The 52,731-nt window shown below is 62.2% G+C and carries 71 protein-coding genes and 1 tRNA gene (1 of these 72 only partly in view); 13 read left to right on the top strand and 59 right to left on the bottom strand.

Going from position 1 to position 52,731, the window contains the following annotated elements; genetic code table 11:
* Positions 1 to 1,702, top strand: partial view of an LTA synthase family protein gene (locus BO74_RS09800; RefSeq protein ID WP_496441935.1) — the 3' portion only. The gene continues 422 nt to the left of window position 1, outside the view; only the last 1,702 of its 2,124 coding nucleotides appear in the window; its start codon lies beyond the left edge, outside the window; its stop codon occupies positions 1,700 to 1,702.
* Positions 1,703 to 2,220: 518 nt separating this feature from the next.
* The gene (locus BO74_RS09795) at positions 2,221 to 2,592 is read left to right on the top strand and encodes a surface-adhesin E family protein (RefSeq protein WP_496441934.1); all 372 of its coding nucleotides are present in this window, start codon (positions 2,221 to 2,223) and stop codon (positions 2,590 to 2,592) included.
* A gap of 105 nt (positions 2,593 to 2,697) precedes the next feature.
* Here BO74_RS09795 and BO74_RS09790 read toward each other — a convergent pair whose 3' ends face one another.
* On the bottom strand, positions 2,698 to 2,943 hold the full coding sequence (locus BO74_RS09790) for a transcriptional regulator (protein ID WP_496441932.1): 246 nt from the start codon (positions 2,941 to 2,943) through the stop codon (positions 2,698 to 2,700).
* Positions 2,944 to 3,301: 358 nt separating this feature from the next.
* Positions 3,302 to 3,377 (bottom strand) — tRNA-Asn (locus BO74_RS09785).
* 58 nt (positions 3,378 to 3,435) lie between these two features.
* Here BO74_RS09785 and BO74_RS09780 point away from each other — a divergent pair.
* On the top strand, positions 3,436 to 5,340 hold the full coding sequence (locus BO74_RS09780; RefSeq protein ID WP_496441930.1) for an AsmA family protein: 1,905 nt from the start codon (positions 3,436 to 3,438) through the stop codon (positions 5,338 to 5,340).
* Positions 5,341 to 5,407: 67 nt separating this feature from the next.
* On the opposite strand, the gene BO74_RS09775 is transcribed toward BO74_RS09780, so the two are convergent.
* A complete protein-coding gene (locus tag BO74_RS09775) occupies positions 5,408 to 6,610 on the bottom strand; it encodes an amino acid aminotransferase (RefSeq protein WP_496441929.1) in 1,203 nt (400 codons plus the stop codon).
* A 199-nt stretch (positions 6,611 to 6,809) separates the two neighbouring features.
* Between BO74_RS09775 and uvrB the strand changes: the two genes are divergently transcribed.
* Positions 6,810 to 8,846, top strand: a complete 2,037-nt coding sequence (gene uvrB / locus BO74_RS09770; RefSeq protein WP_496441927.1) for an excinuclease ABC subunit UvrB — start codon at positions 6,810 to 6,812, stop codon at positions 8,844 to 8,846.
* Positions 8,847 to 8,922: 76 nt separating this feature from the next.
* On the opposite strand, the gene BO74_RS09765 is transcribed toward uvrB, so the two are convergent.
* Positions 8,923 to 11,652 carry an Rne/Rng family ribonuclease gene (locus BO74_RS09765; RefSeq protein ID WP_496441925.1) on the bottom strand — a complete coding sequence of 910 codons (2,730 nt, stop codon included), beginning with the start codon at positions 11,650 to 11,652 and terminating at the stop codon, positions 8,923 to 8,925.
* A gap of 269 nt (positions 11,653 to 11,921) precedes the next feature.
* Between BO74_RS09765 and BO74_RS09760 the strand changes: the two genes are divergently transcribed.
* The 4 genes from BO74_RS09760 (at position 11,922) to tnpA (ending at position 15,405) form a co-directional block, all read left to right on the top strand.
* Positions 11,922 to 13,037 carry an RluA family pseudouridine synthase gene (locus tag BO74_RS09760; RefSeq protein ID WP_496441924.1) on the top strand — a complete coding sequence of 372 codons (1,116 nt, stop codon included), beginning with the start codon at positions 11,922 to 11,924 and terminating at the stop codon, positions 13,035 to 13,037.
* Positions 13,021 to 13,689: an HAD-IA family hydrolase gene (locus BO74_RS09755; RefSeq protein WP_496441923.1), complete on the top strand. Its 669-nt coding sequence runs from the start codon at positions 13,021 to 13,023 to the stop codon at positions 13,687 to 13,689. The genes BO74_RS09760 and BO74_RS09755 overlap by 17 nt, the downstream gene beginning before the upstream one ends.
* A 63-nt stretch (positions 13,690 to 13,752) precedes the next feature.
* A complete protein-coding gene (locus tag BO74_RS09750) occupies positions 13,753 to 14,706 on the top strand; it encodes a S49 family peptidase (protein WP_496441921.1) in 954 nt (317 codons plus the stop codon).
* 312 nt (positions 14,707 to 15,018) lie between these two features.
* A complete protein-coding gene (gene tnpA / locus BO74_RS09745) occupies positions 15,019 to 15,405 on the top strand; it encodes an IS200/IS605 family transposase (protein ID WP_496441919.1) in 387 nt (128 codons plus the stop codon).
* Positions 15,406 to 16,134: 729 nt separating this feature from the next.
* Here the strand turns inward: tnpA and BO74_RS09740 are convergent.
* The 21 genes from BO74_RS09740 to BO74_RS09640 all read right to left on the bottom strand — a co-directional run bounded on the left by BO74_RS09740 (position 16,135) and on the right by BO74_RS09640 (position 31,626).
* Positions 16,135 to 16,539: a hypothetical protein gene (locus BO74_RS09740; RefSeq protein ID WP_496441917.1), complete on the bottom strand. Its 405-nt coding sequence runs from the start codon at positions 16,537 to 16,539 to the stop codon at positions 16,135 to 16,137.
* Positions 16,536 to 17,120, bottom strand: a complete 585-nt coding sequence (locus BO74_RS09735; protein ID WP_496441915.1) for a DUF4376 domain-containing protein — start codon at positions 17,118 to 17,120, stop codon at positions 16,536 to 16,538. Before BO74_RS09735 ends, BO74_RS09740 begins: the two co-directional genes overlap by 4 nt.
* A 14-nt stretch (positions 17,121 to 17,134) precedes the next feature.
* Positions 17,135 to 17,986, bottom strand: coding sequence for a glycine-rich domain-containing protein (locus tag BO74_RS09730; protein WP_496441914.1), 852 nt, complete (start codon positions 17,984 to 17,986; stop codon positions 17,135 to 17,137).
* The gene (locus tag BO74_RS09725) at positions 17,987 to 18,589 is read right to left on the bottom strand and encodes a YmfQ family protein (protein WP_496441912.1); all 603 of its coding nucleotides are present in this window, start codon (positions 18,587 to 18,589) and stop codon (positions 17,987 to 17,989) included.
* Positions 18,580 to 19,650: a baseplate J/gp47 family protein gene (locus BO74_RS09720; RefSeq protein WP_496441911.1), complete on the bottom strand. Its 1,071-nt coding sequence runs from the start codon at positions 19,648 to 19,650 to the stop codon at positions 18,580 to 18,582. The genes BO74_RS09725 and BO74_RS09720 overlap by 10 nt, the downstream gene beginning before the upstream one ends.
* 1 nt (position 19,651) lies before the next feature.
* The gene (locus BO74_RS09715) at positions 19,652 to 20,104 is read right to left on the bottom strand and encodes a phage GP46 family protein (RefSeq protein ID WP_496441910.1); all 453 of its coding nucleotides are present in this window, start codon (positions 20,102 to 20,104) and stop codon (positions 19,652 to 19,654) included.
* Complete coding sequence (locus BO74_RS09710) at positions 20,101 to 20,367, bottom strand: PAAR domain-containing protein (protein ID WP_496441909.1); 267 nt, start codon at positions 20,365 to 20,367, stop codon at positions 20,101 to 20,103. The genes BO74_RS09715 and BO74_RS09710 overlap by 4 nt, the downstream gene beginning before the upstream one ends.
* Before the next feature lies 1 nt (position 20,368).
* On the bottom strand, positions 20,369 to 20,833 hold the full coding sequence (locus tag BO74_RS09705) for a phage baseplate assembly protein V (RefSeq protein ID WP_496441908.1): 465 nt from the start codon (positions 20,831 to 20,833) through the stop codon (positions 20,369 to 20,371).
* Entirely contained in the window at positions 20,833 to 21,954 is a 1,122-nt protein-coding gene (locus BO74_RS09700) for a phage baseplate assembly protein (protein ID WP_496441906.1), read from the bottom strand. The genes BO74_RS09705 and BO74_RS09700 overlap by 1 nt, the downstream gene beginning before the upstream one ends.
* Positions 21,955 to 22,006: 52 nt before the next feature.
* The gene (locus tag BO74_RS09695; protein ID WP_496441905.1) at positions 22,007 to 23,251 is read right to left on the bottom strand and encodes a DNA circularization protein; all 1,245 of its coding nucleotides are present in this window, start codon (positions 23,249 to 23,251) and stop codon (positions 22,007 to 22,009) included.
* Positions 23,252 to 23,258: 7 nt separating this feature from the next.
* Positions 23,259 to 25,040, bottom strand: a complete 1,782-nt coding sequence (locus tag BO74_RS09690) for a phage tail tape measure protein (RefSeq protein WP_496441903.1) — start codon at positions 25,038 to 25,040, stop codon at positions 23,259 to 23,261.
* Between the two features lie 181 nt (positions 25,041 to 25,221).
* Positions 25,222 to 25,572 (bottom strand): hypothetical protein, encoded by a 351-nt coding sequence (locus BO74_RS09685; protein ID WP_496441902.1) that lies wholly within the window; start codon positions 25,570 to 25,572, stop codon positions 25,222 to 25,224.
* A 1-nt stretch (position 25,573) separates the two neighbouring features.
* The gene (locus tag BO74_RS09680) at positions 25,574 to 25,924 is read right to left on the bottom strand and encodes a phage tail tube protein (protein WP_496441901.1); all 351 of its coding nucleotides are present in this window, start codon (positions 25,922 to 25,924) and stop codon (positions 25,574 to 25,576) included.
* A gap of 8 nt (positions 25,925 to 25,932) precedes the next feature.
* Positions 25,933 to 27,411 carry a phage tail sheath subtilisin-like domain-containing protein gene (locus BO74_RS09675; protein WP_496441900.1) on the bottom strand — a complete coding sequence of 493 codons (1,479 nt, stop codon included), beginning with the start codon at positions 27,409 to 27,411 and terminating at the stop codon, positions 25,933 to 25,935.
* Between the two features lie 31 nt (positions 27,412 to 27,442).
* Positions 27,443 to 27,646, bottom strand: a complete 204-nt coding sequence (locus BO74_RS09670; protein WP_496441898.1) for a DUF2635 domain-containing protein — start codon at positions 27,644 to 27,646, stop codon at positions 27,443 to 27,445.
* A gap of 6 nt (positions 27,647 to 27,652) precedes the next feature.
* Positions 27,653 to 28,249, bottom strand: a complete 597-nt coding sequence (locus tag BO74_RS09665) for a hypothetical protein (RefSeq protein WP_496441897.1) — start codon at positions 28,247 to 28,249, stop codon at positions 27,653 to 27,655.
* The gene (locus BO74_RS09660; RefSeq protein WP_496441896.1) at positions 28,249 to 28,743 is read right to left on the bottom strand and encodes a gp436 family protein; all 495 of its coding nucleotides are present in this window, start codon (positions 28,741 to 28,743) and stop codon (positions 28,249 to 28,251) included. Before BO74_RS09660 ends, BO74_RS09665 begins: the two co-directional genes overlap by 1 nt.
* Positions 28,744 to 29,145 (bottom strand): HI1506-related protein, encoded by a 402-nt coding sequence (locus BO74_RS09655; RefSeq protein WP_496441894.1) that lies wholly within the window; start codon positions 29,143 to 29,145, stop codon positions 28,744 to 28,746.
* A gap of 84 nt (positions 29,146 to 29,229) precedes the next feature.
* Positions 29,230 to 30,126 (bottom strand): Mu-like prophage major head subunit gpT family protein, encoded by an 897-nt coding sequence (locus BO74_RS09650; protein ID WP_496441893.1) that lies wholly within the window; start codon positions 30,124 to 30,126, stop codon positions 29,230 to 29,232.
* A 24-nt stretch (positions 30,127 to 30,150) separates the two neighbouring features.
* Positions 30,151 to 30,561: a hypothetical protein gene (locus tag BO74_RS09645; RefSeq protein WP_496441891.1), complete on the bottom strand. Its 411-nt coding sequence runs from the start codon at positions 30,559 to 30,561 to the stop codon at positions 30,151 to 30,153.
* Between the two features lie 3 nt (positions 30,562 to 30,564).
* A complete protein-coding gene (locus tag BO74_RS09640) occupies positions 30,565 to 31,626 on the bottom strand; it encodes a phage protease (RefSeq protein ID WP_496441889.1) in 1,062 nt (353 codons plus the stop codon).
* Between the two features lie 105 nt (positions 31,627 to 31,731).
* Between BO74_RS09640 and BO74_RS09635 the strand changes: the two genes are divergently transcribed.
* The gene (locus BO74_RS09635; RefSeq protein WP_496441887.1) at positions 31,732 to 32,004 is read left to right on the top strand and encodes a hypothetical protein; all 273 of its coding nucleotides are present in this window, start codon (positions 31,732 to 31,734) and stop codon (positions 32,002 to 32,004) included.
* 35 nt (positions 32,005 to 32,039) lie between these two features.
* On the opposite strand, the gene BO74_RS09630 is transcribed toward BO74_RS09635, so the two are convergent.
* Entirely contained in the window at positions 32,040 to 32,906 is an 867-nt protein-coding gene (locus BO74_RS09630) for a BRO family protein (protein ID WP_496441885.1), read from the bottom strand.
* A gap of 292 nt (positions 32,907 to 33,198) precedes the next feature.
* On the opposite strand from BO74_RS09630, the gene BO74_RS09625 reads away from it, so the two are divergent.
* From BO74_RS09625 to BO74_RS09615, 3 genes are all read left to right on the top strand, one after another.
* Positions 33,199 to 33,336 (top strand): hypothetical protein, encoded by a 138-nt coding sequence (locus BO74_RS09625; protein WP_496441883.1) that lies wholly within the window; start codon positions 33,199 to 33,201, stop codon positions 33,334 to 33,336.
* Between the two features lie 63 nt (positions 33,337 to 33,399).
* A complete protein-coding gene (locus BO74_RS09620; protein ID WP_496441881.1) occupies positions 33,400 to 33,945 on the top strand; it encodes a BRO-N domain-containing protein in 546 nt (181 codons plus the stop codon).
* A complete protein-coding gene (locus tag BO74_RS09615; RefSeq protein WP_496441880.1) occupies positions 33,942 to 34,220 on the top strand; it encodes a hypothetical protein in 279 nt (92 codons plus the stop codon). Before BO74_RS09620 ends, BO74_RS09615 begins: the two co-directional genes overlap by 4 nt.
* Positions 34,221 to 34,333: 113 nt before the next feature.
* Here the strand turns inward: BO74_RS09615 and BO74_RS09610 are convergent, their stop codons facing one another.
* From BO74_RS09610 to lysC, 16 genes are all read right to left on the bottom strand, one after another.
* Entirely contained in the window at positions 34,334 to 34,849 is a 516-nt protein-coding gene (locus tag BO74_RS09610) for a phage virion morphogenesis protein (RefSeq protein WP_496441879.1), read from the bottom strand.
* A gap of 112 nt (positions 34,850 to 34,961) precedes the next feature.
* The gene (locus BO74_RS09605; RefSeq protein ID WP_496441877.1) at positions 34,962 to 36,092 is read right to left on the bottom strand and encodes a phage head morphogenesis protein; all 1,131 of its coding nucleotides are present in this window, start codon (positions 36,090 to 36,092) and stop codon (positions 34,962 to 34,964) included.
* The gene (locus tag BO74_RS09600; RefSeq protein ID WP_496441876.1) at positions 36,092 to 37,696 is read right to left on the bottom strand and encodes a DUF935 domain-containing protein; all 1,605 of its coding nucleotides are present in this window, start codon (positions 37,694 to 37,696) and stop codon (positions 36,092 to 36,094) included. The genes BO74_RS09605 and BO74_RS09600 overlap by 1 nt, the downstream gene beginning before the upstream one ends.
* Positions 37,693 to 39,219, bottom strand: coding sequence for a terminase large subunit domain-containing protein (locus BO74_RS09595; protein ID WP_496441875.1), 1,527 nt, complete (start codon positions 39,217 to 39,219; stop codon positions 37,693 to 37,695). The genes BO74_RS09600 and BO74_RS09595 overlap by 4 nt, the downstream gene beginning before the upstream one ends.
* Positions 39,216 to 39,833 carry a DUF1804 family protein gene (locus BO74_RS09590; protein WP_496441872.1) on the bottom strand — a complete coding sequence of 206 codons (618 nt, stop codon included), beginning with the start codon at positions 39,831 to 39,833 and terminating at the stop codon, positions 39,216 to 39,218. Before BO74_RS09590 ends, BO74_RS09595 begins: the two co-directional genes overlap by 4 nt.
* The gene (locus BO74_RS09585) at positions 39,817 to 40,053 is read right to left on the bottom strand and encodes a hypothetical protein (protein WP_496441870.1); all 237 of its coding nucleotides are present in this window, start codon (positions 40,051 to 40,053) and stop codon (positions 39,817 to 39,819) included. Before BO74_RS09585 ends, BO74_RS09590 begins: the two co-directional genes overlap by 17 nt.
* The gene (locus tag BO74_RS09580; RefSeq protein ID WP_496441868.1) at positions 40,053 to 40,307 is read right to left on the bottom strand and encodes a hypothetical protein; all 255 of its coding nucleotides are present in this window, start codon (positions 40,305 to 40,307) and stop codon (positions 40,053 to 40,055) included. Before BO74_RS09580 ends, BO74_RS09585 begins: the two co-directional genes overlap by 1 nt.
* Complete coding sequence (locus BO74_RS09575; protein ID WP_496441867.1) at positions 40,304 to 40,636, bottom strand: DUF2730 family protein; 333 nt, start codon at positions 40,634 to 40,636, stop codon at positions 40,304 to 40,306. Before BO74_RS09575 ends, BO74_RS09580 begins: the two co-directional genes overlap by 4 nt.
* Positions 40,637 to 40,651: 15 nt before the next feature.
* Positions 40,652 to 40,891, bottom strand: a complete 240-nt coding sequence (locus BO74_RS09570; RefSeq protein WP_496441866.1) for a TraR/DksA family transcriptional regulator — start codon at positions 40,889 to 40,891, stop codon at positions 40,652 to 40,654.
* Complete coding sequence (locus BO74_RS09565; protein ID WP_496441864.1) at positions 40,888 to 41,187, bottom strand: hypothetical protein; 300 nt, start codon at positions 41,185 to 41,187, stop codon at positions 40,888 to 40,890. Before BO74_RS09565 ends, BO74_RS09570 begins: the two co-directional genes overlap by 4 nt.
* Positions 41,180 to 41,380, bottom strand: a complete 201-nt coding sequence (locus tag BO74_RS09560) for a hypothetical protein (RefSeq protein ID WP_496441862.1) — start codon at positions 41,378 to 41,380, stop codon at positions 41,180 to 41,182. Before BO74_RS09560 ends, BO74_RS09565 begins: the two co-directional genes overlap by 8 nt.
* Complete coding sequence (locus BO74_RS09555; protein WP_496441861.1) at positions 41,377 to 41,769, bottom strand: hypothetical protein; 393 nt, start codon at positions 41,767 to 41,769, stop codon at positions 41,377 to 41,379. The genes BO74_RS09560 and BO74_RS09555 overlap by 4 nt, the downstream gene beginning before the upstream one ends.
* Positions 41,766 to 43,022, bottom strand: coding sequence for a LamG-like jellyroll fold domain-containing protein (locus BO74_RS09550; RefSeq protein ID WP_496441860.1), 1,257 nt, complete (start codon positions 43,020 to 43,022; stop codon positions 41,766 to 41,768). The genes BO74_RS09555 and BO74_RS09550 overlap by 4 nt, the downstream gene beginning before the upstream one ends.
* Complete coding sequence (locus BO74_RS09545; protein ID WP_496441858.1) at positions 43,019 to 44,149, bottom strand: hypothetical protein; 1,131 nt, start codon at positions 44,147 to 44,149, stop codon at positions 43,019 to 43,021. The genes BO74_RS09550 and BO74_RS09545 overlap by 4 nt, the downstream gene beginning before the upstream one ends.
* Entirely contained in the window at positions 44,149 to 44,670 is a 522-nt protein-coding gene (locus BO74_RS09540) for a hypothetical protein (RefSeq protein WP_496441856.1), read from the bottom strand. The genes BO74_RS09545 and BO74_RS09540 overlap by 1 nt, the downstream gene beginning before the upstream one ends.
* Positions 44,657 to 44,917, bottom strand: a complete 261-nt coding sequence (lysC, locus tag BO74_RS09535) for an Rz1-like lysis system protein LysC (protein WP_496441854.1) — start codon at positions 44,915 to 44,917, stop codon at positions 44,657 to 44,659. Before lysC ends, BO74_RS09540 begins: the two co-directional genes overlap by 14 nt.
* On the opposite strand from lysC, the gene BO74_RS09530 reads away from it, so the two are divergent.
* Entirely contained in the window at positions 44,910 to 45,185 is a 276-nt protein-coding gene (locus BO74_RS09530; RefSeq protein ID WP_496441852.1) for a hypothetical protein, read from the top strand. The genes lysC and BO74_RS09530 overlap by 8 nt on opposite strands.
* Here the strand turns inward: BO74_RS09530 and BO74_RS09525 are convergent.
* From BO74_RS09525 to BO74_RS09445, 17 genes are all read right to left on the bottom strand, one after another.
* Positions 45,158 to 45,358, bottom strand: coding sequence for a DUF7940 domain-containing protein (locus tag BO74_RS09525; protein ID WP_496441850.1), 201 nt, complete (start codon positions 45,356 to 45,358; stop codon positions 45,158 to 45,160). The genes BO74_RS09530 and BO74_RS09525 overlap by 28 nt on opposite strands.
* The gene (locus BO74_RS09520) at positions 45,355 to 45,882 is read right to left on the bottom strand and encodes an N-acetylmuramoyl-L-alanine amidase (protein WP_496441848.1); all 528 of its coding nucleotides are present in this window, start codon (positions 45,880 to 45,882) and stop codon (positions 45,355 to 45,357) included. The genes BO74_RS09525 and BO74_RS09520 overlap by 4 nt, the downstream gene beginning before the upstream one ends.
* An 89-nt stretch (positions 45,883 to 45,971) precedes the next feature.
* The gene (locus tag BO74_RS09515; protein WP_496441847.1) at positions 45,972 to 46,406 is read right to left on the bottom strand and encodes a hypothetical protein; all 435 of its coding nucleotides are present in this window, start codon (positions 46,404 to 46,406) and stop codon (positions 45,972 to 45,974) included.
* Between the two features lie 9 nt (positions 46,407 to 46,415).
* Positions 46,416 to 46,754, bottom strand: a complete 339-nt coding sequence (locus BO74_RS09510; RefSeq protein ID WP_496441846.1) for a Mor transcription activator family protein — start codon at positions 46,752 to 46,754, stop codon at positions 46,416 to 46,418.
* A gap of 3 nt (positions 46,755 to 46,757) precedes the next feature.
* A complete protein-coding gene (locus tag BO74_RS09505; protein ID WP_496441845.1) occupies positions 46,758 to 47,261 on the bottom strand; it encodes a phage protein GemA/Gp16 family protein in 504 nt (167 codons plus the stop codon).
* 2 nt (positions 47,262 to 47,263) lie between these two features.
* Complete coding sequence (locus BO74_RS09500) at positions 47,264 to 47,677, bottom strand: hypothetical protein (protein WP_496441843.1); 414 nt, start codon at positions 47,675 to 47,677, stop codon at positions 47,264 to 47,266.
* A 61-nt stretch (positions 47,678 to 47,738) separates the two neighbouring features.
* The gene (locus BO74_RS09495) at positions 47,739 to 48,152 is read right to left on the bottom strand and encodes an HU family DNA-binding protein (protein ID WP_496441842.1); all 414 of its coding nucleotides are present in this window, start codon (positions 48,150 to 48,152) and stop codon (positions 47,739 to 47,741) included.
* A complete protein-coding gene (locus BO74_RS09490; RefSeq protein ID WP_496441840.1) occupies positions 48,068 to 48,253 on the bottom strand; it encodes a hypothetical protein in 186 nt (61 codons plus the stop codon). The genes BO74_RS09495 and BO74_RS09490 overlap by 85 nt, the downstream gene beginning before the upstream one ends.
* Positions 48,253 to 48,606 carry a DUF551 domain-containing protein gene (locus BO74_RS09485; protein WP_496441838.1) on the bottom strand — a complete coding sequence of 118 codons (354 nt, stop codon included), beginning with the start codon at positions 48,604 to 48,606 and terminating at the stop codon, positions 48,253 to 48,255. The genes BO74_RS09490 and BO74_RS09485 overlap by 1 nt, the downstream gene beginning before the upstream one ends.
* A complete protein-coding gene (locus BO74_RS09480) occupies positions 48,603 to 49,502 on the bottom strand; it encodes a recombination-associated protein RdgC (protein WP_496441836.1) in 900 nt (299 codons plus the stop codon). The genes BO74_RS09485 and BO74_RS09480 overlap by 4 nt, the downstream gene beginning before the upstream one ends.
* Positions 49,499 to 50,029 carry a host-nuclease inhibitor Gam family protein gene (locus BO74_RS09475; RefSeq protein ID WP_496441835.1) on the bottom strand — a complete coding sequence of 177 codons (531 nt, stop codon included), beginning with the start codon at positions 50,027 to 50,029 and terminating at the stop codon, positions 49,499 to 49,501. Before BO74_RS09475 ends, BO74_RS09480 begins: the two co-directional genes overlap by 4 nt.
* Positions 50,030 to 50,052: 23 nt before the next feature.
* The gene (locus BO74_RS09470; protein ID WP_496441833.1) at positions 50,053 to 50,316 is read right to left on the bottom strand and encodes a hypothetical protein; all 264 of its coding nucleotides are present in this window, start codon (positions 50,314 to 50,316) and stop codon (positions 50,053 to 50,055) included.
* 91 nt (positions 50,317 to 50,407) lie between these two features.
* A complete protein-coding gene (locus BO74_RS09465; protein ID WP_496441832.1) occupies positions 50,408 to 50,749 on the bottom strand; it encodes a hypothetical protein in 342 nt (113 codons plus the stop codon).
* Positions 50,746 to 51,147 (bottom strand): hypothetical protein, encoded by a 402-nt coding sequence (locus tag BO74_RS09460; protein ID WP_496441830.1) that lies wholly within the window; start codon positions 51,145 to 51,147, stop codon positions 50,746 to 50,748. Before BO74_RS09460 ends, BO74_RS09465 begins: the two co-directional genes overlap by 4 nt.
* Complete coding sequence (locus BO74_RS09455; protein WP_496441829.1) at positions 51,144 to 51,461, bottom strand: hypothetical protein; 318 nt, start codon at positions 51,459 to 51,461, stop codon at positions 51,144 to 51,146. The genes BO74_RS09460 and BO74_RS09455 overlap by 4 nt, the downstream gene beginning before the upstream one ends.
* A complete protein-coding gene (locus tag BO74_RS09450; protein ID WP_496441828.1) occupies positions 51,445 to 52,062 on the bottom strand; it encodes a hypothetical protein in 618 nt (205 codons plus the stop codon). The genes BO74_RS09455 and BO74_RS09450 overlap by 17 nt, the downstream gene beginning before the upstream one ends.
* Positions 52,063 to 52,731 (bottom strand): hypothetical protein (locus BO74_RS09445; RefSeq protein ID WP_496441826.1); only part of this gene is annotated, 669 nt, incomplete at its 5' end.

The following is a 52,731-nucleotide window of genomic DNA, read 5'->3' as shown; positions in this document are numbered from 1 at the left end:
CATGAAGGAAGATCCGAAGACGGTCATGAGCATGATCTGGTACGGCTTCCCGGTCGTGCGTTACCTCCTGGCCTGGGGCGCGGCGTCTTGTCTGCTGGCGTGGATCTTCCGGAAGCTGGACCTCGTCACCCGCCCTAGGAACAACCGGACAAGGGAGCCTCATCCGGCGTGCGGGAAACGATCCGTCCGGATCACTGCCTTCATTCTCTGCAGTTTGCTCGCTGTCGTTGCCGCGCGTGGCACCTTGCGCCAGGGGCCGCCCTTGCGCTGGGGCGACGCCTTTACCACCGATTCAACGTTTGCCAACCAATTGGGCTTGAACGGCACGCTGATGCTGGTTTCCGCCGCGAAGTCCCAGATGTCGGAACAGCGGGACAATATCTGGAAAAGCTCGCTCCCACCAGACCGCGCACTCGCCGTCGTCCGCCGGATGCTGCTCACCGACAGCGACACCCCGCTGGAGCAGGATCAACTCCCCATCCTGCGCAACTACGCTGCCCCCGCGCAAGCGACGTTGCCAATCCGGAATGTCGTGTTGATCCTCATGGAGAGTTTTGCCGGCCGTTACGTGGGCGTCCTCGGCGGGCAGGGCAACATCACCCCGTACTTCGACAAGCTCGCGGCAGAGGGCCTGCTGTTCACGCGGTTCTTTGCCAACGGAACGCACACGCATCAGGGAACGTTCGCCACCCTGGCCTGTTTCCCGAACCTGCCGGGCTTCGAATACCTGATGCAAACCCCCGAGGGCAGCAACGACTTTTCCGGTCTCCCGCAGCTGCTGGGGCGGCGAAAGATGGACAACCTGTATGTCTACAACGGCGATTTTGCGTGGGACAACCAGTCCGGTTTTTTCGGGAGACAGGGCGTCACCAATTTCATCGGGCGATTCGACTACAAGAACCCCGTGGTTTCCGACCCGACCTGGGGTGTTTCGGACCAGGACATGTTTGACCGCGCCGCAGAGGAACTAGGAAAGCAAAGCGCGGCAAAGCCTTTCTACGCGATCCTGCAGACGCTGTCGAACCACACACCGTATGCTCTGCCCGAGAGATTGCCGGTCGATCCCGTGACCGATCACGGTTCGCTGGACCCGCATCTCACCGCAATGCGTTATTCCGACTGGGCCCTTGGCCAGTTTTTCGAGAAGATCCGTAACGCCCCTTACTACAAGGAAACGCTGTTCGTTATTGTCGGCGACCATGGTTTCGGCGGAGGAGAGCAACTGACCGAGATGAATCTCGCGCGCTTCAACGTCCCCCTGCTGCTGATCGCTCCCGGCATCCAGGAAAAATTCGGGAAGACTCGGGACACCGTGGGAACGCAGATCGATGTGGTGCCCACCATTCTGGGGCGGCTGGGCGGCGATGTTCGTCATCAATGCTGGGGACGTGATCTATTGGCTCTGCCCGACGGAGACCCCGGTTTCGGGATCATCAAGCCGTCGGGGAGCGACCAGACGGTCGCCATCATCAACGGCGACAAAATCGTCGTGCAGTCGAAATCGAAAGCCTTGAAGACCTATCAATACCAACTCTGGACGAATCCTCGCGCGGATGAACTGACGAACGACAGCGAGGAAGGCGCCTTGAAGGAAAAGCTCGATGCGTTCATCCAGGTGGCAACACAAAGTTTGCTGAACAATACAACCGGCCTAAGCATCAAAAAGCGTCGCTCGGGAAGCTCTATACGAGAGGCGCGCTGAGTCTTACTTCTCTCAGCGGCCCTGAATGTCTTTCATGGTGCGGATATCAGGCACCGTCGTCCAACTTGGATACGCCTTTAAACGGCCTATCGGCAATAGTAACGAATCAATCCTCAAAAAGTGTTTATAAGCCTGTGAGTAAGTTGCGATGCGAGACAAAACGCATCGACAATTGCTGGGATCTAGGTGTCCAAAGTTTGTCCCGATGAAAAATTTAGCAGCGTAGCTACTATTAGTAGTGTTACTATTTTTAAATTACGTTACAGATAAGAAATTAAAGGGTTTATTCGCATATAGTAGTCATTTAACTACCGAGTAGAAGCTCTTGGTAACTCTGTGGACAACCTCTGGGTAAGTGTCCCAGTGCATTGTCCTGGCAGGGATTTTTTCGCCTGCTGTAAAAACAGGCAATGTGCTTTCGGTAGCCGATGACGCAACTCCACGCCGCTTGTAGCGGTCAAAGAAAACGATTTCCGGTGAGAGCGAGCCGGATGGTCATCTTCAGAGGAGAGTGTCAAATGCGAGGGATAGTTGGCGTTATTGCGTTCATCATTTCAGCCCCGGTGTTTGCCGGCTGGGAGGAAATGGTGAGTCGTGGGGGAATCTCGTTGTTCGTCGATCCCGAGACAATCAAGGTCAGTGGTGAAACGCGCAACGTACTCGCGCTGGTTGCGTACAACGAACCCCTGGAGAATGGGGCGCGTTCAATACAGGGGGCAATGGAATACGATTGCCGGGGCAAGCGCCTTCGGACGCTCACCTTCACTCACTATGCTGAGCCACTGGCACGCGGCCGGGTTGTGTCCGACAGTCAGACACCCTCCGAATGGAGCCCGGTCGCGCCGGGAACCTTTGCTTCGGATGCGCTAGACTTTGTCTGCCGGAAATAGCGTTGGTTATTTCTTCGCTATTGCTACGTTATTGCCATGACGTGAGTTGATGCTCCCGTTCCGAGGTCGTCGTCTCGGGGGCGAGAGCGTCAGTGCGTCGATACTTTAATGGGCCGGTTTGCGCCCCGGTGCGGCGGGCGGGTAGTAGCCGGAAATGCGGCACTGCACGCCTTCGACCGGTTTGCCGTTTTTATAGCGGGTGACGGCGCATTGCGAGATTTCGCCGAGGCGGGACAGTTCGTCGATTGCCAGGCGGACCTGATCGATCGACAATTTCGTCGAAGCCGCGATTTCGCTGTCGAGCAACTGGCCGTGTTTTTTGAGGTGCTGGAGAACTACATTGGAAGGCATGCCGAACCCTTTCGAAAATTGAGAACAAGCCCTTCTGGACGAACCATCAAGATTGCAACTGCATAACAACTAATACGTTCCGGGAGACAACCGGTATCATCGTCCCGCGCAAACATCTATTCAAGTGATTTCGACGGAAACGATCGATGAATCGTGATACCGGGCGCCAGTGAAGGCGATGCCGGTACCGGGAGAAGAAAGCAACTGCAAGGGCTGAGTCGCCTTCCGGGGAAAAAGAAACTGACAGAAACTGATATATGATGCGCGGATCAATTTTCGAGGGCGGGCCGAGTGACAGTGACACCAGAAAGACAAAAGAAAAAAGGGGCTGCAATGGTTTGCAACCCCTTGTGTTTCTTGGCTCCCCGACCTGGGCTCGAACCAGGGACCTACGGATTAACAGTCCGGCGCTCTACCGACTGAGCTATCGGGGAACAACGAAGCGCGCATTTTAGACATTACCTTGGTTGTCGTCAACTTTTTTGATTAAAAATGGATCCGAACCTTATCTACGTCAAAACCTCAGCGGGTGAAGATGCGATTCAACAGCGAACACGGGTCATCCAGCGCAACGTGCGGATGGTGTTGATCCTTGTCGACGGGCAGTCGACCGTTGCTGATCTGAGTCGCAAAACGGGGAATCCGCAACTGACCGAAAATGCGCTGTCCGAACTGGAAAAAGGGGGGTACGTCACTGCGAAACTGGAGCAGCACGACTCGCTCTGGCAGGAGAGTCAACGGGTAGCGCAGGTGATTCGTGAGTCGGCTCAGGAGAAGGCTGCACAACTGCTGATGCCCGGAAAGAACGGCGGTTACCCTGACTTTCAGCCGTCGCGCCCTGTTGCGTCGACCGAGCAGGCAGCTCAGGCATCGGATATGCCCATTTCGATGCATTCGATATTCGATGCGACGCCGAGTGCCATCGATTTTTCTTCGTCGCAGTTTTCATTGGCTCCGGATGATCGCAAAGTTAATGAAGCGCCAGGCCGCTCGTCGGAATCGGTGAGGTCTGAACCCGCCTCACGGGGCGAACGTCGGGAAAAAAAATCGGAAGCGGTTTCGAAGCCGTCGCTCTTTTCGAACATCCGCTCCTTGTGGGCCGGTTCGAAGCATGATCTTGACGAAGAGACCGTCCGGTTCAAACCGTTTCGCCGGGGCGCGCGTACACGTATTACCTGGCCGGTGGCCTTGTTGCTGTTTCTTTTTGGAACGACCGGCATCGCGTTCATTGCGAGCCTCGTTTTCCCGTTCAACATCTTTCTCCCCGATGTGGAAAAAGCCTTTGCCCGTTCGGTTGGTCGGCCGGTAAAGGTGGGGGCGTTGCGTGTCGAGTTTTACCCGGCGCAAGGATTGATTCTGGAGAGGGTGCGAGTCGGAACCGAGGATGGCAAGACAGATGAATTCAATGTTCGCGAGATTCGGCTTCTTCCCGAAGTGACGACACTCTTCGCCGAGCGCCTGAACTTCAAGCGTGCTGTCCTGAGCGAACTCGAGTTGCCTCTGGGCGCGATAACTGGCTTGCCCGGGATGTTTTCATCGCTTGCCAGTCCCACCAGCCGCGTTGGTGTGAAACAGCTTCGTTTGGAGAAAACCACGATGTCTTTCGACGGTCTCGTTCTCAAAGACCTTGAGTCCGAAGTCAAGCGTGATCAGGGTGGGCAATTCGAGTCGTTGCTTGTTCGCTCGGCAGACAGGAGTCTCACCGTTGTTGCACGGCTCGCCGGCAAGGCGCTCGATCTCGATATCGAGGCCTATGCCTGGCAGCCTTTCCAGAACAGCCGGATTGTCTTCGACTCGGCCAGCATGAAGGGACGGCTGGAAGACGGCAAGTTGTCGATCCGGGGCGCGGATTTGCGGGTCTTCGACGGGGCGGTCAAGGGGAACGCGTTGATCCGTTCCGGAGGTAAGCCCAATATCGAGGGCGAGATCGGCTTCGAACGCGTGAATGCGACCAAGCTGTTCGATGCGTTGGGTGCTGGAAAACGGCTTCAGGGAGACGTTGCGGGAAAAATGCGCTTCTCGGCGACGTCGGAGAACTGGGAAACGCTTCTGCCCTTGATTACAGCTGAAGGTGAGTTTTCGGTGCAGCGTGGCAATGTGGCCGGCGTGGATCTGGCCGAGGCGGTTCGCCGTGTTTCCGGCGCACCAGTGCAGGGCGGAGTCACCGCGTTCGAGCAATTGTCTGGCCGGTTGAAGATCGGGCCGGAGCGATCACGGTTCTTCGGGCTGGTGATGAATTCCGGCCTGATGCAATCGACCGGCCAGGTCAGCGTCTCGAAAGAAGGAGCCCTCAGCGGTCAACTGGAACTGCAGATGCGAGGCAGTGTGAATCAGACGCGGGTTCCGGTTTCGATTGCGGGAACGCTCGCCTCTCCGTCGGCGCAGGCATCAAACTGACAGCCGAAAAAAAGCGCCGCCCGGTGAGGAGGCGGCGCTTTGCGGGAGTTGTCCCGATTCCGGTTGCTTAGAGCACGGCCGCGATGGCCTTGGCGACGTAGTCGATGTTCTTCGAATTCAGTGCTGCGATGCAGATTCGGCCGGTGCTTACCGCGTAAACTCCGAATTCGCTCTGCATGCGTGCGACCTGTTCGGCGGACAGTCCGGTATAGGAGAACATGCCGCGCTGCTTGATCACGAAGGAGAAGTCCTGGCTGACGCCGTTGGCTTTCAGTCTCTCGACGAGACTGGTGCGCATCGTCTTGATCCGTTCCCGCATTCCGAGCAGTTCGGCTTCCCACATCTGGCGCAGTTCGGCGCTGGCCAGAACGGCAGCGACAACGGCACCGCCGTGGGTCGGCGGGTTGGAGTAGTTGGAGCGGATCGTCCGCTTGATCTGCGAGAGCACGCGCGCTGATTCGTCCTTGGAGGCGGTAACGATCGACAGTGCGCCAACACGCTCGCCGTACAGGGAGAACGACTTGGAGTACGAGGTCGAGACGAAGAACTGCATGCCGGAGGCGACGAACAGGTTCAGCGCGAGCGCGTCTTCCTTGATGCCGTCGGCGAAGCCTTGGTAGGCCATGTCGATGAATGGCACCAGTTCGCGTTCCTGCATGACTTCGATGATTTCCTTCCACTGCGCTCCGTCGAGGTCGGCACCGGTCGGGTTGTGGCAGCAGGCGTGCAGCACCACGACGGAACGTGCCGGGAGGGCCTTCAGGCAGGCCTTCATTGCGGCGAAATCGACGCCGCGGGTAGTTGTGTCGTAGTAGGGGTAGACGTCAACGTTGAACCCGGCGGTTTCGAAGATGGCGCGATGGTTCTCCCAGCTGGGATCGCTGATGTACACGGTTGCTTCCGGCAGCAGGCGCTTTAGGTAGTCGGCGCCGACTTTCAGGGCACCGGTGCCGCCGAGCGCCTGGGCGGTGATGACCTTGCCTTCCGCGAGGAGCGGGGATTCCTTGCCGAAAAGCATCGCCTGCACGGCCTGGTTGTAGGCCGCCAAGCCGTCGATCGGCTGGTAGCCGCGGCTGGGCATGCTTTCGAGGCGGGCCTTTTCGGCGACCTTGACGGCGTCAAGCAACGGGATTTTGCCGTTGTCGTCGAAATAGACGCCGACACCCAGGTTGACCTTGGTGGTACGGGCGTCGGTATTGAACGCTTCGTTCAGTCCGAGAATCGGATCGCGGGGTGCCATTTCTACGGCGGAGAAGATCGAAGAAGTCATACAGATCACTCAAGTTGGTAAAAGAAAAAGGGAAAAATCAGGAAATCTGGGGCGCGTGATTCTCTTAAGAAAAACTCTCGGAAAGAATCATCAGGCGCGCGAGCGGGAAGGAAACGTATAGACGTAAAATTCTAGCATGATGACCAACTCAAATCGTTCGGATACGTCCGCAACTAGTTCTGAAAACAGAAGATTTTCGGTGTTCGAAGGATCGCCGTTCCGCCTCTTCCAGCCGTTCGAGCCGGCCGGTGATCAGCCGGAAGCGATCCGTCTGCTCATGGAGGGACTCGACGATGGCCTGGCGTTTCAGACACTGCTCGGGGTGACCGGTTCCGGAAAAACATACACGATGGCCAACGTGATCGCCCGTTCCGGTCGGCCGGCGCTGGTGTTGGCTCCGAACAAGACGCTGGCGGCACAGTTGTATTCCGAATTCCGCGAATTCTTGCCGGAAAATGCCGTCGAGTACTTCGTTTCGTATTACGACTATTACCAGCCCGAGGCGTATGTTCCGGCCCGCGACCTTTTCATCGAGAAGGATTCGGCGATCAACGAGCATATCGAGCAGATGCGGCTGTCGGCGACCAAGAGTCTGCTCGAGCGGCGCGACTGCGTGATCGTGGCGACGGTGTCGTGCATCTACGGTATCGGCGATCGGGACGAATACCACAAGATGATCCTGACCATGCGGGTCGGTGATCGCATGGGGCAGCGGGAGGTCATCAAGCGTCTTGCCGAAATGCAGTACGAGCGCAACGAACTGGATTTTCACCGCGGGACTTTCCGCGTGCGCGGCGACGTGATCGACGTGTTTCCTGCGGAACACGCCGAGCATGCGATCCGTATCTCCCTTTTCGACGACGAGATCGATGGCCTGCAGCTGTTCGATCCGCTCACCGGCCATCTGCAGGGCAAACTCGCGCGATTCACCGTGTTTCCCTCGTCCCATTACGTGACGCCGCGGGCGACGGTTTTGCGCGCGATCGAGGCGATCAAGGAAGAATTGCGCGATCGCGTGGACTTTTTCAACCGCGAGGGGCGGCTGGTCGAGTCGCAACGTATCGAGCAGCGCACGCGCTTCGATCTCGAGATGCTCGATCAACTCGGTTTTTGCAAGGGGATCGAGAACTACTCCCGGCACCTGTCCGGGCGCAAGGCTGGTGAGCCGCCGCCGACGTTGCTCGATTACCTGCCATCCGATGCGCTCATGTTCATCGACGAGTCGCACGTGGCGATCTCCCAGATCGGGTCGATGTACAAGGGCGACCGATCGCGCAAGGAAAATCTGGTCAATTATGGCTTCCGGCTGCCTTCTGCGCTCGATAACCGTCCGTTGAAATTCGAGGAGTACGAGGCGTTTGCACGGCAGACGATATTCGTTTCGGCGACGCCGGCGGAGTACGAACGGACGCATCAGGGACAGGTGGTCGAACAGGTCGTTCGTCCGACCGGTCTGGTTGATCCGACGATCGTCGTCAAGCCGGCGATGACCCAGGTCGATGATCTGCTCTCGGAGATCCGCTTGCGAGTCGCCCGCGACGAGCGGGTGCTGGTAACGACATTGACCAAGCGCATGTCCGAGGAGTTGACCGATTTCCTCGGAGAACACGGCGTCCGTGTCCGTTATCTTCATTCGGACATTGATACCGTCGAACGGGTCGAGATCATCCGCGACCTGCGGCTCGGGAAATTCGACGTGCTTGTCGGGATTAACCTGCTACGGGAAGGGCTGGATATTCCGGAGGTCTCGCTGGTGGCCATTCTCGACGCGGACAAGGAAGGCTTCCTGCGCTCCGAACGTTCGCTGATCCAGACCATCGGGCGGGCGGCGCGGCACATTCACGGCACGGCCATTCTCTACGCCGACAAGGTCACGGATTCGATGCGCCGGGCGATGGAGGAAACCGAGCGTCGGCGAACCAAGCAGCTGCAATTCAACGCGGAGCACGGGATCACGCCGAAGGGGGTGTCGAAACGGATCAAGGACATCATCGACGGCGTCTACGATGCGGAAACCAGCCAGAAGGAACTCAAGGCAGCGCAGCAGCAGGCCAGTTATACGGCCATGAACGAAAAACAGCTGACACGCGAGATCAAGCGGCTGGAAAAGGAGATGGGCGACTACGCGAAGAATCTCGAGTTCGAGAAAGCAGCTGCGGCGCGCGACGAACTCTTCAGGCTCAAGGAACTGCTCTTTGGTGCGACGAAGCACGACGAGGATGTCGCGCGGGAATAGAGAAGAGGGAACAGGCCGCGCTGAAATGACGACGGGGCGCAAAGCGCCCCGTCGATGTCCTGCGTGAAAAGACCGATTACGGCTGCTTGGTCTCGACCATCACCAGCGGTTCTTCCGCGACGGCGACCGGTGCCGGACGGCGGCGGCGTGGACGTGGCGTTTCCTCTTCAACGACTTCAGGCTGCCAGGTCTGGATCTTGTCCCCGCTGGTTTCCACCATCACCAGTCCGCCGGCTTCCAGTGCCTCGCTGATCGAGACGGCTTGCGCCTCTACGAGCGGCTCCGATGTCTCGGCGGCCAGTGCCGAGGTGGGCTCGGCTTGTTCCAACGGTTCGGCTTGAACTGCTTCCACCGTGGCTTGTTCTTCCTCCGCGACAGGTGCTGTTTCCTCGGCCGGAGCTTCAACGACGACTGCTGCGGCCGTGCTTTCAACAACCTCTGGTGCACTGACGCTTTCAATGATCGAAGGCGCAGGTTCAACGGCTGTCAATTCCGCTGCCGCTTCCGAAATGGTGCCGGCAGATTCCTGCTCCGTTGCGGGGATCTGCGGCTGGGCCTCGGGTGCCGTCTCCGCGACAACTGGCGGATTTTCAACCTCGGCGGCGACTACGCCAGCAGCGGCTGCAACGACGGTTGCCTGGTCAACAGACAGCGTGGCGGCTGCGGTTTCGCTGACCGGAGTCTCTGGCGCGTTGTTTTCAGTGCGCTCCCCGCGATCGCGGCGGCCACCGCGGCGCCCGCGGCGACGGGAATTGCCGCTCGCTCCTTCTTCGGTTGGCTTTTCGACGTTCTCGGGAATGGGCGAGACATTCAGCTTCGCCTCAGTCGCAGCGGCGGCTTGCTGTTGCTGCTGTTCTTTCTCCTTGCGTTCCGGGCGCGGCTCGCCGCGCTGGCGCCGCGGTTCACGCGCTTTTTGCCCTTCCTCGCGCGTCACCGGCTGTTGCTGCTTGGGCTCGCGAGGCTCTCTGGGTTCGCGGGCTTCGCGCGGCTGGCGCGGCTCGCGGTCCTCGTCGCGGCGATTGTTGCGGCCGCCACGGCGACCGTCGCGCTGGCCTCCATTGCGCGGCTTGCGTTCCGGCTTGGCCTCCAGGACAGGTTCCGGGGTGCCACGGAACCACGAAATGATTCGCGAAATGAAGCTCGTTGGGTTCGTTTCCGCCGCCTTCTTGGGGCGTTCACTGACCACCGGGGCCGGTTGGTCCGGCGTGATGCCTTTGATTGCGGCTTCCTGACGCGGAGCCTTGGTCTCGCCATTGGCTTTGGTGTTGCGATCTGCTTCCTCGGCCGGCATGTCAACCATCTTGTAGGAAGGTTGCTGCAGGTCGTCCAGATTCAGCTCCTCATGACGCAGGCGAACAATGCTGTGTTGCGGCGTTTCGAGGTGGATGTTCGGGATGATGAGAATGGTGACCTTGTGCCGCAGTTCGATCGCCTGGACATCGGCTCGCTTTTCGTTGAGTAGGAACGTGGCGACGTCGACAGGAACCTGGCTGTGCACGGCGGCCGTGTTGTCTTTCATCGCTTCCTCTTCGAGGATGCGCAGGATGTGCAGCGCGGCCGATTCGGCACTGCGGATGTGCCCGGTGCCGGAGCAGCGGGGGCAGGGGATGTAGCTCGTCTCGGCGAGGGCAGGGCGAAGCCGCTGGCGCGATAACTCCATCAGCCCGAAGCGGCTGATTTTTCCAGTCTGCACGCGAGCGCGGTCATGGCGCAAGCCTTCGCGCAGACGGCTTTCGACTTCGCGCTGGTTGCGCTGGCTTTCCATGTCGATGAAGTCGATGATGATCAGGCCGCCCAGATCGCGCAGACGCAACTGACGGGAGATTTCTTCAGCGGCTTCGAGGTTGGTCTTGAGCGCGGTTTCCTCGATGTCCGAGCCACGGGTTGCCCGGCCGGAGTTGACGTCGATCGACACCAGTGCCTCGGTGTGATCGATAACGATGGCGCCGCCCGACGGCAGATTGACTTGCCGCGAGTAGGCCGACTCGATCTGGTGTTCGATCTGGAAACGCGAGAAGAGCGGAACGTCGTCGCGGTAACGCTTGATGCGATTGACCGTCGTCGGCATGACGTGCGACATGAACTGGCATGCCTGCTCGTGGATGTCGTCCGTATCGATCAGGATTTCGCCAATATCCGGCTGGAAGTAGTCGCGAATGGCGCGAATGACCAGGCTGCCTTCCTGGTAGATCAGGAAGGCGCCGCTTTGCTGGCTGGCGGCGCCATCAATGGCTTTCCACAGTTGCAGCAGGTAGTTGAGGTCCCACTGCAGTTCCTCGGCGCTGCGTCCGATGGCGGCGGTACGGGCAATCAGGCTCATTCCCTGGGGAACCTGGAGCTGATCCATGACCTCGCGCAATTCGGCCCGCTCGTCGCCTTCGACACGGCGGGATACGCCGCCACCGCGCGGGTTGTTGGGCATGAGGACCAGGTAGCGTCCGGCGAGGCTGATGAACGTCGTCAGCGCGGCGCCTTTGTTCCCCCGTTCATCCTTGTCTACCTGGACGATCAGTTCCTGCCCCTCGCGCAGCGCTTCCTTGATGGTTGCGCGTCCGGCCTCGACGCCCGGCTGGAAATAAGAGCGTGAGATTTCCTTGAAAGGGAGGAAGCCATGGCGCTCGGAGCCGTAATCAACGAAAGCGGCTTCGAGGCTGGGTTCGATGCGGGTAATTACCGCCTTGTAAATGTTGCTCTTTTTTTGTTCCTTGGCGGCCGATTCAATATCGAGGTCGATCAACTTCTGACCATCGACAATGGCGACACGGAGTTCTTCGGCCTGTGTCGCGTTGAAAAGCATGCGCTTCATGAGTGGGGCTCCCGCGTGCGTTTTTTACGTGGGGAGCGCCTTTTGCAGGCAGCGTCGAATTAGTTGTTGTTACCGGTCATTGGCTTTCCGTTGTCGTAACCACAAGTCTGCTTCGCTGGATCAATTCTTTGGGGCGCCTGATCAACAGGTGCCGGGAATCTGCTCGGGGCGGTCCTAACGTGCTTGGCACACGCAAATCAAGTAGTATCGCTACTTTTGGTGAGCGTACTTAACCAGGTGATCTGCGCAGATCGATCCTGCACAAGGTGGTGCAAGAGAAGCTGCTGAAGCCTGCCGGAATGTGCGTCGCAATTACAAGAGAATCGGCGCCGCTTGAAGGTCTCACGGGTCAGCGCCTCTTTCAACCCGAGACGCAAATCGCGATCAGTATATTCAAATTGGCCGAAGTAAGCAAAGACAATGTCACTCAGCTCGTAGTATCGGAAGAAGATAGCGGACAGCGTCTTGATAACTACCTGCTACGCGTCTGCAAAGGCGTGCCCAAAAGCCACATTTACCGGATTATCCGCAGTGGTGAAGTCAGATTGAATGGTCGGCGCGTTGACGCGTCCTCCCGCGTTTCCGGGAGCGATATTCTGCGCGTGCCCCCAATCCGTGTCGCCACGAAGCGTGAAGAAATTGTCGCCGGCGCGGAAATGAAGACCGACTTGCCGGTCCTCTTCGAGGATGACGCTTTGCTGGTGATCGATAAGCCGGCAGGCGTCGCCGTTCATGGCGGGAGCGGGGTCAGTTTTGGCGTGATCGAGGCGTTGCGCAGACAGCGGCCGCTTGCGCGTTTTCTGGAACTGGCTCATCGCCTCGATCGCGAAACTTCCGGCTTGTTGCTGATCGGAAAGAAGCGTTCGGCGCTCAAGGCGCTGCACGAGATGTTTCGTGATGGAGGAGGGAGCGCACGTGGGGCCGACAAGCGCTACTTTTTGCTGGTCAAGGGGCGGTGGCCTGATCCTGTCCGACACGTCAAACTCCCTCTGTTCAAATACCTTACGGAATCTGGAGAACGCCGGGTTCGGGTTTCAGAGGAGGGCAAGCCCTCGTATACCGTTTTTCGATTGGTTGCGCGCTGGGAACGTTTCAGCCTTTTGGAAGCCGAATTGAAAACCGGGCGCACCCATCAAATCAGGGTGCACTGTGCTCATCTTGGCTTCCCGATCGCCGGGGATGACAAATACGGTGATTTCGCATTAAACAAAGCGCTCCAGAAAGAAGGGTTGAGACGCATGTTCCTGCATGCATGGAAAATGACGTTTCCTCATCCGGCGAGCGCTACGGCAATGATGCTGGAGGCGCCATTGCCGACAGCGTTGCGCGACTTTTTGAAAGCGTTGTCACAAAATGAGTGTCAGGATTATGGACAGAAAATTTGATTTGCTTGTGTTCGATTGGGACGGGACGTTGTTCGATTCAACAGCTTCGATCGTTCGCTCGATTCAGGCGGCTTGCCGCGATCTGGGGTTGGTCGAGCCGTCCGAGAATCAGGCCAGTCATGTGATTGGCTTGGGGTTGTCCGAGGCGTTACGCTACATCGCCCCCGATTTGCCGGAAGAGCATTTGCCATTGTTGGTCGAACGATACCGCCATCATTATCTTTCCAGCGATCAGGACATCAGACTGTTCGAGGGGGTTGCGGACATGATCGAGGAATTGTCTGTATCGGGTTATGCGCTCGCCGTCGCTACGGGAAAAAGTCGGAAAGGCCTGGATCGGGCGCTTGCCAGTTCCGGACTCGGGCGTTACTTTTCGTCCTCGCGATGTGCTGATGAGTGCTTTTCAAAGCCTCACCCCCAAATGCTCGTAGAGTTGATGGCCGAGTACGGTGTTGAAGAGGCGAGAACCTTGATGATCGGTGACACGACGCATGACCTGCAGATGGCTATCAATGCGCGGGTTAACGGATTGGGGGTCTGTTATGGGGCGCACTCCGGAGAATCGCTGCGAAGTCTGAATCCTCTGGGGTGCCTGGAAAGCGTTGGGGAACTTCGCCAATGGTTCGCTCGAATACCTGGGGGCGTGCTCTGACGATCCGGGCGTTGTGTTTTTGTCAGCTGGTTAATGGAAGACTGCGCAGAGATCGGAACTAACGTGGATACATCGGGCAACGGGCCGAATTGGGAGCGGGAAGTCCTTGAAAAGCTTGCTCTCGCGTCGCTGAAAGAACAGCGTGCGAAACGTCGCTGGGGAATTTTCTTTAAGCTGGCTGGATTGATCTACTTGGTCGCCATTCTTGTGCTTGCTGTCGGGTGGGGGGGCGGCGAGAAATTGGTCGAAAGCAAGCACACGGCCTTGGTCAACGTGGAGGGCTCGATTGCCGCGAATAGTGACTCAAATGCGGACAAAATAAACGGTGCGCTCCAGGCGGCCTTCGAAAGCAAGGGGACTGCGGGAGTGATCATGCGCATCAACAGTCCTGGCGGCAGTCCCGTGCAGTCAGGGATCGTTTACGACGAAATACGGCGATTGCGTACCAAGCATCCGGATATTCCCCTTTACGCCGTAGTGGAGGATATGTGTGCCTCCGGGGGGTATTACATCGCCTCCGCTGCCGACAAGATCTACGTGGATAAAGCAAGTATCGTCGGTTCCATCGGTGTGTTGATGGATGGATTTGGTTTTACCGAAGCGATGGAAAAAGTCGGGATCGAGCGGCGTCTCTTGACCGCTGGTCAGAACAAGGGATTTCTTGACCCGTTTTCTCCTCAGGATTTCGCCCAGAAACAGCACGCACAGATTCTGCTGGAAGAGATTCATCAGCAGTTCATCGACATTGTCCGCAAAGGGCGGAGCGGGCGCCTCAAGGAAACTCCCGAGATGTTTTCAGGGCTGATGTGGACCGGTGCGCAAAGCGTGAAGATGGGCTTGGCCGATGATTTCGGTACGGTCGATTCGGTCGCTCGGGAGGTTATCAAGGAAGAAAACATCCTTGATTACTCGGTAAAAGAGAATATCGCTGAGCGCTTTGCAAAACGCCTTGGTGCCGATGTGAGTCAGAGCTTGATTCTTCGGCTTTTTGGTGGTGACCGGCTCACCGTTCGTTGAGTTTATTTTGGGGCTCGCGGCCTGTCTGCTGGTTGCAATACCGCGTAGCCTTGGTTAAATCGGTTAACGTGAAACACCCCGAATTTCGGGCGCAAAAAATCATCGCTGACCGTAACGACGCGATGCAAATCAAAAAGAGCGAAAAACAGCCGACTCATTTGCTTTGGCCAAGCACCACCCCTGGTGCCTCTAACAACCAAAGGAGTTCCCCCGGCTTTGCCGGGGAGGCAGTAAAAGTTTGACGTATTCGGGGTTGTCCATCGAAGAAACTTCCCATCGTGAGCCGCCAAGCACATGAAAGGAAGAAACCAGATGGACAAGTTTGAAAGTTTGAGCCACACGGCGTGGGACTGCAAATATCACGTGGTTTTTATACCGAAGCGTCGCAAGAAGCGGGTTTTCGGGGTGCTGCGTCGTAACTTTGGGGAGATGTTTCACGAATTGGCTTCGCACAAGGAGTCGAAGATCGTGGAGGGGCACATGATGGGCGTCCATGTGCATATGTGCTTGAGCATTCCGCCGAAGTACGCGGTCTCGAACGTGGTCGGATATTTGAAGGGGAAGAGCGCGATCCAGATTGCGCGGAAATTCGGCGGGCGGCAAAAGAACTTCACCGGCGAGCATTTCTGGGCCCGAGGGTGCTTCGTTTCTACGGTGGGGCTGGACGAGCACATGGTTCGCGCGTACATCCGAAACTAGGAAGAGAAAGACGAGCGTTACGACCAAATGAAGCTCGCCGTGGGGTAGGTTTCTTGGGCGCCTTTGAGGCGCTCACAATCTCAAGCCACCGGCTTTGCCGGTGGTGTCTGACCCTTCAGTCAGCGAGAAAGCTGTTTAGCAAGTTTCATCGTATGGGGTGGCGCGAAATCGCGCAATGAACGTTAGGCGCGGCTTGATTCGTCGCTGCTGTTCAGATACAGATCGATCAGCCTGGGCGCAAGAACGATGACTACCAAGGTTATTACGGTGGCGAACTCGGCGATCGTGGACATGGTGTTTCCTTTCTCGTAAATAAACTTTGTTTCTATGCGAGAAAGTCTATTGATTCGAGCGCCGCGTGTATGTCGCTTTATTGCAGGGGGTGTGTGCTTGAGTGTAACGCTTTATTACGAAATTCCTGCGGTGCTTGTAGCGCGGCGCGATATTTGGCATTGATTCGCGTGATATTTGACACCGCACGGCCGTTACAGCAGAAGAAATCTATTTACGAATTAACGCAGCTGCTATCAACCAGCCTAAACGCCTAAATCCTTCCAGAGCGACAACCTGTAAACAGACCCCTTGAGTCGGTCCTGCGGTGGGCTGTCGGGGGTGGTTCCAGCGTGAGCGGTCTTCACTTTCCAACCAAACCTACCCAGTACGCCACGCGTTGGCTTGAAAGGCCACAGGTAGCAGAATTCAACGACAGGGAAGCCTCGACCGCGCGCATCAGTGGCCACTGAGCATATGTAGGCCAGGGTGCGACTCGTCAATCAGGTCCGGACCGTAAAGCACGTCAACTGTGCTGCCGGTCACATCGCAGCCCGTGATATTCCGGCTCCAGTAGTTCGCGGGATTTCGCACAGCGGCCCAGATCCACATCGCTAGAAACGAGGGGTCGGAGAATGGTCGCGCCGTTTCAACATGATCAGTCCGGAAGGGGATGCCGATCGCGACCATAACCAGGCCGATGGCCGTCACTGGCAACCCACTCAGGAACACCGCGGTCGATTTAAGCCACCAGGACACGATAGGGGTAACCCGCCGTGTCAGGATAACCAAGACAACCCCAACTACCGCAGCGCAGATCGGAAGCGACCAGATCAAAAGGACGCGGAGAATCAACCCGATCATAGCTTCGGCTCGTCGGAGAATATCGGCGGCCAGTCGGCCTTAAAGTTGTAGACGGACGGATCAGCAGCGTTGTCCATCGCCGTCTTATGAGTCAACGCGGCATCGTCTATCGCGCAGCGTTGTGCAATGCCTGCGAGCAGGATCTGGCGGGCCAGCGCGGGAGTCATATCGACTCTGGCGCCATCCATCGTCCGCCAACCGACGCGCAAGACTGCGCTATCCGACATCCCCTGAGATGCGTTGATCAGGCTGTTGTATTCACCAACCGCTCGCTCGGTCGAGAGATACCAGTGATCACCAACCTTGACGCCACCCTCAAGTTGACGGCGGTCGCGCTCGGCCTTAATAGCTTCCCACTTAGCCGCTTTGATCTGCGCAATGTCAGGGGCTGGCGCGACATACGGGGCGACCGCGCCGTCCTTGACCATCATATGGTCTTGGCTACGCAGACCCCACTCCGCATCGGAGCAGGCATGGAGCATCGAAGCATCCGGCAGGATGTAGGCCATCACGTCGGTGTCGATCCATTGCAGGATGCGGCCGTTCGACGGGTCAAAATACGCGAATTTAGTGTTGTTCATTCTGAAACCCCTAATCAATACTCGATGATGACCAGACCTGGAGCACCAGCCCCACCGGTAGCACCGGCTGAAGTCAATGTCGTGTTGAGGCCGGCCGCATACACCCCACCAGCACCCGAGCCGCCAGAACCGTGCCCGCTGCCCCCCACCCCTTGAAACTGGGCGTTTCCAGTCTGCTGCCCCCGAACCGAGGGCCCTCCGGTACCAAATATCGAGGAAGCTCCCATGCCACTCGATGCCCCCTGCCCCACGGGCCCAGTATCCTGGCCATTAAACCCCGCCGGATATCCCACACCACCGACGGCGCCAGCCGTATAAACGCTATATTCCGATGCATTACCGGCGCCACCGCCGGAGCCACCGGTCAGCGTGACGAACACCCCGACGACGGTGTTCCCCCCCGCGCCGCCTACAGTATTCACTGCGCCCGCCGTTCCGCCTGCGCCGATTGTGATGGGAATCACTTCACCAGGTGTCACGGCATATTCCTGACAGATGATCGACTGGCCAGCGCCGCCACCACCCGCGCCGGAAATAATGTTCGGATCTCCCACGGTGGCATTACCACCACCACCACCGCCGCCAGCACAGGCGGAAACGTAAATAGTCGTTACGCCGGCCGGAACAGTGAAGCTGCCGTTCGAGGTGAAGCGCTGGACACCCTTAACCTTGGTAATCGCTCTTAATAATTGATCCAGCTGCGACTCATCCGGCGTCAATCCAGCCGCGACAATAACTGCCTCGATCTCGCGCATCGGATGCTCAATCGCCGCCGCAGGCACTGCACTTCCTTCAACACCCGACGACGGGTTACCGTCGATGTAAGGATCATTATCGGCGCCGCCGACTGGGGGGACGTATTGCATTTACGCTCCTTCGTAAGAAATAATGAGATTGGTGTGGGCCTGTTTCAGGCGCTTCAATCGGCATTCCAGATCCTCGGCGCGGGTGATCTTTCCGAGCAGGTCGCCGCATTGGCTCGCGCCGGCGCGGAAAGGTGTGTAGCGCGCTCCGGAAACGCGGACGCGCCAGGTGTGGCGGACCGAATGGCCACCATTCAGCACGTCACCGCACTTGCTCAAGCCGGTGATGAACGGTCGGAACTCATCGATCTCGATCTCGTAACCGAGGCGCGCAGCGAAGGCGATAAACCACGCGCGGCTGGCGCCGCCCTGTTGCGTGAGCACGGACACGACGTTCTGCCGGCGCTCGGCGAACGTGGTGGCCAGTTCGGCGCTGCAGGCGTCGGGCAGGCCGGCGACGCGTTCCCAGTCGGAGAGCAGCTCGAGGGCGGCGGCCGGGAGAGCTTCGCTGAGCAGTTGGTCAGAGCGCGCATCGACGCGCGCCAGTTCTTCGGCCAGGGCCGCGAGCAGCTTGGTGAGCAGCGCGTCGGGGCGGCGCGGCCAGGCATCCCCCAAGGGGAGCAAAGCCTGGAGTTGTTCCCGGTAGGCGTCGGCGGTCATACCCATGCGATGCTCCCGAAGGTAGCCATCTGGCCGACGGTCGGCGTGACATCAGCGGCGGGTGACACTAGTTGGTGATCCGTCTCGCCGGCGGCGAGCGAGATCGCCTCGCGCATGTGCGAGACGAGAATCTTTCCTTCTCCGTAACCGCCTTCCGGCTCAGCTTCACGCAACAGTAGATCGCGCAGGCTGGCTTCCACTGCCGCTTTAACGCTGGCGGTCGCCGGCACCAGGTGAATCTGGAAGGCGATCGGCGCGGCCACTGGTGCTACGACGAACAATTCCGCCGCGACCGGGCGGAGTTCGTCGATGTACGCCTGCACCGCGGCCACTTCGTTGGCATCCGGGATCAGACTGGCGTCGTTGTCGCGCACGAACCGAACGGTTACCGTGCCGTCGCCTTGTTCCTCCGGGTAGCACCAGGCGCGGGTAACGCCGGGCACTTCCTTGGCCCACGCCACATAATCAGCTTTCGAGCCGCCCATCGGTGGTTGCTGAATGCGCTCGAGCAGGCGCGCGCGCAGGCTGTCGTCGTCTTCGACGTCGGCGCCGCCAGTCAGGGCGCCCGCCGTTACTGTTGCGGCCGCATTAACGCCAGCGATCGGGGAATCCAGCGTCAAGGCGCTGCCGGCGTCCGCGTTCCCAGCCTGGCCGGCGACCTCAGCGACGATCGTCACGATGGCGGTACCGGCGGCGATCGTCACCTCGGTTTCAACGGCGTATGCCGCGCCGTCGGCGCGTTTGAATACCGTGCCAGCAGGAATCACCGCGCCGTTCGTGCCGGTGACCGTCGCCTGGCCGCTGGCATAAGCCACGGGAACGCGCCCGGCGGCCAGCCAGATATTGGCGTGGCGTTCAAGGATCTCGGCGTCAGCCGTGTCGGGCAGGATCTGCTTGGCCAGCCAATCGAGATAGCCGTACAGGCCGTGCGTCGCGCCGGCGTGGACGCGGGCCAGAACATTGAGGTTCGAGCGGCGCAGGCGGGCATCGGCCCCGGGCAGGCGGCTTTCGAGATCGGCGACGGCGCGTTCGATCAGGGTCGGAAGATCGGGACGATTAAAAGGCATGTCACATCGCGTTCCACAAGGTTTCAAAGCGGATCGGGGTCAGCGTCCCGTCCGGCCGGGTGATGCGGACGATCATCCCCATGACTTCATCACGGGGAATAAAGGTCTCGACCTCAACGGCCTTGGCCGCGCCATCCTCCACCAGCCAAGCCAGCGCCTCCTCAGCGTATTCCTTGGCATCATTCAGCGCCTGCTGCAACTGCTTGGCGGCACGCAACAGCCACAAGCGGCTGCCAAAACGATCATCATCGACTGACGGCCAAGCATCGGCCCACCAGCCGCGGCGGTCGGTCTGGCCGAGCGGCAGCACGTCATCATCCTTGGCGCGGGCATCCGAGAACAGCGAGAGGATAACCGCCGTCTCCAGGCCATCATCCGACGCGAGCAGCGCGTTCTCCAGCGCCAGATCAATGCCGTGTTCCAGGTCGATGAAGACCGTGCGCAAGTCGGTCATTCGCTGATCCTCATGGCCGCGCTGCCGGTCGCCGCATGGCCACAGCTGGCCAGATGGCCTTCGCGACAAACCGGAATGCCGTTGATGCGCACAAACGAACTGCCCTGGGCCATGACCGGGGCCGCGTGCGGCACGTCGCCATGACCCGCCACCGGATCGCCCAGGACCGACCACAGCGCGCCCTCGACGCGCACGAAATCCTGTAGCGCACCGATGATGACGCCGCCGGCGGTGTCGATGCCAATACGCGAGATTCCGTGCATATCAGGCCGCCTTTACCAGGTCGAACGCCGGCGCGGTGATCGTGATGCCCTCGGGCGTCAGGACGATCTTCGACTCGCCGGCAACGATCTCGATCTGCCGGCCGTTCTTGAAATGGATGCGATGCCCGTCGCTGGCCGTGTCCTCGTCGGTATAAACCACGGTCTCCCCCGCGGCGAGATCCGGACGGCCTGATCCGCGATCAGCGGTGGCCACCATCACCCCGTGGTCGCGATCGCCGCCCACCGAGAAATACACCCCCTCCGGCTTGAGGCGCGGGCGCGAGAAAAAACCGTGCTGATGCAGCAGTTCAATGCCTTCGCGGACTTCCCCGTCGAGCAGTTTCACCTGCACCGCCGGGATCTTCCCGGCATCACTGATCGCCGTGACCACGGCCCGGGCGACCATCAGGCGCACCCGCCGATTAAGCGGGGCCAGCATGCGGGAGAGGGACGTCCGGACGTCCATCAGAGGAAGCTCCAGTCTTTCACCTTCTCGCGCTTCTCGCGCTGTTCCTTGGTGCGCAGCTTGCCGAACAACTTCGACTGGGCCACGCCCTCGAGGAGCTGGAAGGATTCCGGCCGGGCGATCGCCAGCTCGGTCAGCGTGCCCTGGCGATCATCGAGCGAGTACACACAGCCGACGATCAGCAGCTCGGCGGGATTCGACAGCCAGAGCAGCGGCGAGGTCACCGGTACCAGCAGGTTCGGCTGCCACAACGCCCCATCGGGACGCTTCCAGCCCTGCACCGTGATCGACCCGCGCACACTGCGGCCGCGCCGGACATTGCGTTCCCACTCGGCGCGATCGCGCAGCGAGGTGTTCTCGCCATGACTCTCGGCCAGCACGATCAACGGGCGATGCCTGGTGATGATCTCATCCGCCACCGACGCCGCCGGGGCCGCATGTTCCGTCTCGCCGTTAGGGCCGAGCTTGCCGTAACCCTTGGCGGCGTAGGCGGAGAAACGCTCCTTCCAGGAGAACTCCGCGCGTGCCGCCTTGATGTTCTTCCCCTCGACCAGGGAGACACCGGCGATATCCTTGCCGGCGCGGGTAATCACCAGATCGCCGGACGGATTGCTGGTCAGCAGCAGGGCGCGCATGCGGGCCGCGCGTTCCAGACAGTCGAAGACGGTTTCGCCCTCTTGAATATTCCAGGAAGAAAACGCCTTACCCGTGTCCGCCTCGACCACCAGGCTGATGCCGTATTCCTTCAGCAGGTCGGTGGCCAGCTGCTCGATCTTGACGTTGTGCCACTGCCCGCTCTTGTGGATGGCGGAGCAATCAACCAGGTCGGCCGTCTTGTCGCGGCCCGAGACGCGGATCGTGTGCTTCTCGGCGTCGTAGTCCGGCGAGACGACATCCACCCAGCCGGTGATCACCACTTCGCCATCGAGAAACACCTGGCAAAACTGCCCGGGACGGATGGGCGTGGCCTGCGGCTCCCCCGGCCAGCGCTCGGTGATCTCCAGCTCGAAGGTGCCGGCCATCTGCTCGATCGAGCGCGACACGCGCACGGACTTCCAACCGCCGTAATAGACGCCGTTGATCTTGAGTTCGGCAATGCCGGAAGAGGAAGTCGAAGCCATGCAAGGAGGCTACCGGCAACCTCCCGCCAACCCAACTAAAGGGCTTTAAAACTCACCCGGTGATGATTTCCAGCGCCGTGCCGCCCGGCACGAAGCCCGGATGGCGGATCAACCGGCCGTTGCGGGCGATCAGTTCATCGGCCCGCGTCGCGTCGCCGTGGATGGCATAGGCCGCCACCAGTGCCGGCACGGTCGCCGGCAGCGTCGCCGACCCGACGCGTGGCGCATTGATCGAACGGGCGGTCAGGTCGCGCACCAAGGCGACACGCAACGCGGTCAGCGCTTGATAGACGTCCTCGGAGACGGCCTGCGGATCGGCGGCCGTCGGCACGATGCCGGCGGCTTCGTCATCCAGGCGATCGGCCAGATCGTCGCGCATGGCCACGGCCTGGTCGTACGTCGCGAACTCGGCGCGGCTGGCCACGCGCGCGCCTTCGATCAGCGCGGCCCGGCGGGTCAGCGCGGCTTGGGCCGCCTGGTTGGCCGCCTGGCGCTGGCGCGCCGGCGTGGTCGCCGACACCGACGGATACTCGCCGCCGTAGGAAAACAGCTTGCGGTAGGAGAGCAGCGCCGTAGACGGGCTCTGGGCCAGTGCCTTCAGCGAACCGATCAATCCAAGCACGCCCTGTGCATAGGCGGCCGGGGCGCGGATCAGGCTGGACAGGCTGCCCACCACGCCGCTCACCGCCGCCGTGTAGTCCGAAAGAATCGAAAGGTCCGGGACGAGATTCTTGCGGGCCGCCTCGAGGGCGGTCATCGCATTCTTGGCCATATCAAGGGCGCCGGCCTCGACGAAGTCGGCCACCTCATCGAGGGAGTACTCAACCGCGAAGTCCTCGGCGATCGCCGTGTTCGCCGCATCGGCCGCACTCTCCACGGCATCCTGCGTATCCTCGCGCGCCGACGGCTCGGCGTTCTCGCCGGCCTCGACAAAATCCAGGGAGAAGCGCGCCAGGCCGCCTTCCTCCGGCGACTCGGAGATCCGCGCCGGGCTGACCAGCGTGACGGTGCGCCGGCCGTAGTACGGATGCACCAGCACACCGGCGCCGGGCTGCTTCAGCGCGGCGATCAGCGCATCGCGGGCCGGCATGTAGTCCGGACCGATGATGATCGCTTCAATGGAGAATTGGTCTGCCTTAAGACCCAGATCCTCGGGATAGGCGTCGTCGCGCTGCGGGTATTCATGCAGCGCCACCCGCCGGCCGACCTGCGTCTGGTTGGATTTGACGCTGAACGGTACGCCACGGAACGAGGCGGGGCGCAGGCTGCGGCGCCAGGGGGCGATGTATTTGCTCATCGAGACGTCAATCCATCATCGTGAGACCGGCGTCGACATTGATCGGAATACGCGGATTGACCGTGATTCCGGACACCGACGACAAGCGGCCGTCCTGATCGATACGTACGCGGATCTCGCCCCCCACTTCTGCCTGGCGCAACTTCTCGGTCATCTCGATGGCACGGCGCGCTTCCTCGTTACCGAAGACGGCGAGTACACGGGCGATCGATCCACCGATCACGTCGGTCCCCCAGCCCTCCATGCGGGTTCCCTTCGCCAGCTTTTCCCCACCCCAGTTAACAAGCGATCCCGCACCGTAACCCACCGCGCCCGCTGCCGAAACTCCCGCCGCGGCCATTCCAAGTCCTGCAGCTGTCGTTCCCCAGGCGGACAACGGCAAGCCGCCCGCCAACACCGCCAACGTTTTCGCCCGACCCGCAACCTTTCCGGCATTTGCCGCAATCCCGCCGCCACCAACTGCCCCAGCGAGATCGGCCACACTGCCCCCCATTGTCGCTGGCCAATTGACCACAAAAACCGGGGTGACCCCGGCGGCGGCCTCCAACGCCTTGCCTTCAGCGACACCGGCGGCCGTCCCACCAAAACGCTTTGCCAACGCACCGATCGCCTTGCCGCCGTAACGCGCTGCACCAAAAATACCGAGCGCACCGGCCGCGCCGCCAACGAGGAGATCATTGCCATCGAGGCCGAGCCCGCCATTTTCCTTCTTGTCGAGCCCCCACTTGACGAGGTTCGTATAGGTCTCATTGATCGGTGACACAAAGGCATCGGCGGCTTTGCGCAGGTTGGCCTGCAGCCGTCCAGTCGCGTCAGACGCGTTATTAATCGCGGCTGGCAAATCGGCCTGCAGCGCACCTGATGCGTTCGTTATTGCCGTAGAGAACTCGCCGCCAATTTTATTCAACAGGTCGGTACCGAGCAGCGTACGCATTCCCTTGATCGTATCGAGGTCGGCCTTTCCGAACGCCATATTGATTGCCGCGTCGCGTTGTGCGTCCGTCTTCAGCTTGTCGTACTTGGCCTTGATTTCCTTCAGCACTTCAATCGGGTCGCGATGCTTGCCTGACTTGTCGTTGAAGTTGACGCCGGTCGCTTTCTGCGCGGCGTCACGATACGCCTGATTAGTGAACAAGCGCATCGTCGAATCGACCAGAGTTGCGAGCCGTTCCGGCTGCATCTCAACTTGTGATAATCCTTCAATGAACGCGAGCGTTTTATCGAAGCTGAATCCAGCTGAGGAAGCGTTCACTCCAACGCGCGCAAAGATGCTCGACAGATTTTCAAGTTCGGCATTCCCCAGTCGGCCGGCGACGGTCATCTTGTCGAGGAGCGTCAACGCCTGGTTGGGTTTCGACAAATCAAACTGAAAGGCGGTTGCTGCCACCGTAAGACCACTGGCCAGCGTATCCGCACTCGCGCCAGTTACTGCAACAGCCGTGTTTACACTATCAATGACCGGCAACGCCTGTTTGAAATTCAGCCCTGCCTGTACAGCTCTATTGAAGCCGCTCTGCAAATCGTCCACGTTCTGGCCTGTTTCTCCGGCCATACGGAACAGTTCCTGACGCAGCTTATCGACTTCAGCCCGAGACATCCCAGCCGTCTGGCCGATCTGTGTCAACCCCTTGTCCATGCGTGCCGATTGCGCCAGTGTGGCGACGGCGCCGACACTAACGCCCAGGGTGGCCAGTTGTCCCTGCAAGCTGGACAGCGCGCCCTTTAGCGACTCGAACTCGCGTTTTACACCGCCGACAAAGCGCTGCGTCCGTCCCTCGGCCTGGGTCAATCCGGCGACGAAGCGGGCCGAGTCGGCGTAGAGGCGCAGGGCGAGGGAAAGATCGCGATTACTCATGGATCAGTCTTGGCGGTGACGATGACGTTGATGTAGTGGTTGAATTCGGCGGGAGCCAAAGCGAGGATTTCGCTCCGGCTCCAACCCGTTTTCATGGCAAGCAGGAGCACCTGGTTCAGGAGGCCGCTTCGCTTGCCGGTTCGCCTTCCCCCATGTCGTCGACCTCCGACTGGGCCGCGCGAAGAATCCGCCAATCAACGGGCTTCAGGCGGCGGATCATGTTCAGAGTGAACGGACCTTCATAGGAGCCCACACGCAGGAGCTGACGTACCATCAACTGCGCGTTGAAATTGAGCGGCTTGGTGACGTCGGCCTCAGTCTCAGCGTCGAGAATGTCGTCGACGGTCGCCTCGCGCAATTCGAAGGTTTTATGCAAGTTGCCTTCGATCGTCATGCCGTGCCGGAGGGGGCCGATGATCCGACCGTCCTTGCAGACGAAGCCCAGTGGATGGAGTTTTCCGGACACGTCAGACCTCCTCGCAGGACATGGCTTCGAAACGCACTGCAATATCGCCCTTGTCCATTTCCAGCGCCTTGGCGCACCAAGCATTGCGCAGCACAAAACTCTTCTTGGTGTCGGTGTCGAACAACACCGGCACGTCAGTCATGTCTGCCAGTTCCTGCAACGAGGTGTTGGCGTCGTGCGCGATGGTGCATTCGACATACGGAACCGATGGCTTTTCCGTATAACCAAGCACCCCCGCGTCGCCCATGTTGGCGGTGCGCTCCATATTGCCGAAGCCCAGCTTGGCGCCTTCCTTTGTCGCCAGGCGTTTGCCAGCGACGGTGACAAAGGCGCGTCCCGTGTTGTGTCCCATGTCTTACCTCACAGAATGAATTGAACGGCAGCGGCGAAGACGTCGAACTGATTGACCACGTTCGGCGGCAGCACGGCATTGACGCGGCACTCGTCGGCTTCGGAGCGCAGCACCTGGATGTTTTCCTTGAAGTCGTCGAGATCCTCCAGCAGGCCGACGTATTCGAGCTGGGCCGCGGCGGCGATCAGCGTGTTCTTGATCAGCCGCGGCGTGGCAATCTTCTGCCCCGCGGCGATCCGCTCCAGGACGTCGTCGCCGGCCAGCTTGTGCGCCGGATAATCGCGCGCCACCGCGTAGCGGAAGATGTAGCGCATGTAATCGACCGTCCACTTGGTGTTCAGCTTCAGCAGCGAGCGATCGTCCATGCCGAAGCTGTTGGTCTGGTAGGTGGTCACCACCTGCTCGACGATCGCCGCGCCGGATTCGTCGAAGATGATCGTCGAGATCCCGTCGTGCAGCACCAGGTTGCGCTCGGTCATCGTCAGCCGGTCGGCCTCGGCGGGCGCCAGGACGTCCGGCAGCGCGATGCCGCGGAACGGCACGGCCGGATCGTTGCTGCCGCGGAATTCAACACCGGCAGCGGCCTGCGCGGCGATCACCCAGGGAAGCGACGGCGACTTGTTAAGGCCGAACACCGTGCTGTGCGGACTGTTTCGGGCGGAACCGTAGGTCGACAACCCGGCGGCGGTGCCGGCGGTAAAGGTGAACACGTGCCCGGCGCGCATGTCCATGCCGCCCCAGCGGCTCTGCAACTCGGTTTCCATCGCCGTCATGTTGGCCGTATCCGACCAGGGCATGACGATGCTGTAGTAGGCGCCGGTGCTCATCGCCGCGATCGCGGTGAGCACATCCGGATTGCCGGACCCGACGACGCCGGCGGCGATCGCGGCAGTAATGCCGGCGGGCATCGTCTCACCGCTGTAGTAGTTCCAGCGCACATCGATGCCGGCCGTCTCCGCTCCCTTGTGCCGCGCCGTCAGGGTAACCACGCCAGCCACCGCGGCGGCAGTCACCGGCAGATCGAGATCCGCATTGACCGCCGCGGCAATCGCCGTGGCGATCTCGGTCGGCGTCTGGCCGATGGAGATGCCGATGGCGAGGCGCTTGCCGCCGATGTACAAGAAAGGCGTGCCGGCCTCGGTCGGCGTGCCGGTGACCGTGACGGTGTAGGTCGAAGCCACGCCGGCAACCAGATCGTCGAGCGCCAGCGCCCACATCTCGGTGTAGGGATTGACCTTGATCGCCGCCGTGATCATCTGCGCCAGCATCGAACCGCGGCCGAAGAAATTAACGCCGTCTTCCTTGCGGGTAACGCGGGTCAGCAGACCGGCGGCGACGGTGCCGGTGGCCAGGCGCTGGCCGAGCAGCAGGATGCGCCGGGCCATCCCGGGCAGGCCGCGCACGGCCTTGGTATGGTCGATCTCGATGTACTGGCCGGGCACCCGCCAGTCGGTCGGGATGGTCAGGAAGGTAATGTTGTCGGGCATAGTGGGCTCCGGTGATCAGTGAAAGGGCGGCTCAGGCCTTGGCGGTCTTCTTGGCGGGCGCTGCCGGTTCTTCAACCGTGATGGCCGCCGTGTCGGTCAGCGTCACGTCGCCGTCGCGCTCGCGGCGCAGCCAGTAGCTGTTGCGATCCACCGGCTCGCCGGCGGGGTTGAGTTGTTTGCCGTTTTCGTGGCGAACGAGGACGCCTGCTTTAGGCGTGGCGAATACTTTTCCCATACTTTTTTACTCCTGCAGGGTGAGTTGATCGGAGAGTTCAGGCGTCGACGTGCTGTGATCCGGCGGCTCCTGCAGCCACTTGTTGTGCTCGCTCGCCGCCTGGTGAGGATCGACGTCGTAATCGGCGGCGAAGGTCTTGAAGTCGGCGAGGTCGGATTCCGAGACCGGGGCATCGACTCGCACCCTTCCGCCGAGGACGATCGACGCCGGTACGAAGCCTGCCTTGAAGAAGGCCGGATCGCGCAAGAAATCGACGGACACGGCGCGCCAGCCGCAGCTGGCGGTGATCGCGCCATCAATCAGCGACAGGCAGGAATCCACCAGGTCATAAAGGCCGATGGCCACGCCGTCGCCACGTTTCCCCTCGGCGATGTCGCGGGTTTGCCGAGCCAGCAACAGGATTTCGAAGCGCAGTTCGGCCAGGCCCGGCTCGATCATGCGAAACGGTGCGCTATCGACATACAGTGCGGGCGCTTCCAGGGAAAAATGACGGACCAGATCCGCTTCCGCCAGCTCCGGCAAGGGGCCGATGGTGCGCAACCGGCTCGCCAGCGCGGAACCGCGAAACAGCGTCAGCAACTCAGACTCGGCCTGGCGCAGCATCACAAGCCCCGATCCGAGCGACCGAACACCTTGGCCGAGGTGCTGATTTCAACAATCCCGCCGGTGGGCGCCGGCGTTTCTGCCTCGATGCCGAGCGCCGCCTTGCCGGCCGCGACGTTGCGCAGGAAGGCCACGGCCGCGTCATAGCGCTTCTGCACCGTTTCCGTCGCAATGTCGCCGCAAAGACAGTAGCGCGCGATGTCCCCGGTCAGCCGCTTGATGACGGCCGACGGCGTGGCCATCGGCACGCTATAGCGACTGGATAGGTAGCTGTCGATCTCCGACTGCGCATCGTCGATCGCCCGCGTCAAGGCGGCCAGGACGGCCGTTACCGCCTCGATGTCCGACGCCGACCAGGGCGACATGTCCGCGCCGTTCACGGCCGCTTGCAGCAGCCCCCCCGTGACCACGCGGGGCACGCTGAAATCGGCGATCTGCGCGAGCTCATCGGCGCCGAAACGCGCCAGCAGATCGGAAGGGAGCAGATAGGGCATTTACTCAGCCACCGGCAACACGTTGAGCAGCGGCTCCATCATGATCTGCTTGAGCTGCTCGTCGGAGAACTCGTCGACGGAGACCTTGACCTCCTCGGTCGGCCAGGCGCGCCCGCCGCGGCGGAAACCGGGAACCAGCGAGCGCACGACCAGATGCGTGACAACCAGGTTGTCGCCTTGCGCTGCGCCATCGTCCGTCGCCTTCTCATCCCCCTCGAGGGGAGATTCCTTCTCCTCTGCGGTCGAAGTTGCCGGAGGCGCGCTTTCTGTCTCGACGTGGGGAGCCGCTTGCGCGGCCCCCGTCGCCGACACTTCAGCGTTTTCCCCAGCGGTGGGCGCTGAAGTATTCGCGGGTTCGGTCGGGGTTGTGGCGGTCTTTGCTGCGGTTTTCTTGGAAGCCATGATCTCTCCTGGTGACTGAGGCAAATGCGGCAAACGCTGAATGAAGCCCCCTCCGGGGAAGGGACTGGGGTTAAGCGTTCGCGGTTAACCGAGCCAGGGATTAACGACCAGATTGACCGCCTTGTAGTTGGTGTTGGTCTCTCCAGCCGCCAGGTATTCCTTCATCAACACCGCTTCGGCCTCGGCGCGGCGACTCGGCCCGCACACCAGGTGCGTGGCCTGCACCGGCAACGGCGAACCGTCCGGGCGGCGCTGCGTTTCCAGCGCCAGGCGCGAGGCGGCAAACGCGGCCGCGTCGAGTGTCGCCTTCGACCCGTAAGCCAACTGGTGAAAGCCGAAGCCAGCGACGTGCCGCGCATCGACGCCGAAGAGGTACTGGCGGTCCATGAACACGTTCATGTCACTCGACTTGTTGAGGCTGACGAATTCGGCGGCGCGTCGATCCTGGAAGATCACCGGCTTCATGAAGTTGCGCGACAGATCCAGGAGGAACCACGGCGCCCCGGAACCGCCGCCCGTATTGCTCCAGGAGGTCTCCGCGCCGGCGGCGGTATAACCGACGTGATCGGTATCGAAGAAATACTGGCCGTCGAACCCCTTGGTGGCGAAGCCCGTCGGTAGCAGGCCCCATACCAGTTCATCCGGATGCCGGGCAACGATCTCGCCCTGCATCGAGAACATCGGTGCGTAGATCCCCAGCTTGTCATCTTCGATGTGGTTGCGGTCCACGCCGATGGTGTGCTCGTAATGCTTGTTCTTGAGCTGTGCGCCGGCGGATTCCAGATTATGGATGACGCGCTGGCCAACCCACTCGCGCATGCCGGGCAGTTCCTTCATCCATCCGTAGTTCTCGATGTCGGCAGACGACGGCACGCGCATGGCGACCAGATTCCAAGAGGGCGTCACCGAGCCGAAGCCCTGCATGAACGCGGCGTTGAAGCCCTGTTGCAGGGCGATGAGCGAAGCGGCAGTGATGATCATGATGTCTCCGTAATGAGAGGTTGATTACAGACCCAGCCCGACCTGGACCCAGACGCCGTCTGCATCGACGGCGACAATCTTCCCGGCGCGCGAGCGGGTGCTCGAACCGCTGGTCAGGGCTACGGTCTGGTCATCGACGATGTAGCAATCGACGCCGACGTCGTCCTGGGCGATCAGGTCGGTCGAGGCCGAGTTGGCGAACTTGAAGACGCCGCGCTTGACCCGCGCGATCGCATCGCCCGCCGCCACGGCCGTGGCGCTTTCAGTGAACACGCCGGCGGCCACAAGCCCTGTCGCCGTACGGCCGGGGGCGGCGTAGCCCGCGTCGATGACAGCCAGGCCGCCTTGAAAACAGGCCGTCGCAGCCTTGATCGGAAAATCGAACGTCTCGCCGATTCGCTCCTTGGTGTTACGCGCCGCAGTCAGAGCAGTCATTAATTACGCCTCCTTGTTGGCTTTGGTGAATTGATCGGCCGTCATACCCAGCGCGGCGATCACCTGTTTTTGTTCGGCCGAGAGCGCGGCCGTGCCTTCGGCGCCACCCTTGCCGCCCGTCTGCGTCTCGTTCGGCTTGACCACTGGCGTCGAGGCGTCGATCAGCGCCGAGAGCGCGGCGAAATCCTTCTTGCCGATCTCGCGCATCGTCGGCTCGGTCGCCGGGGTGATCTTGCCGGCGGCCTTGGCGTCCTCGATCAGCTTGTCGAGCTTGCCGCCGTCGAGCTCCGCCTGCAGCGCGGCGACCTTGGACGCCAGGCCGGCGTTTTCGCCCTGGAGCGCGGTGAGCGTCGCCATTGGCACGAACTTCGCCGGATCGGGCGTGGCAACCTGGGCCGTCAGCGCGGCGACGTTGGTCTTCAGCGCCGCGACGGCGGAAAGCGCCTCGGCCTCGGTTGCGGTTTCCTGCAAGCCAAGGGCGGCGAGCAGTCTCTTGAGCATCTCGTTCATCGAGTTCTCCTGTGGGTTGAGCGGGGAAAGAAAGAGTTCGGCGGCCAGGGCCGCAAGATCGGTGAGGCCATCCAGGCCGGGGTCATTGGTCAGGGCGGCGTGCAGCAATGTCTGGACGCGGCCGGTTTCGTCGTCGTAGGTGAAGACGGGGGAGACGTAGCGATACTGCTTGTCGGCGACCTGTTGCGCGGCCAGCGCCGTCCACTCGACACCAATGGCCCACAACCCGTCGCCGGGCCGCCATTCAAGCCGTTTCAACCAGCCGGCGGCGGGTGCCTGCGAGCCGTTCTTCTTGGCGTGCAGCGTGGCGTGTTCGTAGTCGATGACGCGGGCCGAGCCGCGGGCGGCCATCTCGGCGACCAGGCGGGCGCCGTCCTCGTCGGTGAGCACCCAGGCGCCGCATTCGACCGGGCGGCCGCTGCCGTCGCTCGACTTGAACGACCCCGCGGGCAACAGGCGAAAATCCTTCGGCGCGGCCGTGAGGTCTGCGACTTCGACGATCTCAACGCCCAAGGCGGCGACGGCGGTGTTGATGGCTGTGCGATTGCGTTTCATGCCCTGATGATGCCGGGCTGACGCAACGGGCTCACCTAAAGGGCTTTAGTATCGACGCGCTATCCCCGTCGGGATACTTTCTTCACTTTCAGGGGGAAGGATTCAATGATCACTCAAGAGAATGCCGCCGAGCTGGCACAAACCGTCATGGTCAACTACATCAAGGCATGCCGCTGTTCGAGCATGGCTGAAGTGAATGACGCCCTGGCGATTCTATCCGACGCCTGCGCAGACGGGCTCTGCGCGGCAGCGGGCACGAACAAGGCCGTGGAGCAATTGAAACAGTCCGCACGCGCTGTCCGCGAGCGACTTCCCGCCGTTGACTGGACAATGATCAATTCAACACAGCGCGCATTCAAGTATTTCCCCGTGCGTTGAGGCGCCCGGGGCGGGAAGGCGCCGCGAAGCCCCCCTCAATTTTTCTTTACTGCCGCCTTCTTTGGCGCGTCGAGCTTGCGCATCTGCTTTGCGGCCGACTTCAAGCGGCCTTTTACGGCCTTCAGGTCTTCTTCGAGCGGAAGATTCTCCGGCGCCACGCCACTCGATTTGAGCATGATGCCGCGCACCTCTTTCCCGACTTCCTGCGCTGTCGCGGAGAGTTGCTTGACCCCGGACGCGCCGACATTCTTGATCCGTTCCGCCGTCTGCGTAACCCGGAAAAGATTCGCTGCGAGTTCCGTCTTGCCCATGAAATCGTAGAGCGTCCGGCCCTTTTCCACCGGCGCACCCTTGCGCTCGACCAACTGCTGTAGCGACAGGTTGTACATGCCGCGAAAACCCGCATCCTTGAAGATGCCAAACTCCGTGGACTGCAGTCCGGCGTGGTGCGCCACCGCGCTCATGATCGACTCGCCGCCCTTGAGTTCCTCGCGCACCTCGATCCGTTCCAGCGCATCGCGCTGGATCTGCTGCTCGACCAGCGCGTCGGCGATTGCGGCCAGGACCGTCTTGGCTTGGGCCACCTGCGGCTTTTTCGAGTCCGCGTGCATGGTAACCAGGAAACAGGCAAAGCGCGTCAGCCGGAAGGTATCCACTTCCTTGCCGTCTTCAACAAAGGTGCCCGGAATGAACACTTCCGGTATCTGCACATTGAGCGCGGCGCAGGACGCCATCGCCTTGTTGATCACCTTCTGAAAGGACGACCAGGTCTCATAACCCAGCGCCGTCATGAACTCGTGGGCGATCCAGTAACGGACGCCGTTCTGCCGGGCGGCCTCCTCGAAGCGCTCAAGATTGAAGGTGTGCGGCATGATGGTTTCCCCGTAATCGTCGGCCGGCATTTTAACGCGCCGCCCCCGCTCCGGTCGATGCCGCCGCTTGCGCGATATTTGGCACAGGCGTAATATCAGCCGCACTAAACCTAAGGCGGAAGCTGCACCGACCAGCAGCGACTGCCGCCCACGCCCGTGGGCGTTGTTGTTTCAGAAGCATCCAATGGTCGGGTCGAGAGCGCCGAATACAACACCCTTCGGGGGAATGAGCGCCGGGTTCCTTAGGACCCAGTTGAGGCCCGACCGCCCGCACCGGCTACTAACCGGAGCGGGGCCATCAACTTAACCTAAGGAGGCCATCATGGCTGAGCAGCACCTCATCACCGCCGAGTTCTTCGGTTCCCCCGTTTCGATCATTGACCACGCCGGCAAGCACTGGCTGACCGCCGAACAGGCTGGCCGCTGCCTCGGCTACAACGAGGCCAATGCGGATCAATGAATTCGCAACCTGTACAACCGGCACGCCGACGAATTCACCGATACCGACACACGGCAACTCAATTTGAGTTGCCGTGACGGAAAGTCACGTCTAACTCGCATCTTCTCTGCCACCGGCTGCACCAAGCTCGGCTTCTTCGCCAACACGGCGCGCGCCAAGCAGTTCCGCGCCTGGGCGGCGCAGACGCTGGAGGCGTCCCCGGCGCCGGTCGCGCCCCCGGCCCCGCTGCCCGTGCTGCCGGGCCTGAAGATGACGCGGCAAAAAGAACGCCTTGCGCTGGAGATGTTCGTGGCCGGCAACGACATCGCCGCCACGGCCAAGGCCCTGGGGATTTCGCGGACCACCGCGAGCCTGGTGATCCACGGCAAGTACCAGTTCTCGCTCGGGTCCGGTGAGCCGGAATGCAGCCCGGAACTGATCGCCGCCGTGGCCGCGCGGCACCTGGCCGTCGAGCAGGAACGGCTGGCCGCGGCGCAGGAACGCGCGGCGCAGCGCTTCCTGATCGCCTCGAACAATCAGTCGCTGGCGATTGCGCTCGACGCGGTCGGCCGGCACTTGCTGCAAGCGCCAGCACTGGCGCTGACTGCACCGAAAGGGGGTGACGCATGAGCCGCGCCGACGTCCCCGATGTCCTGTATTCGTTAGCCAGCCGGCTGGGCGCGGTGCGCGCGGTGGTCTTCTCGGTCGATCAGGCGATCCCAGTCGGCGAGGCGGCCCGGCCGATATTGCGTGAACTGGAGACGGTGGGCCGGCTGATGGTGGCGGCGGACGAATTGCTGGCGCTGTGCGATGCCGACTGCGAGGCGCTGGAGATGGCATTTTTGGGAAAACCCGAAAAGAAAACGTCCTTCTCCCCGAGAGAGCGCCTATTGGGCGAAAGTTAACGCGGGGTTAACGCGGGGGTCTCTCCAATCTGGTACCCTTGTCGCCCCAGTCATGCAAAACACGCCCAGAGCGCGATTCTGTGGTTTTCGCCCCGGCCCCGCGCCGGGGTTTTTCATGGAGCCAGAAATCGCGCCAACAGATCGAGAGTGGTGCTGCGGTCCGAGGCCGAGAAGCCAAGGAAGGGGCGTGCGGGGATTTTTACGTTGCGGCCGCGTCCGGCCAGTCCGCCGAACTGGTGGACGGCGGCGCCGTTTTCCATTTCGCCGGCAAAGCGGTTGGTGCCGATGCTGACGCTGCTGCCCGCAACCTGGTAGTGGATGGTATCGGCCAGGACGCCGGTATCGACCAGCGGCTTCTTTCCGGCCAGCCGACGGCTGCCCTTGGCGGACAACCCGCCTTTCTTGGTGAAATTGCCTTTCGTGCTGTGCAGTATCCGGCGCAACACGCTGTCGGAATTTCCCGCCCAGCGCCGGCCCTCCGGCCCGGTGCTGGTTTGAAAACGTTGCTGGGTCGATTCGGCGAGCGCCTCGCCAATGCCTTGCAGCACGGGCGACGGGTTCTTCCCGCGGCGGATCAGCTGGCCCAGGCGGGCCAACACTTCATGGTCATCGACGGAAATGCGGAGCATGGTCTTTGTCTCGAGGCAGGGCTATACTGCAATCACCGGGGGGTTATCAGGCTGACTTGCCCAGGCCGAAAGGCTTGATGAGGTAACCAAGGTCGCCAACTTGGCCCCCGGATCAACGAATACGCACCGCCCCCTTGGGCGGTTTTTCTTTGGTATTGCGGAACAGCGTCAGCAGGTAGTTCTTGCCGCCGTCGGCGGTGCGCTTGATGGCGGCGCGATAGGCCTTTTCATCCGACCACAGGTAGATAAGCCGCTCATCGCCCTGGCGGTAGATCTGGCCGCTATCCAGCATTTGCTGGATCTTTCGATAGTCGGCCACGGTGATTTCCGGGTGCCGCGCTGCATGTTCCGCGGCACTGGCCTGCGAAAACGATACGACGCAGGTCTGGCTTTCGAGCAATGCTTGCGTTGCCTCGTCGAGCACGGCGACCGGGAACTCCCCTTCCACGCGACCGGACAGGAAGCGTTCAAACACCGGGGCCCCGCGCAACGTGGCGCAGTACTCGCGCGCGATCGGGCGAGCCGCTTTTTCCATCTTCTGACCGGTCGCCTGCAGCAGCGGAGCGACCTGCGCCCCAGGCGCATAGCCCCATCCCTTGTCGATTCCCGCCGGCGCACCGGTCGCTGGGGAAATGGCGTTCCAACCTTCCGGCGGGGCCGTGCTGTCGCCCTCGGCCGGACCGGCCGCGGCGGTGACGCGACAGCGGCAGCCCCAGCCGTTGGGGGGGTAATGGCTTTGCCAGAAGGCATCGTCCGCGGGCAAGGTCAGGCGCATGTCGCCCCAGCGTTTGTGCATCGGCCGCGGGCGCAGTACGCCGTCGTTGTGAATGTAACGCCAGTACGGAAACAGCTTTTTGAAGGCCGGATCGTTCATCTGCGCCCAGCGGGCGGCGGCATGGCTGCTGCGCAGGTTGGTTTCGTAGATGACCTTGGTGCGCCAGTCAAAACCGGCCTTGCTGCCTTCGCCCGTCCAGCCCTGCCAGCCGTGCCGGCCGACGATCTGCCGGAAATCCTTGCGGAAGGTGGCCAGCGTGGTGCCGGTGGCGATGGCCTTGTCGACGGCCTGGCGCAAATCGTCCAACAGATCCGCCTTCATCGCGCCGGCAACGACGAAGGCGCGGTCGTGCGCGGCGTGGCGAATATCGTCCCAGCGTTCGGTGGGCAGGTTCAGCTTCTGGCGGAAGAAGGTGATCTGCTCCTGGAAGGGCAGATCGAACCCGCCGTCGATTCCAACGCGAGGCATTATTTTCCGGCCAGCACTTCAGCGCGGCCGCGCAGGTCGATGACACTGAGCGCGGCCGCCATTACGCCGACCAATTCTTCGGCCGGCAGGCTGGCGTAACGCGCCAGCAGCATTTCGCGGAACTGTTCCAGGCTGTCTGCCGTGGCCAGCAGCTGCTCGATGTCATCGATCCAGCCGGCGAGCTGGGCGCCTGCGGCGTCAGCCAGCGCGGGCAGCAACCGGTCGGCGGTGTCCGGGGCCGGGACCAACGGGGCGGCACCGGACAGGGCTGCCAGCGCAGCCTTATCCGCCGGCGTGGCCTTGCCTGGCTCCGGGCGGAGTTCAGGGTTCAGCACGTTGGCCGGGGCAGCGATACGCAGGATCGGTTCCTTGTCGTCGGCCGGCTCGGGAATGCGCAGTTTGTCGTGTGCCCACGCGACCGGGATCTGCATGCCGACACCGACCAGCTCCGGCAGTGCCTCGGCGAAGAGCTTGATGTCCTCGGCCTCGCCGGTATCGAAGACGAAGCGCGGGCAACGGCGCAGGCCGTCGATGTTGCCGCGGTTGAGGGCGATGAGCGGGTAGAGCAGATCGCGCATGAGCGTGCCGGCGATCTCGCGGGCATCCGCCAGCAGGATGTCGTGGCGCACCTCCTTGTGCAGGTCGGCGTTGCCCGAGCCGATGCCTGTCGACTTGGCTTCCGCGCTCATGGTCTGGCCGAGAATAGTCTTGGAGATCGACCGTTCGGCCCAGTCGACCATCGCCAGGTGTGGCGTCGAGTCGCCGCCGCCGACGATCTTCTGCACTTCCAGCTCCATGTCCTGCGGCATGATGGCGCGGGCGTCGTGGCCCAGGGCCGTGACGGCGCGCATCAGGCTGGCCTTCTCCTCCTGGCTGGCGCCGGCGAAGTACTTGCCGAGGATGATCGGCAGGCCGAAGGTTTCCAGGAACTCGGCGAAGTCGCCGATCGCGTAGGCCTTGTACAGGAACGGCCAGGACAGCACGCGGTGCAGGCCGAGGCGGCCGAGGTAGCCGGTCTTGGCCTTGCCGTGGGTGTGGAAGACCCAGCCGAACGGCTGCAGCGGGGCCCCGTCAGCGGAGATGTCGCGCAAGCGGATCTCGCGGCGCGTGGAATCGAGACGGAACCACTCCTGGGGGCGCGGGAAGAAGGCCGGCAGCAGCTCGCCGCCGTCGCGCCGCCACTCCAGTTCGACGGGCGCGAAACCGTGGCCGACGCCGTCCATTAGCGCCAGGATCAGATCCTCGATCGGATCGACGGCATCTGTGAGGACTTCGGTCAGCCACTCGGCGTGCGCCTTTTCGGCGGCGCTGGCGTTACGCGGGGGCTCGATACTCCAGTCCAGGCCGAGCAGCGCCAGCTTGCGCTTGCCCATCTCGGCCGCCAGGTGCGCATCGCGCTCTTCCATGTCGGAGAACAGGCGGTGCTGCGCCCACAGGTCGCCGTTGTCGGCGTTGCGCAGCGTCGCCGCCAGGCGTGCCGGCGTTAATCCGTCCAGGTTGCTGGTCAGGTACTCGTTCTGCAGGCTGGACACGCGGGCGGTCTGCGGTTCCTTGAGGGCGCCCTTGTCGATGGGTTTGCCGTATTGGTCGACGATCTTGCTCACAACATTCTCCTGGAGGTACTGCCGGTGTCGTCATCGCTACCCGATCCGCGACGCGGGGCCGACTGGAAACCTTCGGTCGTGGCGATGCCTTCGGCGCGGCTGGCGGCGTAGGCGAGCAGGTAGGCCACGCCGGCGTCGCCGTGGCGTTGCTGGCCGTCCTGACCCTTGGTGCGGGTGTCCGGCAGCAGCGGGATACCCTTGATGACCTGAAAAGCGCGCAGATCGTCGAGGTGGTCGGCGTCGCGCACCAGTTCGGCGGTGCCGTCTTCCAGCGCGGCCTTGAACGGCGCGGTGTTGTCGCGGTACCAGGCTTGCGAGAGCATCACCGCCTCGATGCGCCCCTGACCCCACTTCTGCACGGCCTTCTCGGCGAGGTACTGGCCATTGCCGCGGGCGTCGAGCTTGCCGGCGAAGAGGCGCGGCAGGCGTTCGCCGATGTAGAACAGGGCTTCGCGCTGCTGGTCGAACGGGCAGTTCGAGAGTTCCAGGGCGAAGGCGAAGCGCCGGCGCAGGTTCTTGGCGACCTGGAACGGCAGCAGCACCGACAAGTCGCCGCTGCGCCCGAAGTCCATGCCGAAGCCGGAGCGCAGCTCGGGATCGAGCGTGGCCAGCACCGGGCGGACGTGGGTGTCCAGCCAGTCGCGCATTTCCGCGGTGCGCAGGTGTTCCGGCCACAGCGAGAAGTCGGAGGCCGGCGGTTTCCAGCGCAGCACCGGCGCATCGTGCATGCGCGCCTCGATCAGGGCACGGGAGAGCCAGGCGCCGCCGCTGTTGGTCGGCACGCAGTCGAGTTCTTCCTCGGCGGCCGCGCCGTACTGGTCGTAGATGCCTTGCACCCAGGCGTCGCGATCGGCAACCGTCGGCGTCTTGCCGGTGCGCAGGCAGACACGCTCGTACAGGCCGTCGGCGATCGCATCGCGGAAAGTAACGCGGTGCAGGCTGTAGGGCTTCTTGCCGGCGCGGATGTCGAGCACCAGCTGGTTGAACTCGTTCTCGGCGCCGTTGTGCGTGGTGATGACATGCACCTCGCCGCCCCAGATCAGCAGCGCCAGCGCGGCCTTGAGCAGTTCCTTCTGGTTCTGGTGGAAGGCGAACTCGTCGAGGATGACGCGGCCCTGCTTGCCGCGCAGGTTGCGCGGGGCGGAGGAGAGCGCCTCGATGCGCCAGCCGGACTGGAAGCGCAGGGTATAGACGAAGATCGACTTCTTCTCCTCGCCCTCGAACCAGACTTCCTCGCTCTCGGAGATGTCGCCGGCGGCCAGGCTGTAGGCCTTGGCGAACGAGGCGCAGTCGGCGATGAACTCCTTGGCCATGTCCTTCATGTAGCCGATGTAGAAGGCGTTCATGCCCGAGGCCGAGGCGGCGAGCAGTGCGGTGTCGGCGGCTTCGCCCCAGGAGAGGCCAATCCGGCGGGACTTCTCCATCACCTTGACCTGGGCGCGATCGGCGCACCAGCGCTGCTGGTACGGCAGCAGCGCCATCGGCGTGCGGGCTTCGCGGGCCTCGGTCGCGCCGTTGATCACTTGCCGACTCCGAGGATCTTGGCGCGGATCGCGTCGGCCGACTCGTCGGAGAGGCCGGTGGCCTTGTCGGAATCGACGGCGCCGGCGGCACGGGCGCGGGCGCGCAGCTCTTCGAGTGGTGCGGCGATCTGCAGCTTCCTGACCGTGGCGTAGCCTTCGAGCAGCTCGGCCAGCACCATGCCGCGAGCCGGGGCGGCGTTGCCGGCCCAGACGGCCAGCGCCTTCAAGGTGTCAATGGCGACGGCCTGTTCGGACGTTTCCGGCATGAACGACTTGGCCGCCACGCGCAGCTTGGACATGGTGTCGCCCAGCGAGGCCACGGCGTCGGCCGCGGCGGCCGGGTCTTCGATCTCGCCGACGCGCTCCAGGAGCGCCTCGCAGCGCATCAGTCCGGCAGCGATGATACGGCCCATCGCCTGCTCGATGCCGCCGCCGGCGACGATCAGGCTGGCGGCGCGGAACTTGTCCCAGTCGTCGCCATCCTTGCGCGCGGCGACGAACCAGTTGCGCGCCGTGGCATACGGCACGGCCACCTTGTCGGCGGCCGCTTCGAGGGGCAGTCCGCCGATGTAGGCGGTGCGTAGTTCGAGGCGCTTTTCAGGAGGGTGTGCCATTGCGCTTCTCCTCCTCGATCATTTTTAGGAGATCGGCTGGAATGCGCTTCAGCTCCTCAAGAAACAGCTTCACCAGCGCCCGATCATTGGCCGAGAGATCCTTCAGCCAAAAATCGTAAAAGCCTTGGAATCCTTTTACTTTGCCCGACATGTCTTTGATCAGGATGGCATGGGCGATCACCGAGACGGCACTTCTTTGGCTTTGGGATACCCTGGCCATCACGCCTCCCCGGGGAACTTCGCCCGCAGCGCGGCGACATCCTTGCCGCGCTCGGTGCATTGGGCGATCTCGCCGTTCCAGCGCACCAGGCCCATTTCGGCCAGCCAGCCAAGATCCGCGCGGATGAGATCGGCGCTGCAGGACAAGCCGTGGATCGTCTCCAGCTCGGACCGCAGGCGCGCTACGGTCAGCGCCGGTTCGAAGGCCAGCGTGGAGAGCAGCGATGCGCGCCGTCTCTTCTCCTGTTCGGTCATGGATTCATTCCTCGTTGGGTGATCTGGTTGAGGATCAGGCGCAGGGTGTCGGACTGGCCGCGGTTCTCGCCGACCAGCTGATTCACGGTCGCCGCCAACTCGTTGATCGACTCGTACACCTTGGCGATATCGGCGTGGCTGGGCGCCGCGTCAGCACCCGCCTTGAGGCCGGTGACGGCCTTGCCCAGATCGTCGACTTCGTTGGCCAGCTGCGTGACGCGCTCGTTGGTCTTGTCGCTGCGCTTCTCCAGGTACAGCCAACAGCCGAGGGCAAAGGTGCCGAGCATGTTGACGGCCTGCAGCCAGGTCTTGAGCGTTTCGAGATCCACTGTGTTTTTTTCCCTTCAGGATCGGATAAAGGTGACACCGGCCCGTTCCAGGTCGGCCTGGCAATCGACGCAGGTCTGCACGCCCGGCAGCGCACGGCGGCGCGCCTCGGGAATCGGCCCTTCGCACACGCGGCAGACGAGGGCGGAGTCATCGACGGTCTTGCCGTCCAGCCCGGCACGGCGGGCCTGCTCGGCCAGGGTATCGGCGCGGTCTTGTTCTTCGCGCTCGGTGGCGCGGTCAAATAAATCAGTCATATGACACGGCTGCGTTGTACGTTGATGACGCCTTCAGCGGCGCCGGCATTGGGGGCGGACAGCTCCCAGCGGTAGGCCCACAGGCCGTGTACGGTGAGCGGGATGTCGGCGTGGTAGTTGCCCAGGCCGTCGCGCACGATCGTGGCGTCGGCGCCGTAGGTGCTGGCGGTAACGCTGCCGGCAGCGGATTTAACGCGCAGCACGAGGCCGCCGGGATCGGCGATCGCTCCGGCGATATCGGCGACGCGCAAGCTGATGCGGGCGACTTGTCCGACGAGGTAGGCGGCTTCAGACATGCGACACCTGGTGCGTAAGGGTGGTGAGCGGACGGGCGGCAACGCCCAGCCGTGCCGCGGGGGTATCGCTGCAGGCCAGGCTGGTTACCGGCCGGACGGACGCGGTGAGGCGGTACAGGTCTGCGCGGGACCACGCCGCCTTGAATTGCGCTCTGCCGCTTTGCCAGGCCGGGACGAACTGCGCCTTCATCATGTGATGCTATCCTCGTTTGACAGGGCGAGGCCAAGCCGCTCCAGCGCCGCGTGGGGCGGCTGTGCGGAGACATCGACGGCGGAAAACAGTCGCACGATGTCGTCGTAACTCACTGCCATCCCGGCGTCGTGCGCGAGCGTGCAGACGTGATCGGGATGACCGGCGAGCGGAGCGTCGGTCACGTCGACAGATAACAGCGGCAGCAGGTCGGCAAACGCGTCCTCGATCAGCCCGGATGAAATCCAGTGCGTCGGCGGGTAGTCGCCGGTGGGCGACAAAGGCGTAGTGAACATGCCCGATCCGCCTTCCCCGGCCAGCGTGGCGCAGAGGGATCGAGCCAAATCGACGTGATCAACTGGCACGATCATGCAGCGATGGACCCATCTCATAGCGTGACTCCTGATTTGTAGGCGAGGTATTTTTCAGCGGGGGTGAGGTGGTTATCGTCGGTTTGTGCGCCTCGCACGATCAGGCCGTAGAGGTGGCCTTTAAACGGAATCGATGCGCCATTACGGCGTCCGATGTAGAGCGGATAGTTGCCGAAGTTTCCGGTGCCTTGGTCGATTGTCCACTCTGTCGCAGCCGTCGATCCATTCACGCGCAGCAGAGACTGATCGCCAGAGATATTTCCGATGCCCGTCAATACGGCGGTTTGTGTGGTCGGATAGGTTCTGGGCGATACCACGGCAAATGCCCCGTCAACCGTGCCGCGCGATCCAAATAGATATTGATTGGTCCCGCCAGCTGGCGCATACAGAGAGAACGCCCCGGCATTGGCTAATCGGTCGGCTGATAGTTCCACCACGATCCCTGCCGCCGCATCGCTGTTTTTCTGCACGCCAGCCAACACCGTCATTTTGTCGGTGGCAGTGAAATCGATGGACCCGGTTGACAGGTAGTCATCTACACCGTCGAACGACAAATAATATTTACCGGACGAATCCTGCTGTAGCGTGGGTCGGCTGGCCGCGGTCAGTTGTCGTGCCGCCGGGGCGTAGGCGGTGATTTCGAAATCGAATACGTCGATATATTCGTCTGCTGCACCGAACATGTAGAAGCCGAATAGATATGGCACCCATCCGTAGCTGTTGGGGGTAATTGGCGCAGCCGTGTAATTTATTGCGACGGTATTTCTCGTGAGGGCGGACGTACTGGGGATTTCGCCAAACCAGAGGGGGTTTACGTCCCGCCATTTGTAATATGGCTCACCGGAAAATCTGGATGCGTTGTTCGTTTTTGATTTGACTGAATATTTGAAATGAACAACGCAGCCAGGCGGCAGTGAATATGCGTTCGCCCTCGGAGCAAACCCCACATAGGTACTTGTGGAATTGCGCGTGATGCGCACTGTCCCGTCGGCCAATTGAACAGCGGTTGGAGTGCCTGCGGAAGCACTGTTATAGCCGGTCCATTTGGCGTTATCTAACAGGTCTGCTTTCGTGATTTTGAAAATCTCGGCTCTACGCGCATCCAGTATCAGCCCTACCGGCTGACCAACCGCCGTCACGGGCGTCGTCCCGTAGGCGTCCTGAAACAGCGTTGACAGGTCGCTGGGGTCATACCAAGCCCCTTGCTCACCAGCCGAGAACAGCGTCTTGACCATGCTGGACAGCCCGGTCAGCGGAGAGAAAGCGGGGATCATGCCGTTTGCCCTGCGACAATCGCCGTATCGGCAGCGGGCGCAAACACGGTCAGCGCGGCATACTGCCCGGCGGTCTTGAGCATCCCGCCGAATCCTACGACTGTCGATCCGGCCCCGGCCACCAGACTGATTTGACCGGCCCCCCCCTGCACGATCATGCACGAAAACGCCACGGGCAGAGCCGCCGTAGTGATCGTGACCGCCGCCGCGGCGGTGCAGTAGAGCAGCCAGCCGTCATCCTCCGCAGAGAGCGTATAGGCTGTGCCAGCAATGGTCTTCACGCCGAGCAGCGCTCCCATCGGGCCTTGCGGCCCCTGTGGGCCGGGGGCTCCGTCTGCTCCAGCAGGACCAGTTTCTCCGGGGTCGCCTTGCGGCCCCTGTGGGCCGGGGGCTCCGTCGGGTCCGGCGGGTCCGTCGGCTCCGTCTGCTCCAGCCGGGAGCGTCAGGTCGAGCACCTGCGCTCCCGGCTGCCCGGTGATGGTTGCGCCCGCAGTCGTGCCCGGTGGCGCCGTGGTGACCGTGCCGATGGTGAGGCGCGAGGCGTCTGCCGCCGCTGTCGCGGAGGCTTCGGCTTGTGCGGCGGATTCATCGGCACTGGCACGCGAGAGCGCGGCCGATTCGGCAGCAGTTTGCGCCGATTCGGCGTCCGCTCCGGTCTGGAGTCTGTCGGCAGCGGTGGCAAGGCGATCGTCTGCGGTGGCGGCGCGATCCAGCGCGGTCTGCGCTTTGTCCTGCGCGGTGCTTTCTGCCGCGACCTGTGCCAGCATGGCTTGATGTACGGCAATCGCCGCCGAGGCCGATGCATCGGATTCGGCGATGTAGCCGAGGGGAATCCCCGAGACAACCTCCGATGTTTCAACGACCCCGGCGAAGACCAGCGCCTCTTGCGGGGATTGGGCGTCGGGCAGGTAGAGCAGCAAAAATCCGGGGGCGCCAACAGACAGCGCGGAGACGCTGGATAAATCGAGGCTAAGCGTACCCGTCGCATCGGTGCTCGCGCCGACGGTCTTGCCCGCCGGGGAGGCGATTTGAGAGGGGTCAGTGGAGTCCCACCAGCAGGCGGTGATGCCGAGTAACGACGCTCGTGGGATGCGGCCGTTAAACAGTTGCAGACGGAGGCCGATCATTAAGCTCTAACCTCCAGCAGCGGCGGCACGGCCAGCGCGGCGACGACGTCGTCGGGCGCGGGGATCGAGGGCAAATAGCGCGGCCGCCAGCCGGCCTGCAGCCACAGGGTGGCAGAGAGCGCCGAGCAGATCTTCAGGGCGTTGTCGTGAGGCGGAAGCGGCACGCCGAGCAGCCGGTTGAGCGCGATGCGCACGAGATCCATGACGTCGTAGCCGATCGGCGCGCCCAGGGTCTCCCAGATCGCCGCCTCGATCGACAGGCCGATCTCCGGCGGGGAGAGGAAGACGTCGAAATCGGTTCCGGCGTACTGCGAGAGCGGCGTGAGGAACGCGCCGCTGGCCTTGGCTTCGGCGACCACCAGGCGGCGGTGCGCGCCGGCGCCGCACCACAGGGCGATGGCGGTGTGCGTATAGGGAGAACCGGTCACCCAGCGCGTCAGGACAGGCAGGAAGCCGTGCTTCTTGCGCAGGGCGATCAGGTCGCCGGTGCGGATCAGGTCGCGGGCGTCAGCGTAGCGCATCAGTGGCCTCCAGCCAGTCGAGCAGCGCCTGATGCCGGTCCCGGCATTGGTGATACGCCTTGGCCGTCAGGATGTGGTTGGTCAGCAGATCCGTCAGCGCGCCGCTCTCCGGCGGCGACAGCGGCGGACACGGCTCCAGGTGCGTCGCCGGCGGCAACAGCTTCGGCGCCTGCATTGGCACGGGTCCAGAGGCGCAGGCCGTCAGCATCGAGGCGGCAAGCGTCAGCCACAGGATGGGTTTGCGCATAAAGAATCGCTCCCTGGGTGATGCCGTTGAAAAGGATATCGGTGGCGCTGGAGCGCTGGACGGCCGCGCGTTCGGCGAGTTGGCCGGCGGTGGCCTTCTGGTCGTGCTGGTCGACGGCGGCGACCAGGGCGGATTTCTCGCGTGCCTGCTGGTCTTGTCGTTCATCGGCCCTGCCGAGAAAGTAGCCGCCGATGGCCAGGACGAAACAGACCAGCAGCTCGAAAAGGATGCGCTGGGCGGTCATTGGGTTTTTTCCGGCGTGTTCTGATGCACGATGCGCGCGGCGATGACCAGGATCGCCGCCCACTTGACCCAACCTTCCGGCAGGTAGGTGCGCACGGCCGGCAGGTAGTCGTAGGCGGTGGCCAGCAGCGCCGTCGCCGCGGCGAGTTGCACCGAGAGGAAACGCCAGGCGCTGCGCCAGTCGGGGATGAGTTTCACGGCGCGTCTCCCGGGGGCTGCATGCCGGATTCCAGCCATTTGGCGACGTCGAAGCACGGGCAGGTCTTGAGCCATTCGAACGGCTCGACGATGCCGTTCTTGTTCTGATCGGGCGAGAGGTCGCGGTGGCCGACGATGCGGGCCGCCGGATAGGTCTTGCGCAGCGTGCCGATCAGCTCGGCCAGGGAGTTCCACTGGTCCGTGGTGAATTGGTCGGTGCCGACCAGGCAGATGCCGAGGCTCTTCTGGTTGAAGCCGGCGACGTGCGCGCCGACTTCTTCGACACTGCGCCCGGTGGCGATGCCGCCGTTTCGGTAGATGACGAAGTGGTAGCCGATGGCGGCGAGTTCCGGGTTGAAGCGCTGCCGGGCTTCCGGCGCACGATGGAAACCGCGCTTGGCGTGCCAGCCGTCAATAACCTGGGCTGGGGGAAGGAATCCCGGTGTGCCGGGCGAGCCGCGGAACAGCCCGTCGCTGTTGGGCGAGGCGCTGCAGTGGATGACGATGAGAGTGATGGGGCGCATGCGCACAGGCTACGTGCGCGCGCGATGCTGATCAGCTAAAGGGCTTTAAAGAAAACGCCTCAGCTGTGCGTGTTCTTGGCACCCAGACGCTACTTGGCTTGAATATAGGCGTTGGAGACTTTTGACTCGGAATCCGTGCAGACAGAAATGCAGGGGGATTTTGCTATTGATACTTCAGTCCAGACATCGAAGCGGCAGATGTGTCCAGAAGCGTGGTATTTGAACGGGATCGATTCTGGACGATCGGAAACCTTCAGCGCAACAGAAACGACCTCTTTCCATCCGCGTTCACGCTGGTCCGTAAGGCTCGCGGCACGAATTGCAACCGCTTCAATCTGTTTCAGATCTCCCCAATAACGCCCGATGCCAGGGCACGCGGTTATCAAGGTGGCAATCCCGTTGGCAGCGGCCTTCTGGTCGCCGGCACTCATGCCGTCAACTTTCTTGAATACCAGTTCCTTCCCCGAGTTTCCGCAGGCGGAAAGCAGCAATGCGATTACGCAGAACAGAACTGATCTTTTCATCACATCTCCTTAAAAGAGCGCCCCCTGCCGTTTCTTGATCAACTCGGCTCGCACGGCCTTGACGATCTGGTAGATGCGCATCACGGATCGATCATACTCTTTCGCCAATTCCACGTGGTTATGCCCGTTGAAACGCTCGAAAATCTCCAGGTCGCGCCGGGAGAAGTCGTAGACGACGCCTTTCGGCATGTAGAGCGGCTGGCCACCCCAGTGCTCGCGGATATGTTCTGCGGCGGCAAATCCGATGTCTGCTGCCTTCTCGGGGTCGACGCCGTGTTCGCTGAGCTTGAGCGCGACCTGGTCGGCCAGGTCGGCAAGCAGTTCGGGGTATTCCGTGGCTTTCGACATGCGTCAGGCTCCGATCTTTCGCGCCCACGATTCGAGGATCTTGATGATCGTCATCAGTTCGTCGGCGGCGCAGGTTTCCAGGGGTTTCACGACCTTTCCGGCGACCTCCGGCGAGTTCAAGCCGGCCGCCTGGCGGGCGATGCCTTCGACCCAGACTTTGGGCATGACTTTGACGGGTGGGGTCTGCAGCGCACCGATCTTCTCCGCGCAGCGGTAGATCTTCTTGCCCAGCGCCTGGCGTTCGCCCGTTAACTTGAAGACAAAACCCCATTCATTAACGCGCTTGCGGGGCAATGATTCAGGCGCGCCCAGGCGTTGCAGTTCGGCCAGCACGGCATCAGCGGCGTCCTGCGTCATCAGGGCTGTGCTCGATGTCACCCCGGCGACGCGCTTCAACAGCGCGCGGTAGGTGGCTTCGTCAAGCCCGAGCTGGCCCTGCTTGATCTTGATGGATTGGCGCTTCTTCTTGAGGCGGTCGTGGTAGCGGGTGGCGGCGGAGACGGTCATGATTATGCCTCCGTAGCCGGCACGATTTCCACCGATTCGCAGACGCGGCACAGGTGGTTGATCGCAGCTTTACCGCTCGGCCAGGAGATGTCGTAGGTGACGAAGGTCTTGTTGTAGTACGGGTCTTTGGCGACCGCGCGTTTGCCAAAAATCTTCTCCATCTTGGCTTTGAAACTGGGTGTGCAGGCCAGACGCGTCTTCTTGTTCAGAAACTTCTGCTCCGGAAACTCTTTGCTGCCTAAGCTCCACTCGCCGCCCCATTGGCCGTTGATGTACGTAACGATACGGAACACAAGCGGTTTGGCCTGTTCCACGACCAGCGCGATGCGATAGCCGTCGCAGATCAAATGAACCCTGCCCCAGGGCGATGTCAGATCGGCGATCAGCGTGTCTTTCTGTTCTTTCGTGAGTTTCATCGTGCGTTCCTCCTGTCGGCTTGCCGGATGGCCCTGTTGCCAAGGCCATCGAGCCAGACGACTACTTGGCGACGGCGTCCTTCAACGCCTTGGCGGCCGAGAAGGCCGGCACGCGCCGGGCCGGGATCTGGATTTCTTCCCCAGTGGCCGGGTTGCGCCCGGTGCGCGCTCCGCGGTCCTTGACACCGAGCTTGCCGAGGCCCGGCAGCGCGACTTCGCCGCCCTCGAACAGTTCGGCGGCGATCACGTCGGCGGTGGTCTTGAGCACGGCCTCGACGGTCTTTTTCGATTCGCCGGAGACGCTGGCGACGGTGAGGATGAGTTGTTGTTGGTTCATGGGTTTGCTCCTTTCTGAGCGGGTTTGGAAGGGTTTAATCGGGTTGAGTCGGTTTAAGGCTGATCGGCCAGATAGACCTCGAAGGTCTCGGTGATGTGGTTGTAGAAGACCTCGTCGACGCGGTGGTAGTCGTTGCACGCCCACGGCGCCATCAGGAACATCCCCGCCACCGGCGTGAAGGGGATGCGCCCTTGGGCGGAGCGCGTACCGTCCTTGTTGCACAGAAGGATGGCGAACATCACGCGACGTTCCCGGCCGGCACGGGCAGTTCGGCCCAGTGCGTGACATCGATTGCGATGGCATCGACGGAGAACCACATCTCGCCGTTGTGAAAGCCCATCCAGACCGGTTCATCGTTATTCCGCAGGGAAACCAGCACCGTGGTGTCTGAGTCCGGCAGGGCCGTGTCGACGCTGATCCAGTTCACCAACGACAGATCCTTCACGGAGACGCCTTCCAGGATCTGTTCCGCCCGTTCGATGTACGGATCGAGCGGTTCGCGGTCGATGCGGTTGTCCATGCAGTCGGTGAAGAGATCGATGGTCTCGACGAGATCGCGCAGGGCGTGCGCCAGCAGTTGTTCGCGGGTCACCACGCCTCCTCCTTCATCTCACCGCCCAGCGCCTCGACCAGATCGGTCAGCATCTTCGCCAGCTCGCCGGTCATCAGCGCGAATTCGCTATCGAAGCGTTCGTCCTCGTTTTCGGCCTGGCCTTCCGCCGCTTCCTTGAGGATGTCCAGGAACGCTAGCCGCTTGAGCCGCAAGGTGTCCGTGAGGACGAACGAGATCTTGTCGGCCCAGGTCATGCCGAGCCGGGTGGCGACCTTGCCGGCGGCGATGTGCTCCGGAATGTCATCGCCATCGAGCGCGTGTTTGGCATAGCGCATGGTCGCGCGTTCGGCCGACTGCAGCTCGGTGTCCTGGTCGATCGTGAATCCCGCGGGCGCCTCGCCGTCGGCAAGCCAGCCGGTCATGGCCGAGACCGGGGACTGAACCACCTTGACGGGCTGGATTTGCAACGGACAGCCGGTCTTGTGCAGCTGATCGATCAGTTCGTCGGCCTGCGTCGGGGAGGCAGCATCGATGACCAGCCAGCCATTGACCGGATCAATCCAGGCCAAGGTCCGGTACCGGCGGATGAAGGCCTGCGGCAGCAGTGTCTTGAACGCTTCGTCCTGCAGCTCGCGGAATTCCCGGCGACCGACGCGCCGGCCTTGTTCGCTTTCGATCGCTTCCTGGCGCTCCTGGGCGCGCTGCCGGACCACGGACGCCGGCAGAAGCCGCTTTTCGACGCCCAGGGCGATCAGCCACTGCCGGTTCGCGGCGTGAATGAAGGCGCCCCCTTCGCGGGGAGGAATCCAGCCGATACTGGCAATCTCCGCGCCATTGCAGGGCTGCAGGGCGTTGTCGGCGAGCCGGGCTTCAACAACGTCGAACGCAGCATCAACGCCAAAGCGGAAAATCTGAAGGTTCTTGAACCACATCATGCCACCTCCGTCAGTTCGGTCTCGAACGGCGTGACAAAGAAGTCCTCGCCCTGGCTGATGCTGATGCCGGCCACGTGCGCGACGGCCTCCGGCTCGTTAAGAATGGCTTCCTTGTTAACCTCCTCTTTCTCGCGGATGAAGCGCTTGAGGCCCAGCCGGCGCAGGAGGTCGAGCACCGCCTCGGCGCCAGTCACGCGCACCGACGGCGGCCGGGTGCGCCAGCCGATCTCGCCGGTGGTCAGCTGCGCGCTCTTGATCTTGCCGTTGTTGGTCAGCGCGTCGCGGTTGGCTTCGCACCAGACCTGCACGCCCTGCGTCAACGCGTTGATACGCTCGCGGCGCGGTTCGGCGATGGTCTCGAACTCTTCCTTGACCCTGGCCAGCGTGTCGTTCATGTCGGCCTGGGTGCGTGCCAGGTCGCGGTTGAGGGCGCCGATCTCGGCGATTGCGGCCGCGACTTGTTCGCGGGTCTGCGGAATGGCGATGGCGGCAGCGGTTTTCTTGATGCGGGTGGATTTGGTAGCCATAGGGGTCTCCGTAAAAAAAGGGGTTAATAAGGGGCGAAGGGGCTGATCGACAGGCGGGCGCAGCGCGGACACAGCCGGTTCTGCGGCCCGACCGAGGCAAAGGTTTTGCCGCAGCACAGGCAGGTGCGCGGCTTGCGGGCGTTGGCCCGGCGGATCGATTCCACGCAGGCATGGACGGCATTGGTGGAGCGGTTCAGCGCGTCGCCGATCTGCTGCAGCGTCTGCCCGGCGCAGCGCATCTTCCAGGCGGTTTGCCGGTCTTCCGGCGTCCAGGCACGGCGCGTCATGGCCGCCCCGCCACGATCCAGGCCAGCCGCCACGAGTAGCGCAGGGCGGTTTTGAAGCGCACGGCACGGCAGAGCCGCGGCACAAAAGACATCAGGCGCATGCGACCTCCTCCCAGAGGATGTCGCAGCCGTGACGCTGGGCGATCCACAGAAAGACAGTCAGCGCGCCGTCGTGCCGCCGGCCGATGTTGGCGCAGTCGTCCTTGCACAGGATGTGCAGCCGCGGCGACGGGGCGACGGTGATTTCCGGTCGGCAACGGCGCCGGCGCATCGACACGCTGATCACCGCGAAGCCTTCGCCGACCAGCCAGTGCAGGCAGCGACGGAGGTTGTCCAGGTGCTGGTCGAGTTCGGCCAGCGCGGCGGCCCGTCTGTCTGGCGCAGGTTTGGTTGGAGCGTCTGGCGACGGAGATAAGGCAATAACGGCACTCATGATTTCACCGTTGATTGGCATGAGTACAGTGCTGCGACGTGGAATTCTTCGCCGTCCGGCAAGACAACGCGATAACCTCTCAGAATCGCCCGAGCAACGCTTGCCAGCGAGGAATAGTTGGCTCGATTCGCTGATCCCCGCAGGTGGATCAGCGCGGCATTCCAGGCATCCACATCAAATTCTCCCGACGGGAGACCGAGACCGCCGAGCGCGCTATAAACGTCGATGGAGCACACCAGCTCGGCGCCGTCGAGCATTATTTCAAAGTTGTAGTGTGCGGACGGGTTCGGCTGCAGTTCGTCTTGGTCGCACCCATAGGCATACGCGATACGGTTCCCGTAGAAGTCGGGCTCCTTACCAATGCGGCGCAGGGCCGATGTTTCTGCTGATAGCATCATGATTTCACCTCCGGTTTGTGCGGACAGGTCTGGCAGGCCAGCCACTGGGTTTCGGCATCGGGGAAGCCGTGCGGGCGCGGGCGCAAGGCGATGCGCCGGCAGTGCTCGGGCGGCTTTTCGGCGCCATCGACCGGGCAGATGCGCAGGTCGTAGCGCTTGAGGATGGCGGCTTCGATGGGCTGCCGGTCGGCCGGGTACTTGTTCGCGAGGTACAGCGACACGGCGGTCCGGCTGTAGCCGATCTCTGCGGCCATCGTTTTTTTGGTGACGCCGCGGGCCAGCTGCGCCTGCAGGAGGTCAAACGCGCGCGTCATCGCTGTCCTCCTCCTTCGCTTCCTGCATCGGCAGCACCAGATCGGAGTTCGGGTCATACACTACCCGGGCGCGCGGGCGCACCACCGGCGCCTTCGGCCCAAGGTCCATGACCCGCGTCCACACCACACGCCCGCGGCTTTGCCGCGCCGGCTGGCGTTTTTCCAGACGGACGATGACGCCGGCGCGCTCCAGTCCGGCGATGTACTTATAGGCGTTGACGTGCGCCGCCTTCTCGTCGCCGCTGGCGTGCGTGTTCAGCAGCTCGGCGAGTGTGGCCACGCGGTGGGTGTGAAAATGCCACCAGATCCGCTCACGCAGCCCGGCCGTCTGCTTGCGCGGCCGCTCGCCGGCTTTTCCGGGGGCGATCGCCTCGCCCGAGTCGGCGGCCAGCTTTCCGGTGTCCGTCAGCACATAGACGCCCGGGGCGAGACCGCCCGTCTCGGCACTGCGGCCGGTGCGGGTGCGCACATAGCCGCGTTTCTTGAGCACCTGGACGGCCTTGACCAGCGCTTTCCGGGGGTGCCCGGTGACCGCCGCGAGGCGGTCGAGGTCATGATTCCCGTCGGCGATCTCCGACAGGACTTGTGCGGAAATCCCCATTTAGCGCGCTCCCCGCAGGGTTTTCGGGGCGATCTTGGGGATCAGGCCCTGCTCGTGGTCGATCACCAGGGTGACGCCGCGCACATCGTCCAGGTCGATCCGCGAGGAATCCTTCCGCTTGGCAATGCGCTCCAGCGTGCTGATGGCGTTCTCGATCAGGCGGAACTTGCCGCCGGTCTGCTTGTGCACCAGCTCGCCGACGCCGTCGCCGATCGTCACTTCAGCCAGTTCGCGCACGAAGGTCACCGTGTCGGCGAGGCCGGCGTTCTTCATCTCCTCCTGGTGGCTGATCCGCGTGCGGATGTGCGCCGAGTCGGAAAACCGCGCCTTCTCGGAGTTGTGGCAGACCAGCAGGACGAAGGTGTTTGACGATTCGCCGAGGTTGCGCAGGTACTCGATGCCGGCCGCGTCGGTGCGCTGCCAGCGCATGGAAAGGCCGAACTGGGCCTCGTCGAAGACGATCGGCGAGCGCGATTCCTTGAGCGCGGCGATCTGGTCGGCCAACTCCGCCGAGCGGTTGCTCTTGTGCTTCAGGCCCAGTTGCTGGCTGATGCTCCAGATCAGGCCGTCGAGGTTTGAGGTAGGCTGAAAAAAGTGGAGTCCAACGTTTCGTAAAATGTGAGGAACGGAGGACAAGGATGGAACGACTACCGAAAGGGATCTACACGC

This window comes from Propionivibrio pelophilus DSM 12018 (assembly GCF_059569095.1).
The sequence above is the reverse complement of the archived record's forward strand: the minus strand, read 5'-3'. Positions and strand labels throughout refer to the sequence as shown.

Excerpts from the sequence above, each read along its gene's own strand:
- BO74_RS09795 (WP_496441934.1), top strand. The coding sequence starts at position 2,221 with ATGCGAGGGATAGTTGGCGTTATTGCGTTCATCATTTCAGCCCCGGTG.
- BO74_RS09790 (WP_496441932.1), bottom strand. The coding sequence starts at position 2,943 with ATGCCTTCCAATGTAGTTCTCCAGCACCTCAAAAAACACGGCCAGTTG.
- BO74_RS09780 (WP_496441930.1), top strand. The coding sequence starts at position 3,436 with ATGGATCCGAACCTTATCTACGTCAAAACCTCAGCGGGTGAAGATGCG.
- BO74_RS09775 (WP_496441929.1), bottom strand. The coding sequence starts at position 6,610 with ATGACTTCTTCGATCTTCTCCGCCGTAGAAATGGCACCCCGCGATCCG.
- BO74_RS09765 (WP_496441925.1), bottom strand. The coding sequence starts at position 11,652 with ATGAAGCGCATGCTTTTCAACGCGACACAGGCCGAAGAACTCCGTGTC.
- BO74_RS09755 (WP_496441923.1), top strand. The coding sequence starts at position 13,021 with ATGGACAGAAAATTTGATTTGCTTGTGTTCGATTGGGACGGGACGTTG.
- tnpA (WP_496441919.1), top strand. The coding sequence starts at position 15,019 with ATGGACAAGTTTGAAAGTTTGAGCCACACGGCGTGGGACTGCAAATAT.
- BO74_RS09740 (WP_496441917.1), bottom strand. The coding sequence starts at position 16,539 with ATGATCGGGTTGATTCTCCGCGTCCTTTTGATCTGGTCGCTTCCGATC.
- BO74_RS09735 (WP_496441915.1), bottom strand. The coding sequence starts at position 17,120 with ATGAACAACACTAAATTCGCGTATTTTGACCCGTCGAACGGCCGCATC.
- BO74_RS09730 (WP_496441914.1), bottom strand. The coding sequence starts at position 17,986 with ATGCAATACGTCCCCCCAGTCGGCGGCGCCGATAATGATCCTTACATC.
- BO74_RS09725 (WP_496441912.1), bottom strand. The coding sequence starts at position 18,589 with ATGGGTATGACCGCCGACGCCTACCGGGAACAACTCCAGGCTTTGCTC.
- BO74_RS09720 (WP_496441911.1), bottom strand. The coding sequence starts at position 19,650 with ATGCCTTTTAATCGTCCCGATCTTCCGACCCTGATCGAACGCGCCGTC.
- BO74_RS09715 (WP_496441910.1), bottom strand. The coding sequence starts at position 20,104 with ATGACCGACTTGCGCACGGTCTTCATCGACCTGGAACACGGCATTGAT.
- BO74_RS09710 (WP_496441909.1), bottom strand. The coding sequence starts at position 20,367 with ATGCACGGAATCTCGCGTATTGGCATCGACACCGCCGGCGGCGTCATC.
- BO74_RS09705 (WP_496441908.1), bottom strand. The coding sequence starts at position 20,833 with ATGGACGTCCGGACGTCCCTCTCCCGCATGCTGGCCCCGCTTAATCGG.
- BO74_RS09700 (WP_496441906.1), bottom strand. The coding sequence starts at position 21,954 with ATGGCTTCGACTTCCTCTTCCGGCATTGCCGAACTCAAGATCAACGGC.
- BO74_RS09695 (WP_496441905.1), bottom strand. The coding sequence starts at position 23,251 with ATGAGCAAATACATCGCCCCCTGGCGCCGCAGCCTGCGCCCCGCCTCG.
- BO74_RS09680 (WP_496441901.1), bottom strand. The coding sequence starts at position 25,924 with ATGGGACACAACACGGGACGCGCCTTTGTCACCGTCGCTGGCAAACGC.
- BO74_RS09675 (WP_496441900.1), bottom strand. The coding sequence starts at position 27,411 with ATGCCCGACAACATTACCTTCCTGACCATCCCGACCGACTGGCGGGTG.
- BO74_RS09670 (WP_496441898.1), bottom strand. The coding sequence starts at position 27,646 with ATGGGAAAAGTATTCGCCACGCCTAAAGCAGGCGTCCTCGTTCGCCAC.
- BO74_RS09665 (WP_496441897.1), bottom strand. The coding sequence starts at position 28,249 with ATGCTGCGCCAGGCCGAGTCTGAGTTGCTGACGCTGTTTCGCGGTTCC.
- BO74_RS09660 (WP_496441896.1), bottom strand. The coding sequence starts at position 28,743 with ATGCCCTATCTGCTCCCTTCCGATCTGCTGGCGCGTTTCGGCGCCGAT.
- BO74_RS09655 (WP_496441894.1), bottom strand. The coding sequence starts at position 29,145 with ATGGCTTCCAAGAAAACCGCAGCAAAGACCGCCACAACCCCGACCGAA.
- BO74_RS09650 (WP_496441893.1), bottom strand. The coding sequence starts at position 30,126 with ATGATCATCACTGCCGCTTCGCTCATCGCCCTGCAACAGGGCTTCAAC.
- BO74_RS09645 (WP_496441891.1), bottom strand. The coding sequence starts at position 30,561 with ATGACTGCTCTGACTGCGGCGCGTAACACCAAGGAGCGAATCGGCGAG.
- BO74_RS09640 (WP_496441889.1), bottom strand. The coding sequence starts at position 31,626 with ATGAAACGCAATCGCACAGCCATCAACACCGCCGTCGCCGCCTTGGGC.
- BO74_RS09635 (WP_496441887.1), top strand. The coding sequence starts at position 31,732 with ATGATCACTCAAGAGAATGCCGCCGAGCTGGCACAAACCGTCATGGTC.
- BO74_RS09630 (WP_496441885.1), bottom strand. The coding sequence starts at position 32,906 with ATGCCGGCCGACGATTACGGGGAAACCATCATGCCGCACACCTTCAAT.
- BO74_RS09625 (WP_496441883.1), top strand. The coding sequence starts at position 33,199 with ATGGCTGAGCAGCACCTCATCACCGCCGAGTTCTTCGGTTCCCCCGTT.
- BO74_RS09615 (WP_496441880.1), top strand. The coding sequence starts at position 33,942 with ATGAGCCGCGCCGACGTCCCCGATGTCCTGTATTCGTTAGCCAGCCGG.
- BO74_RS09610 (WP_496441879.1), bottom strand. The coding sequence starts at position 34,849 with ATGCTCCGCATTTCCGTCGATGACCATGAAGTGTTGGCCCGCCTGGGC.
- BO74_RS09605 (WP_496441877.1), bottom strand. The coding sequence starts at position 36,092 with ATGCCTCGCGTTGGAATCGACGGCGGGTTCGATCTGCCCTTCCAGGAG.
- BO74_RS09590 (WP_496441872.1), bottom strand. The coding sequence starts at position 39,833 with ATGGCACACCCTCCTGAAAAGCGCCTCGAACTACGCACCGCCTACATC.
- BO74_RS09585 (WP_496441870.1), bottom strand. The coding sequence starts at position 40,053 with ATGGCCAGGGTATCCCAAAGCCAAAGAAGTGCCGTCTCGGTGATCGCC.
- BO74_RS09580 (WP_496441868.1), bottom strand. The coding sequence starts at position 40,307 with ATGACCGAACAGGAGAAGAGACGGCGCGCATCGCTGCTCTCCACGCTG.
- BO74_RS09570 (WP_496441866.1), bottom strand. The coding sequence starts at position 40,891 with ATGACTGATTTATTTGACCGCGCCACCGAGCGCGAAGAACAAGACCGC.
- BO74_RS09565 (WP_496441864.1), bottom strand. The coding sequence starts at position 41,187 with ATGTCTGAAGCCGCCTACCTCGTCGGACAAGTCGCCCGCATCAGCTTG.
- BO74_RS09560 (WP_496441862.1), bottom strand. The coding sequence starts at position 41,380 with ATGATGAAGGCGCAGTTCGTCCCGGCCTGGCAAAGCGGCAGAGCGCAA.
- BO74_RS09555 (WP_496441861.1), bottom strand. The coding sequence starts at position 41,769 with ATGAGATGGGTCCATCGCTGCATGATCGTGCCAGTTGATCACGTCGAT.
- BO74_RS09550 (WP_496441860.1), bottom strand. The coding sequence starts at position 43,022 with ATGATCCCCGCTTTCTCTCCGCTGACCGGGCTGTCCAGCATGGTCAAG.
- BO74_RS09545 (WP_496441858.1), bottom strand. The coding sequence starts at position 44,149 with ATGATCGGCCTCCGTCTGCAACTGTTTAACGGCCGCATCCCACGAGCG.
- BO74_RS09540 (WP_496441856.1), bottom strand. The coding sequence starts at position 44,670 with ATGCGCTACGCTGACGCCCGCGACCTGATCCGCACCGGCGACCTGATC.
- lysC (WP_496441854.1), bottom strand. The coding sequence starts at position 44,917 with ATGCGCAAACCCATCCTGTGGCTGACGCTTGCCGCCTCGATGCTGACG.
- BO74_RS09520 (WP_496441848.1), bottom strand. The coding sequence starts at position 45,882 with ATGCGCCCCATCACTCTCATCGTCATCCACTGCAGCGCCTCGCCCAAC.
- BO74_RS09515 (WP_496441847.1), bottom strand. The coding sequence starts at position 46,406 with ATGAAAAGATCAGTTCTGTTCTGCGTAATCGCATTGCTGCTTTCCGCC.
- BO74_RS09510 (WP_496441846.1), bottom strand. The coding sequence starts at position 46,754 with ATGTCGAAAGCCACGGAATACCCCGAACTGCTTGCCGACCTGGCCGAC.
- BO74_RS09505 (WP_496441845.1), bottom strand. The coding sequence starts at position 47,261 with ATGACCGTCTCCGCCGCCACCCGCTACCACGACCGCCTCAAGAAGAAG.
- BO74_RS09500 (WP_496441843.1), bottom strand. The coding sequence starts at position 47,677 with ATGAAACTCACGAAAGAACAGAAAGACACGCTGATCGCCGATCTGACA.
- BO74_RS09490 (WP_496441840.1), bottom strand. The coding sequence starts at position 48,253 with ATGTTCGCCATCCTTCTGTGCAACAAGGACGGTACGCGCTCCGCCCAA.
- BO74_RS09480 (WP_496441836.1), bottom strand. The coding sequence starts at position 49,502 with ATGATGTGGTTCAAGAACCTTCAGATTTTCCGCTTTGGCGTTGATGCT.
- BO74_RS09475 (WP_496441835.1), bottom strand. The coding sequence starts at position 50,029 with ATGGCTACCAAATCCACCCGCATCAAGAAAACCGCTGCCGCCATCGCC.
- BO74_RS09470 (WP_496441833.1), bottom strand. The coding sequence starts at position 50,316 with ATGACGCGCCGTGCCTGGACGCCGGAAGACCGGCAAACCGCCTGGAAG.
- BO74_RS09465 (WP_496441832.1), bottom strand. The coding sequence starts at position 50,749 with ATGAGTGCCGTTATTGCCTTATCTCCGTCGCCAGACGCTCCAACCAAA.
- BO74_RS09460 (WP_496441830.1), bottom strand. The coding sequence starts at position 51,147 with ATGATGCTATCAGCAGAAACATCGGCCCTGCGCCGCATTGGTAAGGAG.
- BO74_RS09455 (WP_496441829.1), bottom strand. The coding sequence starts at position 51,461 with ATGACGCGCGCGTTTGACCTCCTGCAGGCGCAGCTGGCCCGCGGCGTC.
- BO74_RS09450 (WP_496441828.1), bottom strand. The coding sequence starts at position 52,062 with ATGGGGATTTCCGCACAAGTCCTGTCGGAGATCGCCGACGGGAATCAT.